Source organism: Pseudomonas sp. C5pp, from assembly GCF_000814065.1.
Classification (GTDB): Bacteria; Pseudomonadota; Gammaproteobacteria; order Pseudomonadales; family Pseudomonadaceae; genus Aquipseudomonas; species Aquipseudomonas asiatica.
The window spans coordinates 113,730-167,493 of the sequence record NZ_JWLN01000003.1; the positions used below are offsets into that span (position 1 = coordinate 113,730).

Annotated in this window: 65 protein-coding genes, 1 tRNA gene and 2 pseudogenes (2 of these 68 only partly in view); 46 read left to right on the forward strand and 22 right to left on the reverse strand. The window is 55.7% G+C overall.

Features of this window, described 5'->3' with window-relative positions; translation table 11 throughout:
- Positions 1-182, forward strand: partial view of a magnesium transporter gene (gene mgtE / locus RR51_RS03395; RefSeq protein WP_039612614.1) — the final stretch only. The gene continues 1,261 nt to the left of window position 1, outside the view; only the last 182 of its 1,443 coding nucleotides appear in the window; its start codon lies beyond the left edge, outside the window; the stop codon is at positions 180-182.
- Positions 183-278: 96 nt separating this feature from the next.
- Here mgtE and RR51_RS03400 read toward each other — a convergent pair whose 3' ends face one another.
- Entirely contained in the window at positions 279-605 is a 327-nt protein-coding gene (locus tag RR51_RS03400) for an Arc family DNA-binding protein (RefSeq protein WP_015271261.1), read from the reverse strand.
- Positions 606-950: 345 nt separating this feature from the next.
- Between RR51_RS03400 and phnN the strand changes: the two genes are divergently transcribed.
- Positions 951-1,544, forward strand: a complete 594-nt coding sequence (gene phnN / locus RR51_RS03405; protein WP_039612615.1) for a phosphonate metabolism protein/1,5-bisphosphokinase (PRPP-forming) PhnN — start codon at positions 951-953, stop codon at positions 1,542-1,544.
- 315 nt (positions 1,545-1,859) lie between these two features.
- Positions 1,860-1,931, forward strand: a tRNA-Arg gene (locus RR51_RS03415).
- A gap of 266 nt (positions 1,932-2,197) precedes the next feature.
- Here RR51_RS03415 and RR51_RS03420 read toward each other — a convergent pair.
- The 4 genes from RR51_RS03420 to RR51_RS03435 all read right to left on the reverse strand — a co-directional run bounded on the left by RR51_RS03420 (position 2,198) and on the right by RR51_RS03435 (position 5,584).
- Positions 2,198-2,887, reverse strand: a complete 690-nt coding sequence (locus RR51_RS03420) for a helix-turn-helix domain-containing protein (protein ID WP_039612616.1) — start codon at positions 2,885-2,887, stop codon at positions 2,198-2,200.
- An 88-nt stretch (positions 2,888-2,975) separates the two neighbouring features.
- Complete coding sequence (locus tag RR51_RS31475; protein ID WP_039612617.1) at positions 2,976-4,604, reverse strand: DUF2326 domain-containing protein; 1,629 nt, start codon at positions 4,602-4,604, stop codon at positions 2,976-2,978.
- The gene (locus RR51_RS31880; RefSeq protein WP_039612618.1) at positions 4,597-4,818 is read right to left on the reverse strand and encodes an ABC-three component system middle component 7; all 222 of its coding nucleotides are present in this window, start codon (positions 4,816-4,818) and stop codon (positions 4,597-4,599) included. The genes RR51_RS31475 and RR51_RS31880 overlap by 8 nt, the downstream gene beginning before the upstream one ends.
- Positions 4,805-5,584, reverse strand: coding sequence for an ABC-three component system protein (locus RR51_RS03435; RefSeq protein ID WP_039612619.1), 780 nt, complete (start codon positions 5,582-5,584; stop codon positions 4,805-4,807). The genes RR51_RS31880 and RR51_RS03435 overlap by 14 nt, the downstream gene beginning before the upstream one ends.
- A gap of 375 nt (positions 5,585-5,959) precedes the next feature.
- On the opposite strand from RR51_RS03435, the gene RR51_RS03440 reads away from it, so the two are divergent.
- Entirely contained in the window at positions 5,960-6,184 is a 225-nt protein-coding gene (locus tag RR51_RS03440) for a hypothetical protein (protein ID WP_039612620.1), read from the forward strand.
- A gap of 64 nt (positions 6,185-6,248) precedes the next feature.
- On the opposite strand, the gene RR51_RS31795 is transcribed toward RR51_RS03440, so the two are convergent.
- A complete protein-coding gene (locus RR51_RS31795) occupies positions 6,249-6,710 on the reverse strand; it encodes a helix-turn-helix domain-containing protein (protein WP_039612621.1) in 462 nt (153 codons plus the stop codon).
- A 142-nt stretch (positions 6,711-6,852) separates the two neighbouring features.
- On the opposite strand from RR51_RS31795, the gene RR51_RS03450 reads away from it, so the two are divergent.
- From RR51_RS03450 to RR51_RS03515, 14 genes are all read left to right on the forward strand, one after another.
- Positions 6,853-7,251, forward strand: a complete 399-nt coding sequence (locus RR51_RS03450) for a DUF6957 family protein (protein ID WP_034048503.1) — start codon at positions 6,853-6,855, stop codon at positions 7,249-7,251.
- Between the two features lie 43 nt (positions 7,252-7,294).
- Positions 7,295-7,762, forward strand: coding sequence for a hypothetical protein (locus RR51_RS03455; RefSeq protein WP_039612622.1), 468 nt, complete (start codon positions 7,295-7,297; stop codon positions 7,760-7,762).
- Positions 7,763-7,764: 2 nt separating this feature from the next.
- Complete coding sequence (locus RR51_RS03460) at positions 7,765-8,148, forward strand: hypothetical protein (RefSeq protein WP_039612623.1); 384 nt, start codon at positions 7,765-7,767, stop codon at positions 8,146-8,148.
- A 171-nt stretch (positions 8,149-8,319) separates the two neighbouring features.
- On the forward strand, positions 8,320-8,808 hold the full coding sequence (locus RR51_RS03465; protein WP_236693249.1) for a hypothetical protein: 489 nt from the start codon (positions 8,320-8,322) through the stop codon (positions 8,806-8,808).
- Positions 8,809-9,144: 336 nt separating this feature from the next.
- Positions 9,145-9,510: a histone-like nucleoid-structuring protein, MvaT/MvaU family gene (locus tag RR51_RS03470; RefSeq protein ID WP_039612624.1), complete on the forward strand. Its 366-nt coding sequence runs from the start codon at positions 9,145-9,147 to the stop codon at positions 9,508-9,510.
- A gap of 407 nt (positions 9,511-9,917) precedes the next feature.
- Entirely contained in the window at positions 9,918-10,703 is a 786-nt protein-coding gene (locus RR51_RS03475) for an SDR family NAD(P)-dependent oxidoreductase (RefSeq protein WP_039612625.1), read from the forward strand.
- Positions 10,704-10,761: 58 nt separating this feature from the next.
- Positions 10,762-11,322 (forward strand): TetR/AcrR family transcriptional regulator, encoded by a 561-nt coding sequence (locus RR51_RS03480; protein WP_039612626.1) that lies wholly within the window; start codon positions 10,762-10,764, stop codon positions 11,320-11,322.
- Between the two features lie 94 nt (positions 11,323-11,416).
- A complete protein-coding gene (locus RR51_RS03485) occupies positions 11,417-11,749 on the forward strand; it encodes a carboxymuconolactone decarboxylase family protein (protein ID WP_009681453.1) in 333 nt (110 codons plus the stop codon).
- A gap of 45 nt (positions 11,750-11,794) precedes the next feature.
- On the forward strand, positions 11,795-12,466 hold the full coding sequence (locus RR51_RS03490; protein ID WP_039612627.1) for a DsbA family oxidoreductase: 672 nt from the start codon (positions 11,795-11,797) through the stop codon (positions 12,464-12,466).
- Between the two features lie 67 nt (positions 12,467-12,533).
- A complete protein-coding gene (locus tag RR51_RS03495) occupies positions 12,534-13,100 on the forward strand; it encodes an OsmC family protein (protein ID WP_039612628.1) in 567 nt (188 codons plus the stop codon).
- Positions 13,101-13,128: 28 nt separating this feature from the next.
- Positions 13,129-14,226 (forward strand): alkene reductase, encoded by a 1,098-nt coding sequence (locus RR51_RS03500; protein ID WP_082044636.1) that lies wholly within the window; start codon positions 13,129-13,131, stop codon positions 14,224-14,226.
- A gap of 48 nt (positions 14,227-14,274) precedes the next feature.
- Positions 14,275-14,490, forward strand: coding sequence for a tautomerase family protein (locus RR51_RS03505; RefSeq protein WP_009681449.1), 216 nt, complete (start codon positions 14,275-14,277; stop codon positions 14,488-14,490).
- A gap of 252 nt (positions 14,491-14,742) precedes the next feature.
- Complete coding sequence (locus RR51_RS03510; RefSeq protein WP_009681448.1) at positions 14,743-15,582, forward strand: class II aldolase/adducin family protein; 840 nt, start codon at positions 14,743-14,745, stop codon at positions 15,580-15,582.
- 72 nt (positions 15,583-15,654) lie between these two features.
- Positions 15,655-16,968, forward strand: coding sequence for an MFS transporter (locus RR51_RS03515; RefSeq protein ID WP_039612630.1), 1,314 nt, complete (start codon positions 15,655-15,657; stop codon positions 16,966-16,968).
- A gap of 28 nt (positions 16,969-16,996) precedes the next feature.
- On the opposite strand, the gene RR51_RS03520 is transcribed toward RR51_RS03515, so the two are convergent.
- Positions 16,997-17,884 (reverse strand): LysR family transcriptional regulator, encoded by an 888-nt coding sequence (locus tag RR51_RS03520; protein ID WP_039612631.1) that lies wholly within the window; start codon positions 17,882-17,884, stop codon positions 16,997-16,999.
- Positions 17,885-17,987: 103 nt separating this feature from the next.
- Here RR51_RS03520 and RR51_RS03525 point away from each other — a divergent pair, with 103 nt between their 5' ends.
- A complete protein-coding gene (locus tag RR51_RS03525) occupies positions 17,988-18,941 on the forward strand; it encodes an AEC family transporter (RefSeq protein ID WP_039612632.1) in 954 nt (317 codons plus the stop codon).
- Between the two features lie 43 nt (positions 18,942-18,984).
- Here the strand turns inward: RR51_RS03525 and RR51_RS03530 are convergent, their stop codons facing one another.
- The gene (locus tag RR51_RS03530; RefSeq protein WP_039612633.1) at positions 18,985-19,878 is read right to left on the reverse strand and encodes a LysR substrate-binding domain-containing protein; all 894 of its coding nucleotides are present in this window, start codon (positions 19,876-19,878) and stop codon (positions 18,985-18,987) included.
- Positions 19,879-19,996: 118 nt separating this feature from the next.
- On the opposite strand from RR51_RS03530, the gene RR51_RS03535 reads away from it, so the two are divergent.
- Together RR51_RS03535 and RR51_RS03540 are read left to right on the forward strand one after the other, a co-directional pair.
- A complete protein-coding gene (locus RR51_RS03535; RefSeq protein ID WP_046784304.1) occupies positions 19,997-20,836 on the forward strand; it encodes a class II aldolase/adducin family protein in 840 nt (279 codons plus the stop codon).
- An 86-nt stretch (positions 20,837-20,922) separates the two neighbouring features.
- A complete protein-coding gene (locus RR51_RS03540; protein ID WP_039612634.1) occupies positions 20,923-22,230 on the forward strand; it encodes an MFS transporter in 1,308 nt (435 codons plus the stop codon).
- A 39-nt stretch (positions 22,231-22,269) separates the two neighbouring features.
- Here the strand turns inward: RR51_RS03540 and RR51_RS03545 are convergent, their stop codons facing one another.
- A complete protein-coding gene (locus tag RR51_RS03545; protein WP_201775103.1) occupies positions 22,270-22,983 on the reverse strand; it encodes a GntR family transcriptional regulator in 714 nt (237 codons plus the stop codon).
- A 128-nt stretch (positions 22,984-23,111) separates the two neighbouring features.
- On the opposite strand from RR51_RS03545, the gene ilvC reads away from it, so the two are divergent.
- The 4 genes from ilvC to RR51_RS03565 all read left to right on the forward strand — a co-directional run bounded on the left by ilvC (position 23,112) and on the right by RR51_RS03565 (position 27,116).
- Positions 23,112-24,128: a ketol-acid reductoisomerase gene (ilvC, locus tag RR51_RS03550; RefSeq protein ID WP_039612636.1), complete on the forward strand. Its 1,017-nt coding sequence runs from the start codon at positions 23,112-23,114 to the stop codon at positions 24,126-24,128.
- A 109-nt stretch (positions 24,129-24,237) separates the two neighbouring features.
- Positions 24,238-25,785, forward strand: a complete 1,548-nt coding sequence (locus tag RR51_RS03555; protein ID WP_039612637.1) for a Rieske 2Fe-2S domain-containing protein — start codon at positions 24,238-24,240, stop codon at positions 25,783-25,785.
- Positions 25,786-25,842: 57 nt separating this feature from the next.
- Complete coding sequence (locus RR51_RS03560; RefSeq protein ID WP_052261027.1) at positions 25,843-26,835, forward strand: PDR/VanB family oxidoreductase; 993 nt, start codon at positions 25,843-25,845, stop codon at positions 26,833-26,835.
- A gap of 14 nt (positions 26,836-26,849) precedes the next feature.
- A complete protein-coding gene (locus tag RR51_RS03565; RefSeq protein WP_021783614.1) occupies positions 26,850-27,116 on the forward strand; it encodes a LysR family transcriptional regulator in 267 nt (88 codons plus the stop codon).
- A 171-nt stretch (positions 27,117-27,287) separates the two neighbouring features.
- Here RR51_RS03565 and RR51_RS03570 read toward each other — a convergent pair whose 3' ends face one another.
- Entirely contained in the window at positions 27,288-27,797 is a 510-nt protein-coding gene (locus RR51_RS03570; RefSeq protein WP_009681434.1) for an acyloxyacyl hydrolase, read from the reverse strand.
- Positions 27,798-28,072: 275 nt separating this feature from the next.
- On the opposite strand from RR51_RS03570, the gene ligD reads away from it, so the two are divergent.
- A complete protein-coding gene (ligD, locus tag RR51_RS03575) occupies positions 28,073-30,859 on the forward strand; it encodes a DNA ligase D (protein WP_082044637.1) in 2,787 nt (928 codons plus the stop codon).
- A 104-nt stretch (positions 30,860-30,963) separates the two neighbouring features.
- Here ligD and RR51_RS03580 read toward each other — a convergent pair whose 3' ends face one another.
- The 4 genes from RR51_RS03580 to RR51_RS03595 form a co-directional block, all read right to left on the reverse strand.
- On the reverse strand, positions 30,964-31,971 hold the full coding sequence (locus tag RR51_RS03580; RefSeq protein WP_039612638.1) for a zinc-binding alcohol dehydrogenase family protein: 1,008 nt from the start codon (positions 31,969-31,971) through the stop codon (positions 30,964-30,966).
- Between the two features lie 148 nt (positions 31,972-32,119).
- Positions 32,120-32,635, reverse strand: a complete 516-nt coding sequence (locus RR51_RS03585; protein ID WP_039612639.1) for a carboxymuconolactone decarboxylase family protein — start codon at positions 32,633-32,635, stop codon at positions 32,120-32,122.
- A 33-nt stretch (positions 32,636-32,668) separates the two neighbouring features.
- Positions 32,669-33,433 (reverse strand): SDR family oxidoreductase, encoded by a 765-nt coding sequence (locus RR51_RS03590; RefSeq protein ID WP_039612640.1) that lies wholly within the window; start codon positions 33,431-33,433, stop codon positions 32,669-32,671.
- Between the two features lie 19 nt (positions 33,434-33,452).
- Positions 33,453-34,250, reverse strand: a complete 798-nt coding sequence (locus RR51_RS03595; RefSeq protein ID WP_039612641.1) for an SDR family NAD(P)-dependent oxidoreductase — start codon at positions 34,248-34,250, stop codon at positions 33,453-33,455.
- A gap of 105 nt (positions 34,251-34,355) precedes the next feature.
- On the opposite strand from RR51_RS03595, the gene RR51_RS03600 reads away from it, so the two are divergent.
- Entirely contained in the window at positions 34,356-35,306 is a 951-nt protein-coding gene (locus RR51_RS03600; RefSeq protein WP_039612642.1) for a GlxA family transcriptional regulator, read from the forward strand.
- Between the two features lie 75 nt (positions 35,307-35,381).
- On the opposite strand, the pseudogene RR51_RS28850 reads toward RR51_RS03600, so the two are convergent.
- A pseudogene (locus tag RR51_RS28850) lies at positions 35,382-36,194 on the reverse strand (alpha/beta fold hydrolase); the annotation flags it as partial.
- Between the two features lie 242 nt (positions 36,195-36,436).
- On the opposite strand from RR51_RS28850, the gene RR51_RS03605 reads away from it, so the two are divergent.
- The 5 genes from RR51_RS03605 to RR51_RS03620 all read left to right on the forward strand — a co-directional run bounded on the left by RR51_RS03605 (position 36,437) and on the right by RR51_RS03620 (position 38,195).
- Complete coding sequence (locus RR51_RS03605; protein ID WP_177328637.1) at positions 36,437-36,820, forward strand: MaoC/PaaZ C-terminal domain-containing protein; 384 nt, start codon at positions 36,437-36,439, stop codon at positions 36,818-36,820.
- A gap of 89 nt (positions 36,821-36,909) precedes the next feature.
- Positions 36,910-37,068 (forward strand): hypothetical protein, encoded by a 159-nt coding sequence (locus RR51_RS31170; RefSeq protein ID WP_177328638.1) that lies wholly within the window; start codon positions 36,910-36,912, stop codon positions 37,066-37,068.
- 16 nt (positions 37,069-37,084) lie between these two features.
- Positions 37,085-37,309 (forward strand): DUF2188 domain-containing protein, encoded by a 225-nt coding sequence (locus RR51_RS03610; protein ID WP_039612718.1) that lies wholly within the window; start codon positions 37,085-37,087, stop codon positions 37,307-37,309.
- Complete coding sequence (locus RR51_RS03615) at positions 37,306-37,740, forward strand: hypothetical protein (protein WP_039612644.1); 435 nt, start codon at positions 37,306-37,308, stop codon at positions 37,738-37,740. The genes RR51_RS03610 and RR51_RS03615 overlap by 4 nt, the downstream gene beginning before the upstream one ends.
- Before the next feature lie 83 nt (positions 37,741-37,823).
- Complete coding sequence (locus RR51_RS03620; RefSeq protein WP_039612645.1) at positions 37,824-38,195, forward strand: response regulator; 372 nt, start codon at positions 37,824-37,826, stop codon at positions 38,193-38,195.
- A 205-nt stretch (positions 38,196-38,400) separates the two neighbouring features.
- Here the strand turns inward: RR51_RS03620 and RR51_RS31175 are convergent, their stop codons facing one another.
- Positions 38,401-38,640, reverse strand: a complete 240-nt coding sequence (locus RR51_RS31175) for a response regulator transcription factor (RefSeq protein WP_177328639.1) — start codon at positions 38,638-38,640, stop codon at positions 38,401-38,403.
- A gap of 182 nt (positions 38,641-38,822) precedes the next feature.
- Here RR51_RS31175 and RR51_RS03630 point away from each other — a divergent pair, with 182 nt between their 5' ends.
- Positions 38,823-40,370, forward strand: a complete 1,548-nt coding sequence (locus RR51_RS03630; protein ID WP_039612646.1) for a sensor histidine kinase — start codon at positions 38,823-38,825, stop codon at positions 40,368-40,370.
- 156 nt (positions 40,371-40,526) lie between these two features.
- Here the strand turns inward: RR51_RS03630 and RR51_RS03635 are convergent, their stop codons facing one another.
- Complete coding sequence (locus tag RR51_RS03635; protein ID WP_039612647.1) at positions 40,527-40,952, reverse strand: response regulator; 426 nt, start codon at positions 40,950-40,952, stop codon at positions 40,527-40,529.
- A gap of 794 nt (positions 40,953-41,746) precedes the next feature.
- Between RR51_RS03635 and RR51_RS03645 the strand changes: the two genes are divergently transcribed.
- The gene (locus RR51_RS03645; RefSeq protein WP_039612649.1) at positions 41,747-42,037 is read left to right on the forward strand and encodes a hypothetical protein; all 291 of its coding nucleotides are present in this window, start codon (positions 41,747-41,749) and stop codon (positions 42,035-42,037) included.
- Positions 42,038-42,310: 273 nt separating this feature from the next.
- Here RR51_RS03645 and RR51_RS31485 read toward each other — a convergent pair whose 3' ends face one another.
- Positions 42,311-42,601 (reverse strand): hypothetical protein, encoded by a 291-nt coding sequence (locus tag RR51_RS31485; RefSeq protein ID WP_039612650.1) that lies wholly within the window; start codon positions 42,599-42,601, stop codon positions 42,311-42,313.
- A 306-nt stretch (positions 42,602-42,907) separates the two neighbouring features.
- Between RR51_RS31485 and RR51_RS31490 the strand changes: the two are divergent.
- From RR51_RS31490 to RR51_RS03655, 3 genes and pseudogenes are all read left to right on the forward strand, one after another.
- A pseudogene (locus RR51_RS31490) lies at positions 42,908-43,123 on the forward strand (hypothetical protein); the annotation flags it as partial.
- Between the two features lie 235 nt (positions 43,124-43,358).
- The gene (locus RR51_RS28865) at positions 43,359-43,793 is read left to right on the forward strand and encodes an NUDIX domain-containing protein (RefSeq protein WP_082044645.1); all 435 of its coding nucleotides are present in this window, start codon (positions 43,359-43,361) and stop codon (positions 43,791-43,793) included.
- A gap of 57 nt (positions 43,794-43,850) precedes the next feature.
- Positions 43,851-44,123 (forward strand): PepSY domain-containing protein, encoded by a 273-nt coding sequence (locus RR51_RS03655; RefSeq protein WP_052261029.1) that lies wholly within the window; start codon positions 43,851-43,853, stop codon positions 44,121-44,123.
- A gap of 310 nt (positions 44,124-44,433) precedes the next feature.
- Here RR51_RS03655 and RR51_RS03660 read toward each other — a convergent pair whose 3' ends face one another.
- From RR51_RS03660 to RR51_RS03675, 3 genes are all read right to left on the reverse strand, one after another.
- On the reverse strand, positions 44,434-44,769 hold the full coding sequence (locus RR51_RS03660; protein ID WP_039612651.1) for a hypothetical protein: 336 nt from the start codon (positions 44,767-44,769) through the stop codon (positions 44,434-44,436).
- Positions 44,770-45,445: 676 nt separating this feature from the next.
- The gene (locus RR51_RS03670; RefSeq protein WP_039612653.1) at positions 45,446-46,240 is read right to left on the reverse strand and encodes an OBAP family protein; all 795 of its coding nucleotides are present in this window, start codon (positions 46,238-46,240) and stop codon (positions 45,446-45,448) included.
- Positions 46,241-46,484: 244 nt separating this feature from the next.
- Positions 46,485-47,177 carry a DUF421 domain-containing protein gene (locus RR51_RS03675; protein ID WP_039612654.1) on the reverse strand — a complete coding sequence of 231 codons (693 nt, stop codon included), beginning with the start codon at positions 47,175-47,177 and terminating at the stop codon, positions 46,485-46,487.
- Between the two features lie 190 nt (positions 47,178-47,367).
- On the opposite strand from RR51_RS03675, the gene RR51_RS03680 reads away from it, so the two are divergent.
- The 3 genes from RR51_RS03680 (at position 47,368) to umuC (ending at position 50,065) form a co-directional block, all read left to right on the forward strand.
- The gene (locus RR51_RS03680; RefSeq protein ID WP_039612655.1) at positions 47,368-48,285 is read left to right on the forward strand and encodes a bifunctional helix-turn-helix transcriptional regulator/GNAT family N-acetyltransferase; all 918 of its coding nucleotides are present in this window, start codon (positions 47,368-47,370) and stop codon (positions 48,283-48,285) included.
- 84 nt (positions 48,286-48,369) lie between these two features.
- On the forward strand, positions 48,370-48,798 hold the full coding sequence (locus tag RR51_RS03685) for a LexA family protein (protein ID WP_039612656.1): 429 nt from the start codon (positions 48,370-48,372) through the stop codon (positions 48,796-48,798).
- A complete protein-coding gene (umuC, locus tag RR51_RS03690) occupies positions 48,785-50,065 on the forward strand; it encodes a translesion error-prone DNA polymerase V subunit UmuC (protein WP_039612657.1) in 1,281 nt (426 codons plus the stop codon). Before RR51_RS03685 ends, umuC begins: the two co-directional genes overlap by 14 nt.
- Positions 50,066-50,119: 54 nt before the next feature.
- Here umuC and RR51_RS28870 read toward each other — a convergent pair whose 3' ends face one another.
- Complete coding sequence (locus RR51_RS28870) at positions 50,120-50,464, reverse strand: stress-induced protein (protein ID WP_082044639.1); 345 nt, start codon at positions 50,462-50,464, stop codon at positions 50,120-50,122.
- 243 nt (positions 50,465-50,707) lie between these two features.
- Between RR51_RS28870 and RR51_RS03695 the strand changes: the two genes are divergently transcribed.
- The 6 genes from RR51_RS03695 to RR51_RS03720 all read left to right on the forward strand — a co-directional run.
- A complete protein-coding gene (locus RR51_RS03695; RefSeq protein WP_025752850.1) occupies positions 50,708-51,076 on the forward strand; it encodes a hypothetical protein in 369 nt (122 codons plus the stop codon).
- 16 nt (positions 51,077-51,092) lie between these two features.
- On the forward strand, positions 51,093-52,268 hold the full coding sequence (locus RR51_RS03700; RefSeq protein ID WP_039612658.1) for a DUF3800 domain-containing protein: 1,176 nt from the start codon (positions 51,093-51,095) through the stop codon (positions 52,266-52,268).
- 152 nt (positions 52,269-52,420) lie between these two features.
- Positions 52,421-52,789: a histone-like nucleoid-structuring protein, MvaT/MvaU family gene (locus RR51_RS03705; protein WP_009681407.1), complete on the forward strand. Its 369-nt coding sequence runs from the start codon at positions 52,421-52,423 to the stop codon at positions 52,787-52,789.
- Between the two features lie 220 nt (positions 52,790-53,009).
- Positions 53,010-53,240 (forward strand): hypothetical protein, encoded by a 231-nt coding sequence (locus RR51_RS03710; protein ID WP_039612659.1) that lies wholly within the window; start codon positions 53,010-53,012, stop codon positions 53,238-53,240.
- A 62-nt stretch (positions 53,241-53,302) separates the two neighbouring features.
- Positions 53,303-53,512 carry a hypothetical protein gene (locus RR51_RS03715; RefSeq protein WP_082044640.1) on the forward strand — a complete coding sequence of 70 codons (210 nt, stop codon included), beginning with the start codon at positions 53,303-53,305 and terminating at the stop codon, positions 53,510-53,512.
- Positions 53,513-53,515: 3 nt separating this feature from the next.
- Positions 53,516-53,764 carry the 5' portion of a nucleotidyltransferase family protein gene (locus tag RR51_RS03720; RefSeq protein WP_236693250.1) on the forward strand. 126 nt of this gene lie beyond the right edge of the window, so only the first 249 of its 375 coding nucleotides appear in the window; its start codon is at positions 53,516-53,518; its stop codon lies beyond the right edge, outside the window.

Consider the following 53,764-nt stretch of genomic DNA (forward strand, 5'->3'; position numbering starts at 1 on the left):
TGATGACTGCGGCGATGACCTTGAACCTGCTGTTGGCGGCCTTGATGGGGGTGTTGATCCCGATGACCCTGACACGCCTGGGGCGCGACCCGGCGATGGGCTCCAGCGTGATGATTACCGCGGTGACCGACAGTGGTGGGTTCTTCATCTTCCTCGGGTTGGCCACGCTGTTCCTGCTGTAGCCCACGCTCCTACAAACAAACGGATCGCGTCTCTTGCAGGATCACCATTCACAAAAAAGCAGCTTACGCTGGCTTTTTTGTGTTCGGTTGCAAGCCTCAGGAGGCGTCGGCAGCCATTTCCACATCGTGAGCGATGAGGGCCACCAGCGCGTTCTGCTGGCGGTGCGACAGTTGGCGGAAGCGTTGCAGCAACTCGCGTTCATGCAGGGACAGTTCGGGGCTGTCCAGGCGCATGCTCAAATCGTCACCCAGCGCACCTTCCTGGATAAGGCTCTGTTCCAGGCGCGCGATGATTTCGGAGTTCATGCTGCGGTGATGGTTGCGCGCTACCTCGGCAATGCGCTCACGCATCCCGTCGGGCAGGCGGACGACGAACTTGTCAGCGGTGCGGCTCGAATAAATAGCCTGTTTCATTGGGCGCATATAAATTGACCGGATTTTGGTTCAGGGGAAGCGGTTCTCAAATTGGCCGCACGGGGTGGTAGTACGACCGTGGCGACGACGAAATGTTCAACCGTCTGTGAAAAATGGATGCTCATCTTGCCTCATGGTCGCCGTTTCCTTGGCGTCAATTCTGTGACAAATAGTGAGCCGGATAAAGGCTTTTTGCCAGTACCAATTATCAGAAATGAGTACTGGTTTGAAAAGTTTTACATGTACCGGCTTGCCCAATCGTCAGACTTTTGCCGTCAAAAACGGGTAAAACGCACCAAAAGCCCGGGAAAGTCCCTAGAATGTGCGGGTTTTCCTCCATAGAGCATAGTGGCTATGCAACATGACGCAAGCGACCGCCAATCAGGCACAGGCCGGTTGATATATCTGGTAGGACCGTCGGGTTCCGGGAAAGATTCCCTGATTGACGCTTCCCGTGAGCGGCTTTCAGCCGCCGGGGTGGAAATCGCTCGTCGCGTCATTACCCGTTCGGCTGAAGCCAAGGGCGAAGCCGCCCATGGCGTAACGGCCGAACAGTTCGAAGCAATGCGCGCACAGGGCGCGTTCGCCATGCATTGGCGCGCCAATGGCCTGGATTACGGCATTCCACTGCAGGTGGATCAGTGGCTGTCGGCGGGCAGGTCGGTGCTGGTGAATGGTTCGCGGGCTTATCTCGCCGAGGCGCGCCGGCGCTACCCGAACCTGTTGGCAGTGCTGGTGGAGGTCAGGCACGGAGTGCTCCGCGAGCGCCTGTTGGCCCGCGGCCGGGAAAGCGCAGAAGAAATCGAGCAGCGCCTGGCACGTAATGCACGCTTGCAGGCGCTGGCAGATCCGTCGCTGCATGTGCTGGACAACTCCACCACCCTGGAAACCGCAGTCGCGGCATTGTTCACGCTGCTGCATGATGAAGGTGTGCTGGCGCAGGTGTAGCATTGGCAGAAAAGGATTACGCGAAAAAGCCCGCTTGAGGCATGACAAACGCCAGCATGCTGGTTAACATGCTGGCCGTCCCGCTATGCAGCGTTCGCTGCCGGCACTTGCGTCTCAGTAGCTCAATTGGATAGAGCATCCCCCTCCTAAGGGGAAGGTTGCAGGTTCTTATCTGGGGTGGGGTATAGTCTCCTGTCCTAGCGGATAGTCCTACCGCTATTAGGTAGAGATCTGAGAGGGTGGGATGCCCATGGGGAGTGGAGGGAAGGTTAACTTTCCTAAGCCCTTGGTTTTGCGTAAGATACAGCGCTCGATGTCTCCTTAGTTTAACGGATAGAACAAGCCCCTCCTAAGGGCTAGATGCTGGTTCGATTCCAGCAGGGGACGCATTACCTTAAGCACTGAGCGTCCTGACTCATGCTTGTAGCTGATCATCGCTTGGTGCATCCAAGCACCATTCTGAATTCGCCGCGAGGCAGAGCATGAAAGCCACCCCAAGGTGGCTTTTTTGTTGATGGGCTTTCAACCAGGGCGCTCTACGCTGGCGGTGATCGGTGTGGAGCGCCCTATCCAGCAAGAAGCATGAAAGCTGCCCTGGGAAGCCCTAAGGCCCGTTTAAACAGCTGTCGTTTGCAGATGGGCGAAATTAGGCGTTACCAGAAGCTGATGTTTTTTGGCATGGCGATCTCGTTGGGTACTTCCCCATCACTAAAACCCACTAGGTAAAGCACCTGCCCCACAGGCTGCAGTTCTTGCTGAGGTAGAGACGTTTTCTGTAGGACTTGCCGAGTCGCATAACGGAGCGTGACGCCTTGATCGCCCAGGCGCGTCAGGAGATTCTGAAGTTCGTCAAAGACCTCTAGGAGTGACGTGCTTGTGTAGAGCTCCGCGCAGTCGCGGTACTCACGTACATAGTCCGTCAATTCTGCGAAAATCACGGCCTGCTCTTGGGAAAGCTCAAACGCCGGCTCGATGTAGTCGCCTACACTCTCGGCGGCAAGCTTCGCCAAAAACCTGCCAGACTCGATCTTCAGAGCTTTGCTCGTGATGTAGTCCTTCTCGAACTGCTCACGGGCGGCCTGAAGCTGTTCACCGGTGGGAATAGCCATCGGCTTGTTGAAAATGTCGATGTCTTGGATATCAAACGCACTGGCCAAGGAGCGTAGGGTGTTGAGGTTTGCTCCCGAACCAGCTTCCACCCGCTGGATCGTGCGCGGTGTGGTCTGGGCAAGCTCCGCCAGTGTTTCTTGAGACCATTGGCGGAGTTCTCGGAGATACCTGATTACCTGGCCCAGTTCGGCTTTGCTAAGGAGGCGCGTGTCGGTTGCGTCGAAAATGCCCATCTCGTGTGTCCTGCCCTGTGGCTGTCGTGGTAGCTCAAGCATGTAGGCGCCCAAGGCGTCGGGACACGACACGTACCCGACAGACACCTTATGTCCGCTTCTCTTTCGCCCTCCAGTCCTGGGTATAGAGGAGCTTGTCGCGGTGTAATTGCAACACCATCTTGGCGTTCAGGGTGTCCTGAGTTGTGCTATTGAATTTCTTGGCCTCATCAAAAGCCAGGAAAATTTGCTTATTTTTGAATGAGGCCAGGATGCGAATAATGTGCTCCGTGGCGGCAATTTCAATGTTCTTGTAAATCATCGAGTCATGGATTACGAACGGTAGTCGCGTGAGCGAAAGCATTGAAAGGTCAAATCCAACCAGACCAGCATACGACTTGCCTGTTCCAGTATCCATGCGCGAAGTGAAGCTATAAGAGTTGGCCTTTTTAAGATGTAGTCGTGATGGCTTGCGTTCAGGGCCGTATACCAGCTTGTTAAATTTCTCAAGCTTTTTATTTATTGCGCTCTCAATCTCAAGGAAGATTTTATTATAGATGGCTTCTAGACGAGTTTTAGTGGCTGCTTCACTACCCTCAATAGAGGCCTTCTGTTCAAAGAACTTATTTTCCTCTTTAGCTTTGTCGGTGACTTCTTTGAGTTCGAAAACTTTCGCAAATAGGTCTGTGGGAGTGCCTTTGGCCTTAAGTGTCAGCTTTATCTGCTGGTCAAGGTCGGTAATCGCTGTTGTGATCTCAGTTTCGTTCGCAATTAGTAACTCAAGCTCAGTTTTGAGCTCCTTGCTCACGAGCTTTCCTATTTTGGCGTGAAATTGCTCTACCATCTCAAGGCGCTCGAGATTGGCGTCTGGGAAAAACTCAGCAACGAGGGCTATATTCGCCGCGAGACGAGGTGTTATTCCGGAGATGTCTGTTTGGAGCTTTTCTCTTCTTGCAGAGACCAGATTTCTCTTGCTCACCATATTATTTTTTGTCTGCTGTATAGCTCTTAACTTATCGTCGAACAGGGCTTCGTATGCAGTGATGGCGCCTGCGAAGTTGTCCTTAATGTCACTAATGGCTTGCGCATTGGTTTCAATGAGTTTTTTGTTGGCTTTGTACTTGGTCATCGTGATCCGTGGAATAATTTCCGCAGTCATCGACTTGTTCATCAGGTTTCTTTTGTCTTGCAATGTCTGAAGTACGGCTCGCTCTACAGAAACATCACCAGTGCGTTCGAATAGGTCGACCAGCCTGGCTACACCGGCGCCGAGCTTTTCTTTTGGATTACCCGCCAGTGGGTGATCTGGATCCGCTTCCCCCTTGTTCCATATTCGAGCAAAAGGCCCAACGATGGATCGGAAGGAGCTCTCTAGTTCCGACAGGTCGTAGAGGCTCTTGAGCTTCTCCCTATAGGCCTCGACTGTTATCTCATCTAGCTTGACATGATTTGAGTCACAAATATCCACAAAGTCTGCTTGCTTCGTAGACCTTGTGACGAACAGGGGCACGCCACCAAATTCAAATGTGATTTCGTATGAGTGGTGCCCAAGGAACTCGATAGCTCCAGCGTCATCATCCAACAGGCTGTCGCCGCCCATTGCAAAGTCGATTACAAGAAGGGCTGATGATTTGCCAATTGAGTTCTTAGCTTCGTCATCTCCGAGGATAACGTTTAGTCCGGCGTGGAAGTCAATAGTGCTCTGATTGAATAGGTTGCACTTTATCTGTTTAAGCATATTCAATCACTCCAGATTCATCTTGGACGTCCAAGTATCCGAGAAAATATAAAATGTCCATTGCGGTGAGAAACTCGGATGCATCCAAGAAGTCGTCTTTTGTCCTTGATAATGCTTGGGTCACGGTCTCCCCTGGCGTTTTGTCAGCGAGTATCGCAAGCATTTTGAAAATCGTTGATTCTTCAAGTTTTGTAAATTTGCTAGGGACTAACATCGAATACCTCACAATTTTGCACGAAGAATGACGTCAAAACTCTTGAGGCATCGATTGACTTGCCTGTTCTAGTGCTCATCCACTCGGTGATGTATTTGAATACAAGATCTTTGTTATCTGGGTTTAATTTGCGCATCTCCCAGTAGTAACTATTGACCTGGTTTTGCAAAATCTTTACGGCAGATTGGTCTCGCATCTCTAACAGTCGCATTTCTTCACGAATGGCAACGAAATAATCAACTACATCGTTGCGAATGTTTCGCTTAAGAAAGTTACTGGCGCCTGTCTTCAGTTTGTCGCTGAGCTTCTTGGCATCAAGCTCGAGCTCAAGGCCTAACGTGTCTGTGACATCGATTTGCAAGCTGGTGATAATTTCCAGTATTTCCTTTACTTCTTCTTTTAGCGTGTGCTCGGAAATTGCCTTTCTTGCAGCTGCGTCTCTAATGAAACCATCCTTGATGGCCCGTATATGCTTGTACTCATCGATTTTGAAGTCTTTATCGAATTTTGTGTGGCAGCTAGGGCAAAGACATATCAAGTTTTCTAGGCCATTGATGTCTGCTGGTAACAGAAATCCAGTTAAAGCTCGTGCTTGAGCGGCTGTTGGATTGAGAGGGTAAATGTGTGCGAGTTCATATCCTTTTGAGGTCTTGGAGCCGACTTTCTTTATGAGGATTGGTTGTGTACACAGAGGGCAGGCACCTCCTGTCTCTCCATACAAGATGCTATGCTCTTCAGGGCTATACTTTACCCGTTCATTTGCCATATTTAGCCTTCAAACCTAGATTTTCTGCGCACCAGTGTTGCCTATCGTGGCTAATTGTTGAGTTGATGAGACAGAGAGCGAGAAGCCTCACTGAGGCTATGGTGAATTCCTGCTCAGGAAGTTGGGGTCTTATTGAAGCGCATGCAGGTGTAGGCATGGTCGCGTCCGACGAAAGCGGAGGGACGCTAACCTGATCTACCTGTTCTTGATTCCACATTCCCTGTGCCTGATTCCACTTTGTGTTCCGGAACATACCATTTTGCCATCATGTCCGGTATAGCCGAGACGTGAGCACGGATGGGTGGCTGAGCGTCAGGGAACGTGATAACTGATCAGGAGCTAACGTATGATCGTGGAAAATCGGCTACGAAAAGCATGGGAATGATACTCAAGCGGCTTTCACGAATTTGGAACAACATCAACCCCGACCGCCGCCCTGAGTGGGAAAAACGGCGTGAGCGTGAGTTCATCGAAGCGGTAAACAGCCTTAAGACGCTCAGGGTGACGCCGGAGGGCCGCATGTCCATCGACCCTGAAGAGATCCGTGAGCAAGTGCTGGAGGCGCGGGAGAGGTTGAAGCATTTCGTCCAGAAACCATAGGCCTATGCTTTCCCTCGGCACTGAGGTGCGCCAGGGCATGCCCTAGTTGACGTGCTTTGAGGGCTTATCTGCCTGGCTCTCGCTCCCAGAGCCGCCACACAGTGCTCCTTGAGTAACCCAGAGCCCGAGCCACCTCAGGTGGTGTGAGGCCATCCTTCTTCAGGGATTGCACAGCCTTCCACTTCTCCCTAGACGCTGTAACGCGAGGATGTTCAATCTCGCGGGGCAGTCGCTCCAACAGATCATCCGCTCTCCCCAATCCCTCTACCTCATCCAGTGCTTGCTGTAGCACTTGGCGTGTCGTCACTTGGCTTTCCGCTGCGATGACCATAGCGAATAGGCTGGTCGGGCTAACTTTCAATGCAGTGGCCAAATCAGTGAGGGTATCAATGGTAGCCGTCGTGGTTGCCGCTTCCACGGTATGGACGGTCTGCTGAAGAAGAGGGCCCGACAGATCCTGCTGGGATAGCCCTTGCCGGACTCGCAGTTGCTGCAGCACGGCGGCCAGAGAATGGCGTAGCGACATTTCTGTCTCCGCAAAAGGAGACGGTATGCCCCGTTTGCCTCGTTTCACTCAAACAGATATATTTGTTCGAGTGAAACAAATGGCGATCTGCTTCTACGTTCCCATTCGCATCACGTCGTCGTTTTGGATACCGAGGTTTTTGGTGACTGATAGCTCCGTAGAGCATGAGCTGCTCCAGGAAGGGCATGTCTCTTCCGCTGGGACGTCACTGTCCCAACCCGAAATTGAGGCACTGCTTGCCGAACGCTTTCCTCGCAGGCCCTATTGCTTGGTTGAGGACTGGCTCATCTTCCACGTTGATGAGCCGCAGGAGTCGCTGGACAGAGTCCGGTCTGTAGGCCTGCAGCCGATGTTCCTGTACTCCCATTGCGTCAACTACGACAGCGAGGGGCGATTCCCGCCAGGGGGATGGGTGCGCTCGACGCTGTGCAAGACCTATGACGGCGTTTGCATGTTCGAAACGCGCAACACCGTGTACGTTCTGGTTGGCCCTGGTCGTGAGCAGACCGCCTCGCTGAAGACAATTTTCGGCTTATGTTGACCCGCAGGTTCCGCCTGGCGGGCTTGCCCTGATGAGATTCACGATGTTCCGCATTAGCACGCAAGACCAAGCTGGCCCGGTAGGCATGTTTGGGGACGGTCTGGCTCATTTCCATGCCGTCACCCGATCTCTGGCCACTCACTGGTATCACGTCAGCCTCAAGCGCCGGCATGAGGATCGGTTCGTTGCCTACGAAGAGTTGCTCAACGATGAGATGCGCCTCGTCGAGCTGTTGGTAGCGCAAGACGAGAGCCTGGTGGTGCAGGAAGTCCAAGCCGTCACCCCATCCTGGATGAACAAGGATGGCTGCTGGAAGATGGAGAAGCTCACGTCGCTTTCGATGGGACACAACCAGGCTGGTGTGGCCATCTGTGTTCTGGAAGTAGAAGGTGGTGCTGTGTATGTCGATACGCATGAGCCTGATCTCGGTGCCGACTCCCTGAGCGACGTCAAAGAGCTGTACCGACGCGGTATGGCTCAGGCCAATGCTTCAGAGCCTCGGAGGGCTTAGGCATGTCAGAGGTCAACACGGTGAAGGTGGACTACCACATGAAGCGCTACTCGGACTTCGATCTGTTGCGTATTGCTCGAGCTATAGGCCAGGGGTATGAGGACGAAGTCACTGCGTTTCTGATGAATGTCCACATTCATCGGTTGAGCGCCGTTGGCGTCGTCTTCGGGCATGTGCGGCAAGGGCCTCATGGTCGTTTTGCCGATGGGCACCTGATCCAGACATCCGACATCGTGAATGTCAGGAAGGAAGGCAAGTTCTGGGTGATCACGACCATGAACTCCAAGTATGTCGTGGCTACCTTCCGCCGTGATGGTGGGCGCCGCAGCTTGAGGGATTTCTGCCGCTTGGTTGGAGACCGCTTCCCTAATACACAGCTGCACTGATTTAGATCGAGCCTGAGCATGCCGAGGTGTGCTCGAGGCCTTCCCCTGCCTGTCATTCAGGAATTGAGCAAGGAGCTGCAAGTGTTTATAAAGTTTGAATATCTGAAGTTTTCAGGGTGCCTACAGGACATACGAGTTTTTGAGAGCTTCTCAGATAATGTGCAAGTCATCATGAAAATCGACGACGTCCTCATTCCTAATTTTCGGATGCCTACTCGAATTTATGAGGAGTTGGAGAATGGTGGCCGGTATGACTTTTATGGCCTTGTGCAGAAGTCGAGGAATAAGCAAAAAAATACAGGATTTGTAATGGCTGTAAAGGCCGAAAACGGGAAAATCCTAGAGCAGCCTAGCTTGAAGTACACAAGCCAGGTAGGTATTTGGGTGAACGGTGCGGTAATCGCGGGCGTGGCGTTTCTGCTATCCTGGATTGGGTTGTTTTTTGCAATCGGCGCGTTTGATACAAGTGGTGGATCGTACAATGGCTTTGCCCAATTTGTATCCGATCTGACTGGCTATTCACTTACCATTGCTGGTTTGGTGTTCGCTGGTTTCGTTGGCGTAGGTATCAACTTGTTCCGTAAGGCAACTTCGCTTGAGACCTGGAAGTCGATTGCTCCGGACAAGTTAGTACAGCGATTCAGCAAAATGCATCGCTGATACTTGAGCGTGCCCCTGTGGGGGACGGCTGTCGTAAACCGTGCCCGGCTTGCCGGTCACGGCCCTACGGGCTTCCATCCTCACGCCTTCAGCCATCGTGGCTTGCGCGCTCCGCTTGCGGTTTGGTCGCAAACCCAATGTTTATGGGGCTTGTAACGTGGTTTTGGGAATGTAACATTGACGCTGTTACATTCCAGAAGGTGCGTTACAGCCTCGATTCTGAAGGATGGGCCGCTCCATGTAGTCACCTGGCTTGGGCGACCTGAATTGCTATGACTTTCCTCAGCCGATTCTGTAATCTTGCTAAATAATTAGCCTCCTGAGGAATACGTCCCGATGTCCCGTCTCGCTGAATTTCGTCGTCTAGAGCAAAAACTCGCTCAGCAACTGGCAGAGCTCGAAGCCATGAAGGGTGACTCGGCCATTAAGGCTGAGATGGAGTTCGAAGAGAAGCTGCGAGCTCTCCTCGGTGAATACGGCTACAGCTTGCGCGACGTGATCAGCATTCTTGATCCCAAAGCCTCTGCACGTACTCCGGCCCCAGCCGCCCAGGAAAAGAGCAGCCGTAAGCCCCGCGAGCTGAAGATCTATAAAAACCCGCACAGTGGTGAAGTGGTTCAGACCAAGGGTGGTAATCATGCAATTCTGAAGGCATGGAAAACCGAGCATGGCGCTGAAACCGTCGAGTCCTGGCGTCAGTAAACATTGCGTGACGCAATGAGTACACGATAGGTAGCCTCATCGTGTATGTGTCCGACACCAAAGCCTCTCTGAGGAAAAGACTCTTCAGCGACAAATCAAACCCCGTCGCGGGGAGTTGGAGACCCCGAGCTACACCATTAAAAAAACCGCCTGTTGGCGGTTTTTTTGTTTCCGTCTCGACCTGGCTGGGGCAATCCAAGAACGATCAAATGAACGGTGTCTTCGTGCTGGTCATTGGCTGGTCTAGCTTCCTTGAGTTGTACCGGTTTCTGATCCGCCCGGGCTAGCGGCCCCTAGCGGTGTCATCCACTCCCTCTGGCCGATCACGACAGGCGGTAGCTTGACACTCAAATCACGCGGGTCTAATCTACCTACCAGTAGATAGATAAACCGAGGAGGTACTACTCATGCAGTTCAAAGGTCGCAAGCTTCTGGTTGTAGGTGGTACGAGCGGTATCGGTCTTGAAACCGCACGCATGGTTGCGGAACAAGGCGGCTCAGTCGTGATCGTGGGTAACCGTGCCGAAAAGGCCGAAGCGGCCCGTAAAGAGCTAGCAGCCCTGGTAGGTGAGGGTAGGGTCGTTGCCTATTCGGCTGACCTCACCGACTTCGCCAGCGTGAAGGGGTTGATCGAGAAGCTGGCTGCCGAGCACAAGGATATTGACCTGATGGTCAACTCCGCCGGCATCTATTACCCCAAGGCCTTCGTTGAGCACTCGTTGGAGGACTACGACAACTTCCTCAACCTCAACCGCGCCATTTTCTTCCTGACCCGTCATGTGGCTGCGGAGTTGATCGCGCAGAAGAAGCCAGGCTCTATCGTTAACGTAACGGCTGCGGCTGCTCGGCAGGCTGTTGAAGGCGTACCCGCATCGGCTTACTCGATGGCCAAGATCGGCCTGGACACTCTCACTCGCCACGCGGGTGCAGAGTTGGCAGAGCATGGTATCCGCGTCAACTCGGTAAGCCCCGGTATCGTGGAAACGAAGATCTTCGAACGCTTCATCCCTGGTGATCAGCTGGATGGTGCCCTGAAGGATTTCAACAATTTCCACCCGCTGGGTCGCAATGGCACACCACGTGATGTGGCTGATTCAATCGTCTTCCTGCTGTCGGACAAGGCGTCTTGGGTAACCGGCGCAGTCTGGGATGTTGACGGCGGGGTCATGGCCGGTCGTAAGCAAGGCAAGTAACATAGCGTGCAGTGGCCGGAATCGCTTTTCTGGTCGAGCGATTTTGGCAGGAGATTTTATGGCACTGGCAACACGGGACGCGTTAATTCAAACCGCTGAAGGGCTGATGCGTACCAAAGGTTACGCGGCATTTAGCTATGCGGATCTTGCCGATGCGGTTGGTATTCGAAAGGCGAGCATCCACTACCACTTCCCAACCAAGGAAGACTTGGGGATTGCAATCGTCGAAGAGTACGTATCGCGGGTGGAGGCTGAGTTCGAACGCATCGAAATCAATCACCCCACTGCATTGGACAGGCTTCATGCGTTCTTTGTGTTGTTCCGTGCAAGCACCGAAGGTGGGCTGCTGCCTCTGTGTGGCGCATTGGCTGCAGAAATGGCGGCTTTGCCTGATGGGCTTCAACGACAAACGCGCCGTTTCTTTGACGTGCAATTGTCCTGGTTGACCAAGGTCATGGATCAAGGAATTACCTCGGGAGAGGTTAGCAAAGGTCGTGGCGCCAGAGAAAAGTCGTATTTGCTGCTGAGCATCCTTGAAGGCTCAAGCTTCATTAATTGGGCTACCAACGAAGATGATCACGTGAATAAGTCAGTCATTCGGATGGTTGCAGAGTATTGACCTCTGCTTGAGAACAGGGCCGAAACGGGTCACGTGTCGGCCTTTTTTTGAAATGTCTTACCTATCAACCAGTAGGGTGGTAACTATGTCTAGCATGCCAAATTGGGAACAAACCATCACCGACGTCAGCGCCCGCCTAAAGGAGTTCGGCGCACATTCGCCTGACACCCTACGGGGTGTGGCAATGCTCGGTAACGCCGGCAACAAAACCAATCACCTGGACGCGAAGACTCGCGAGCTGATCGCACTGGCGGTGGCGGTAACGACTCGCTGTGACGGCTGCATCGCGTTCCATGCAGCGGAAGCCAAGAAGCTTGGCATCACGACCGAGGAAGTGGCTGAGGCACTTGGAGTAGCAGTGAACCTGAATGCCGGCGCGGCGGTTGTTTACAGCACCCACGTGCTGGATGCCATGGATCGTAGCTGATAGCCCAGGCCGTTCTTTGTGACAGCAGAGGTGCAGAGGAAAGTTATGAAAAAGATCACGGTTGAAGTCTATTCCGACTTTGTCTGTCCCTGGTGCTGGATAGCAAAGAAGCGGTTGGAGCAGGCAATCGGCGCTCTTCCGAGCGACGTAGAGGTTGAAGTTGTACCCAGGGCCTACCGCTTGGCCAAAGGCATGCAGCCCATCGCATTCGAGAAGGCACTGGTGCTGAAGACAGGTAGCCAGGCTCGTGCACAGGTCTTCATGGAAGCTATTCAGGAAGTCGCCTCTCCTGAGGGCTTGGACTACCGCTTCGATGTGATGCGTTTCGGGGACACCAGTGCGGCGCATCAGTACGTGAAAGCCATTTCGAGTCCGACGCTACAGGCGAAATATGTAGAGCGACTCTACGCAGCTGGAACTACAGAGGGGCGCGACATTTTCGATGAGCGAACACTTAAAGATCTTGCAGCTGAAGTTGGTGCTGCTGACCTCTTTGGATTCGATTCTTCGGAAGCAGCGATTCTCAGCGATGAAGCAACCGTTAAGGGCCTTGGCACCGGCATCCCATTGTTCGTTGTCAATGGCAACCGCTATCTCTCAGGGGCCCAAGAGGTTGAGGTGTTCTCGAAGGTGCTGAAATCAGCTGTTGAGGATCTTTCGAACGATGGAGAGAGCGTGAGTGGAGCAAGTTGCTCGATTTCTGGTTGCGAGAGCTGACCAGGCCATCGCCTTCACCTGTTTTTTAATTCTGATTTTTTATCCACGATTTTGAGAGGAACTGAAAATGGACAAGCATCTCAACGGTATCGATGTCGCTGCTCTGCAAGCCTTTGCACAGGGCGTCGCTGAAGATCCAGCCAAGCGTCACGCACGCTTCAAAATCAACACCAAGTGGGAACATCAGACCCGCACCGTGGCGACCATTGACCGCTTCCACCTGAGCGGCACCGACTACCCACGAAACGTCCAGATCGCGGCTGATGAGCCACTGGAACTGCTGGGTACCAACTCTGCCCCCAACCCGCAAGAGCTACTCATCTCTGGCCTGAACGCCTGCCTCTCAGTTGGCTATGTGGTGAACGCGTCGGCCATGGGCATCACTATCCACAGTCTGGAAATCGAAACCAGTGGTGAGCTGGATCTGCGTGGCTTCCTGGGCCTGGACGAGAGCGTCAACCCAGGCTTCGACGAGATGAGCTACGTGGTGCGCATCCACACCGATGCACCTGCAGAAAAAGTGGAAGAGCTACACCGCATTGTCACCAAGACTTCCGTGAACCTCGCCAACTTCTCGAAGGCCATCCGCATGGTGCCCAAGCTGGAAGTTATCGCCAGCCAACCAGCCGCCTGATTCACGAAGTCGTTTGCAGAGGTAGATCATGAAAAAGCTGTTTACTCCTTACGACCTGGAAGGCCTCAAACTCGCCAACCGCGTTGTGATGGCCCCAATGACCCGTACCCGGACGGAAGACAATGTGCCGTCCGAGCTGACCGCGCTGTACTACGCGCAGCGGGCCTCGGCGGGCCTAATTATCACTGAAGGCCTGCCGATCTCTGACGAGGGGCGCGGTTACCTGTACACCCCCGGCATTTACACCGACGAGCAGACCCGCGCTTGGCGCGAGGTAACTGATGCCGTTCATGCTAAAGGCGGCAAGATATTCGCCCAGCTGTGGCATGTAGGCCGGATGTCTCACGAATCGCTGCAGCCTGGCAACGCAGCGCCTGTTTCGGCAAGTGCCGAGCCTGCTGTGGGTACTACGGTTTACGCCTGGACTGCCCCCGGTGTGGCTGGCCCGGTCGCACCGAGTGTCCCGCGTGCTTTAACTGTGGATGAGATCCACCGCGTGACCGAAGACTTCGTTGCCGCCGCACTGCGAGCGGTGGATGCGGGCTTCGATGGTGTGGAGCTCATGGCGGCTAACGCATTCCTGTTCGACCAGTTCCTGAGCAGCCAAATCAACACGCGTACCGATGAGTACGGCGGCTCGATTCAAAACCGACAGCGCTTCTTACTGGAAACGGTCGACGCGATTGCTGATGCCATTGGCAGCTTCCGTGTCGGTGTTCGTATCTCGCCGTTTGGGCGCCTGTATGACCTTCGCCCGTACCCGGAAGAGGAAGCAACCTGGAACAGTGTTGCTGCCGAATTGAACGAGCGCGAATTGGCCTTCGTCCATCTGAACTACCAGCCAACACTGGACGCGGTTCCATTCCCGGATGGTTTCTACAAGCAGTTCCGCTCGCTCTATAAGGGCACGGTCATTGGCGCGGGTGGCTTCACCGCTGAGCTGGCAGAAGCGGAGCTGCAGAACGGCAATCACGATCTGATCGCCTTCGGCACCTCCTACATCGCCAACCCCGATCTGGTGGAGCGGATGCAAAACGGCTGGCCGCTGGCCCCTAGCGATCATTCCACGTTTTACGGTGTGATCGGGGCAAAAGGCTACACGGACTACGCGCCTTACCAGGCTTAATCAGGCGTGTTGATCATCGTAATACTCAATAACTGAAGGAGTGCTGTTATGCCATTGGTAACTGTGAAAGGCATCGAAGGTGTTTTCTCTGCCGAGCAGAAGGCAGAGATCATCAGCAAGATCACCGACGCCATGGTCTCGGTTGAAGGCGAGAAAATGCGTGGTGTGACCTGGGTCATCTTCGAAGAGGTGAAGAGCGGTGACTGGGGCATCGGTGGTGAGCTCATTACCACTGACAAAGTCAGAGCTATGCAAAACGCCTAACAGCCTTCCGACGCTGCATCGCAGCATCAGTGCAATGTGCCCTGGCGTTTACTCGCTCCAGGGCATTTTGCGTTTCAAGGGCTGAATTACGATCAGGCCCTCGAGAGCTTTCGTAATGCCGGCTTCATGCCGTAGATGCCAAACAGCCAAGACTGAATTTTATTGAGCCTTGCTTGAAAACGGATCGTTTGTCACCCCCACGCCAGATCGAGACCATGACGTCACCCCAAACAATAACCAGAGGTGGTAATCGTGGAATCGGTACTCAAACTTGACCCAACCGCAGGCGGTAAGAAGCGCATTTCGATTTATCAGCCTGAACAGGAAGGGCTCATCTTCCCCGAGATCCCTGAGTTCAAGAACTTCGAAGAAGAGCGTCAGTACCGCAAGAAGCACCTGGTGGCAGCGTGCCGCGCATTCGCTGAGCACAGCCTCGATTACGGCTTTGCCGGTCACCTGACCGTCCGTGATCCAGAGTTTCCTGAGCTGTACTGGACGAACCCGATGGCCGTTCACTTCTCACAAGTCAAGATGTCCAACCTGATCCTGGCCGACCACAAGGGCAAAGTAGTTCAGGGTGACTACGCTATCAACCGTGCCGGTTTCGTGTTGCACGCTGCCGTCCATGAAGCGCACCCGGACATCGTTGCGATGTGCCACGCTCACACCATCTACGGTGGCGCATGGGCATCCACCGGGCGTCCGCTGCTGCCGATCACCCAAGATGCTGCCGTGTTCTTTGAAGACCACGTCGTCATCACAGCAGAGGCTGGTGCCGTTGCGGTGGAGACCAAGGCCGGTAACGCCGTCTGCGATTACTTCAAGGACGTGCGCGCTGCTATTCACCAAAACCACGGCCTGCTGACCGCGAGCCGTCACAGCATCGATGAAGCCGCATTCTGGTTCATTGCCCTGGAGCGTTGCTGCCAGCAGCAGTTGCTGATCGAAGCCTCTGGCATCACACCGAAACTGGTCTCGCCAGAGCGTTGCCGCTACAGCCGTGAAAACGTGGGCAGCCCCTTCATTGGCTGGCTGCACTTCCAGGCGCTGTACGACAAGATCGCGGCTGAGCAGCCTGACATGTTCTCGTAACGCCCTCTGGCGCTGTCCGTCCGGGCAGCGCCTATTCCTTACCGCACAATAACAATGACTGGAGATAGGCAGATGCCTAATGCTCTTGATGCTGCCTGCGTCCCCGATTCGAGTTCCATTCCGGACGAGTCAAAGCTGTACGCGCGCTTAACCCTTCGACTGATCCCCTTCCTCTTTCTTTGCTACGTGTTCGCTTACCTGGATCGGGTGAACGTCGGCTTTGCCAAGTTGCAGATGCTTGACGAACTCAAGTTCAGCGAGACTGTGTACGGCCTTGGGGCCGGGATCTTCTTCTTCGGTTACTTCATCTTTGAAGTGCCGAGCAACATGATGCTGCACAAGATCGGCGCTCGTCGTTGGATCGCCCGCATCATGGTCAGCTGGGGTGTACTGTCAGCCTGTATGGTGTTCGTACAAACGCCCGCCATGTTCTACACGCTGAGATTCCTGCTGGGGGTTGCTGAGGCCGGATTCTTCCCAGGTATCATCCTTTACCTGACCTACTGGTTCCCGTCTTCCCGGCGCGGGAAAATTACTGCGATGTTCCTCACTGGCATCCCCATGGCGGGTGTCCTTGGCGGGCCACTCTCGGGGTGGATCATGTCGACCACACACGGGTGGCATGGCTATTCAGCCTGGCAGTGGCTGTTCGCCCTTGAAGCAATACCTTCGATCATCGCCGGCTTTGTCGTCCTCTTCTACCTGCGGGACAATCCGGACGATGCCAAGTGGCTCACCAAAGAAGAGAAGGCCGTTCTAAAGCGAAATCTTCAGGGAGAAGACCAGTCGCACCATGGACACTCTGCTTTCAGCGCCTTCACCAATCCCAAGGTGTGGCTGCTGAGCGCAGGCTACTTCGGCGTGATGATGGGCTTGAACGGAATCACCTTCTGGCTACCGTCGCTGATCAAGAACTCGGGTATTCAGAGTGCGGCGGAAGTCTCACTGCTAACCACTATCCCGTATGCCCTGGCGACGATTGCCATGGTCATGACCGGGCGGCATTCGGATAATGTACTAGAGCGTCGCTGGCATGCGGCGGTGCCTGCGGTGATCGGCGGCTTGGGGTTGGTGCTCGCCACCACTACAGAGCAAAACCCCATGCTGACGGTGGCATTTCTCTCGGTGGGGGCCATGGGCGTGATGACTGCTATGAGCCAGTTTTGGTGCTATCCGCCTGCATTCCTAGGCGGTGTAGCGGCGGCGGCAGGGATCGCGATGATCAACTCCATCGGCAACCTGGCTGGGTTCATTAGCCCCTACTTGATCGGCTGGGTGAAAGACACCACTGGCTCTACCAGCATCGCGCTCTACTGCATCGCGGCTGCGCTGCTGTGTGCTGCGGTGGTCTGCCTAGCGATGCCCAAATCGGTGGTGAACCGCTAGCAATCGAGTATCGATGCCCGCCGAGCGATCATGGCTGATCAAGGCGGGCGCCGACCGATTGAATGAAGGCGGAAAGGCATGGGTTGGAGTTCTCCATGTTCCAGACCATCCCTAGGGTGATCTCGGGTGCGTTGGTAATTGGAATGAACCGAACCGAATCTGGATTCGATTTCGACATGGAGGTCGGGATGATCGAGACGCCGAGACCTTCACCTACCAGATTGACTATCGTTCCTTGCAGCTGGGTGTACATCCGCACGCGAGGTTCGAATCCACTGTCTCGACATAGTTTGAAGATTGTGTCGTGCAGGGCGGAGGCTGTATCGCGAGGGCTCAAGATGAAGGGCTCATCAATGAGGTCTTGGACTGTTACCGACTTTTTGCGTGCCAGCGGATGATCAGCCGGTAATGCGATACTGAGGGACTCACGTTGCAATTCCCGAAATTGGTACGGTGGCTGAACCGTGGCTGTGAAGGTAAGCCCAATGTCGCATTCTCCCGTCTCTACCGCTTTCATCAGCGCACTCGGTATCAACTCGCTCAATTCCAGGTTCACACCAGGCGCGCTAGCGGCGTAGTCCTTGATCATCTTGGGTAGGCCTGACCAGGCGATCATGGACGTAAACGCGATACGCAACTCTCCCTTCTCGCCCCGAGCGACAGCTTGAGTGGAGCGAATCGCCGAGTCCATAGCCTGTATGACCAGCTGCGCGCTTCGTTGAAATTCGTAACCTGCTGAGGTGAGCTCCACCGACCGGGAGGTGCGAGCGAACAGCCGGCAGCCTAGCTGGGATTCAAGATCGGCAATCTGCCGACTCAGCGAGGGCTGCGCTACGTTTACCTGCGCTGATGCTTTGCCGTAGTGCAGGTGGTCGGCTAAGGCAAGAAAGTAGCGTAGATGGCGATGTTCGATCATTGATGCTCCAGAGGTATCGATTTGCTACTTGATAGTCATTGGACTGCATTGGTCGGCGATTTTAATCTATTCAGGCCTAAAATCCCCTCTAAACGTGGAAGTCATGTACACCGTCCTTGCAATCGTTTTGCCCATCTTTGCCCTCATCCTCGCAGGCTTCATCTGCCGCAAGACCAACCGACTCGGAGACCAGGCCGCCTCCGAGATCAACAAGATGGTGGTATGGCTCTGCCTACCCGCGCTGCTGTTCAAGGTGACCGCGACCGCGTCGTGGGCTGAAATCTGGCAGCCGGGCTTCATCATTTCCTTCGGTGCCGGCACGCTGGCCATTTTCGTCGCAACTTTGGTGTGGCGGTTGTGCACCGGCCATAGCCTTGCCACTTCAAGCATCGACGGCTTGAGCGCTGGTTATGCGAACACTGGCTACATCGGCATTCCGCTGTGTGCGATTGTATTCGGCCATCCAGGTCTTCAACCGGCGCTCATTTCGACGATCATCGTTGTGTGCCTGCTCTTCGCCATTGCGGTGATCTGCATCGAAATCGGCTTGCAGGAAGAGCGGCATCTCGGCAGAGCAGTAGGGGTCGTAGTGAAGGCGCTGTCCAAGAACCCTCTGGTGATTGCGCCCATCGCTGGGGCTGTCTGGGCAATGACAGGTATTCCGCTGGCTCACCCAGTCATGAGCTTCCTCGACATGCTCGCTACGGCTACCACGCCTTGTGCTCTCGTTTCGCTTGGCCTGTTCCTGGGCCAGAAAACGGTCAAGTCGACTGGAGGGAAGAGCAACCCTTGGCCGCTGGTCACCATCAAGCTCGTGGGACAGCCGCTACTGACCTGGTTCCTGGCGTTCAAAGTCTTCGCGCTGCAGTCGATGTGGGCCAATTCCGCGCTGTTGCTCAGCGCCTTGCCCACCGGCACCGGGCCCTTCATGCTGGCTGAATTCTATCGTCGGGAGGCAGGGCTTATTTCCCGCACCATCCTGATCTCCACCCTGGGTTCCCTGGCGACACTTACCGGGCTGATGATCTGGATGAATACGGGTACTGCAGGGGCCTAGGGTTAGCCGTTGCTGCTGACAGTGGGGCGGTGAAGGGCGAGCATCAAGCTTCGTGGATCTGGTTCATGATCCATTCCTTGAACCGCTCAATCTTGCGGCTCCCTTTCATCGAACCACGGTAGCAGAGGAAATGCATCTCCCGCTGCAAGGGGGGCTGATGCCCATTCAGTACGACCAGAGAACCTTGGCGCAACTCTGTCTCTGCCAGACGGGTGGACTCCAGGGCAATACCCAGCCCATCCGCTGCGGCAGAGAGGACGAGCGCGGCACGGTCGAACGACAAACCGCCCAAGTCTGCGCGTTCGGCAACCCCTTCATGGCGGAACCAGTCGCTCCAACGAACTGGGCTCAGTTGGGAGTCGATAAGTGAGCCAGGCTTAAGCAGGTGCGGATCGAGCGTCTGGGATGCGTCGAAAAACTGCTTCGAGCTCATTGGTGCGATGGTCTCCAGCCCCAGGGGTTCGGCAATCACGCCCACTCGCTGGATCGGCGCCCCGTAGGTGATCGCAATGTCGATCTCCTCGTGTCGGGTGAGCTCCGGGGGCGTGGCGCTGGAGGTGAGGCGGATATGAAGCGGATTCGGCTCACTGACGAGGCGAGCGAGGCGCGGTGAAAGCCATTTGGAAGCAAAGCTTGGCGAGCAGTGAACGGCCAGGTGCAGTTGCTCGGCGCTCGGCATCCACATAGAAAGTGCAGACTCCAGACCGTCGAGCGCGACGGTCAAGCGCTGGGCAAGCGCCCGGCCCTGCATCGTCAACTCCACCGAGCGAGGCTGACGTTTGAACAGCTCCATGCCCAGCGTGGCCTCCAGCTTTCTGACCTGGTGGCTAACTGCCGAGGCGGATAGATGCAGCTCATCGGCGGCGGCAACGAAGCTCTCCAGGCGCGCAGCAGCTTCAAATGCTTTGATTGCGGCGAAGTTAGGAATCTTTCTCATTATTATTAGGTTTAGGCTAAATTTAATTCAACCTTGGGTGAAAAGCCTTCGTTTGTCAATCCATACGCCTAAAGTCAACTATGGGTCTCCAAAAACAATAAAAGATGAGGTTGGCACTATGGATCCCTTGCTGCGGATTGAACCAGCATCTAACGGAAAGCGCCGCATTTCGGTTTATCAACCTGAACAGCAGGGTCTGATCTTTCCGGAAATTCCTGACTTTAAAAGTTACGAAGAAGAGCGGCAGTATCGCAAGAAACATCTCGTTGCAGCCTGCCGAGCATTCGCGAAACACAGTCTCGATTACGGTTTCGCTGGTCACCTGACAGTACGCGACCCGGAATTCCCGGAGCTGTACTGGACGAACCCGATGGCCGTCCACTTTTCCCAGGTCAAGCTGTCCAATCTGATCCTCGCGGATCACGAGGGTAAGGTGGTACAGGGCACCTACGCGATCAACCGGGCCGGCTTCGTTCTGCACGCCGCCGTTCACGAAGCGCATCCTGACATCGTCGCCATGTGCCATGCCCATACGATCTATGGTGGGGCGTGGGCTGCAACCGGGCGACCACTTCCGCCTATCACCCAGGATGCGGCAGTTTTCTTTGAAGACCACGTCGTCATCACTGCAGAGGCCGGCGCCGTTGCAGTCGAGGCCAAGGCCGGCAAGTCGGTCAGCGAATACTTCAAGGATGTGCGTGCGGCCATTCACCAGAACCACGGCCTGCTCACCGCCAGCCGGCATAGCATCGACGAAGCCGCATTCTGGTTCATTGCGCTGGAGCGGTGCTGCCAGCAGCAACTGCTGATCGAAGCCAGCGGCATCACGCCGAAGCTGGTATCGCCTGAGCGCTGCCGTTACAGCCGTGAAAACGTGGGAAGCCCTTTCATTGGCTGGCTCCATTTCCAACCCATCTACGACCAACTCGTGGCAGAACAGCCGGACATGTTCTCCTGACCCTCCCTGCAGCAGCGCCGAACCTGGAAAGGCGCTGCTGCACAATTCGACGCCTACAACTACAAAATCATTCGGAGATTGGCATCATGTCTAATACTCTAGAGGCACCCTATGCCGTCCAGGATTCAGCAGCTGAGTCCCAATTGTATACCCGTGTGGCCTTGCGACTTATTCCGTTTCTCTTTATCTGCTATGTGTTTGCCTACCTTGATCGAGTGAATATTGGCTTCGCTAAACTTCAAATGTTAGATGAGTTGAAGTTCAGTGAAACAATTTATGGTCTGGGTGCCGGGATATTCTTTCTTGGTTATTTCATTTTTGAAGTTCCGAGCAACATCATTCTGCACCGGGTAGGTGCGAGACGCTGGATCGCCCGGATCATGATCAGCTGGGGCATCCTTTCGGCCAGCATGATCTTCGTTCAAACGCCGACGCAATTTTACGTGTTGCGCTTCCTGCTCGGGCTAGCAGAAGCTGGCTTCTTCCCCGGCATCATTCTGTATCTGACCTACTGGTTCCCGCCGTCCCGCAGGGGCAAGATCACCGCAATGTTCATGACCGGCATACCGATGGCGGGCGTCATTGGTGGCCCTCTGTCTGGATGGATCATGGCTTCTACGCATGGTTTGATGGGGCACTCGGCTTGGCAATGGCTGTTCTTCCTGGAGGCGCTGCCATCGATCATTGCAGGTATCGTCGTGCTGTTCTATCTGCAGGACAAGATCGACGATGCCAAGTGGCTGTCTGCGAGCGAGAAAGAAACGCTGAAGCGTAACTTGGAGAAAGAGGGTGGGACGAAGGAAGTGCACTCGGTGTTCGGCGCATTCCGCAACAAGCGGGTATGGGTGCTGAGCTCAGGCTACTTCGGCTTCATGATGGGGCTATACGGTGTCAGCTTCTGGCTGCCATCGCTGATCAAAAGCTCGGGCATTCAGGAAGCCTCCACGGTGTCGCTGCTCACCACCATCCCTTATGCGTTCGCTACCGCAGCGATGATCTTCACCGGTCGTAGCGCTGACCGCAGCAAGGAGCGTCGTTGGCATGCCGCTGTGCCGGCAGTGCTCGGCGCGACAGGACTGGTGCTCAGCACCCTGACGTCGGGTAACCCTGCGGTTTCGCTTGTCTTCCTGTCGTTGGCAACCATGGGAATCATGACCGGGCTTTGCCAGTTCTGGTGCCTGCCTCCCGCATTTTTGGGTGGTGCTGCGGCTGCGGCGGGTATCGCCATGATCAACTCGGTCGGTAACCTGGCTGGCTTCATCAGCCCCTACATGATCGGCTGGGTGAAAGATGTCACCTCATCCACTGACCTGGCGCTGTACTGCATCGCAGGCTCGCTGATTTTCGCGGCGTTCATCTGCCTCATGATGCCCAAGTCCATCGTCAATCGATGAACTCCTCCAGGCGGGTGCCCGGTTTCCCGGGCGCCTGTCTTACCCTTGCGACAGCAGATGACCGACGCGGTCGATCAGGTTTTCCCTGGCTTGCGTGGTATGGATGTCGGTCAGACTGCCTGCTGCCTCGACATCGCCAGCTGAAATGGCAGCGGCGATTTCCTCGTGCTGATCCCAGATAGTGTCGCGTTGGGCTGAAGATTGCAGCACAGCGCCCATGGCGCGGCGCAGGTGCACCCAATAAACCTGAGCGCTCTGGGCGATCAGCGGGTTTCCGGACGCTTCGTAGATGGCGTTGTGGAAAGCCACATCTGCGTCGATCATTTCCTTGATGTTCTTGCCCTGGGAAGCTTTCCGACCACGCTTGATCAGCGCAGGGTCGAGCTGGAATTTGCGGGCAGCGGCCATCTTGGCAGCCAGATTGTCCAGGGCCCCTCGAATCAGGTAGAGGTTACGAATCGAGTCCGTCGTCAACGGGGTCACCAGCAGGCCTCGCCCCGGCGCATCCTGAACAAGGCCATCCTTCTTGAGCAACCTCAGCGCCTGCAGCACAGGTGACCGGGAGATGTTCATCTGCTCGGCGATTTCTTCCTGCGTCAGGCGTGCGCCGGGTGCCAGCGAGCCGTCGCTAATGGCATCGAGCAGAGCCTTGTAAACCTCATCCACGTAGTCCGTGCGCGACTGGATACGCTTGAGCGTGCTTGTCATTGATTGACCTCGCCGAAGATCGGCTTCCCCCACTGAAAGCTGCATTGTCCACTTTCTCCCGTGTCATTCAAATTTTCCTTGACTCCCGTTGATTGTAGGTCAAGACTGTGAACTCTGTATACAGAGTACAGAGCACGAAATCCTGAACACGAAAACAAGAAGGTCTGACTGACATGAAGCTGTTCTACGATAAAGATGCTGATTTGAGCCTGCTGCAGGGGCTCTGCGTGGCGATCATCGGCTATGGCGCTCAGGGGCATGCTCACGCCCAGAACCTCCGTGACAGTGGCATTGATGTCATCGTCGGTTTGCGTCAGGGTTCGGCGTCGTCGAGGAAGGCGCTAAATGCCGGTCTCGCGGTGAGCACTGTTGCTGAGGCCGTCGCCCAGGCAGACCTGGTCATGATGCTGATTCCTGATGAGCTGATCGCGGATGTTTACCGCAGCGACGTCGAGCCGCATCTGCGCCGCAACGCCGCCCTGGCCTTCGCCCACGGTTTCAACATTCACTACGGTCAGGTAAAGCCTCGCGCCGACCTTGATGTGATCATGATCGCGCCTAAAGCGCCCGGTCACACCGTGCGTTCGACTTATCAAGCAGGCCATGGTGTCCCGGCACTGATCGCCGTGGAGCAGAACACCTCCGGCCATGCAGTCGAACTGGCCCTGGCCTACGCCTCTGCCATTGGTTGCGGCAAGGCCGGCATCATCGAAACCAACTTCCGCGAGGAGACCGAGACTGACCTCTTTGGTGAGCAAGCCGTGCTCTGCGGTGGCACCGTCGAGTTGATCAAGCTCGGTTTCGAAACATTGGTGGAAGGCGGCTATTCGCCTGAACTCGCCTATTTCGAATGCCTGCACGAACTCAAGCTGATCGTCGACCTGATCTATGAAGGCGGCATCGGCAACATGAACTACAGCATCTCCAACAACGCCGAATTCGGCGAGTACGTCAGCGGGCCGAGGATCGTGCCGGCTGAGACCAAGGACAGAATGCGTGAACTGCTCACCAGTATTCAAAATGGCGAATACGCCAAGGACTTCATCCTGGAAAACAAGGCAGGCAATCCCACGCTCACTGCCCGGCGTAGCCTGCTGCAACGTCACCAGATCGAAGTGGTCGGTGAGCGCCTGCGCGGCATGATGCCGTGGATCCAGGCAGGCGCTCTGGTCGACAAATCCATCAACTGATACCCCAAGGAACACAAGCAGTACCCGTAGCAACATTGCGTTCGAACAATATGTATACAGAGTACGAATACCGTATCCCGTATCTAACAATAAGCCTGAGGCAATGAAAATGACTGAGAAATTTGATAAGCATGATGATCAACGTGGTGCAGGCGGCAACGGCGCTGCCGTTCCCAAGAAGCTGATCGCTTACGGTGGCTACTACACCAACAACACTCCGAACCATGACCCAGAGCTGACCGAAACCGGCCCCGGCACGCCAGCTGGCGAGTACCTGCGTCGCTTCTGGCACCCGGTCTGCATGTCGTTGGAGCTCACCGATACGCCTCGCTTCCTGAAGATCATGGGCGAAGAGCTGGTGGCATTTCGCGACGGTAGCGGCCAAGTAGGTGTGCTGCATGCCCACTGCTGCCACCGTGGTGCTTCGCTGGAGTACGGTGCCATTCAGGAGAAGGGCATCAAGTGCTGCTATCACGGTATGGTCTTCGATGTGGATGGTGCCTGCCTCCATGTCCCGTTCCCTGCCGGCGAGGAAAAGGAAGGCGAGAAATATGCCTGCTCTATCCGCCAGGGTGCCTATAAGGCGTTCGAGCGTCACGGGTTGGTGTTCGCCTACATGGGCCCGCCTGATGAAGAGCCACCGTTCCCAGAATGGGAGCAGAATTTCACTGTGATGGAAGGCGACGAGCTGGTTCCTTACAGCAACTTCCAGCACTGCAACTGGCTGCAGGTGCAGGACAACGCGGCTGACAACTTCCACCCCACGGCCCTGCACTCTGCGAAAAACGTTGTGGGCGGTCAGTTCCAGGGCACCACTTTCGACGAAGTCGGCGCCGCCTCGATGGAAGTCGCTCCGGACATGCAGTTCATCCCGGTTCACCAGGGTCGTAGTCTGGCTTGTGCCGGCGCTCGTCGCGTGAACGACGACCGCATGTTCCTGCGCATTCAGCACCAGGTGCTGCCGAACCTCAGCCTGCATGCCTACACGTCGGAAGACGGTTCGGCGAAGAAGCTGTTCAGCCGCTTCCACATCGTCCGCTGGACTGTCCCTGTGGATGACGAAAACTCCAAGATGATTGGTTGGCGCGTCATGGGCCCAGGCATCGACACCCGTGGCGTCGGTGACAAGAGCATGGTCGGGTACGAGACCATCGACTTCTTGGAAGGCCAGGTGGCCATGCGTCGTCCAGAGCGCTTCGGCAAATACAAGCTCGAAGACATTCCACCGATTCCGTCCAACCACCGTGAACGTCACAATTACAAGGAAGCTCAGTACGCTCCAGGGGACTACGAGGCCATCATCAGCCAACGTCCAATTGCGGTGCACTCGCTGGAGAACCCGACCAAGTTCGACGCCGGCCTGTATGCGTTCCGCAAAATGCTGCGCGATGGCATCCGTGGCACCAACCCGCAAGCTGCGGCAGCTGGTTTCGCCCAGTGGCTGCGTGACATGGGCGGTGAGCCGAACAGCTACTGCACCGGCAACGTGTTCAACATGCCCAGAGCCGCGACTCCGGAACAAGAGGTTATCAATCGCCGCAAGCTCGCAAGGGAGGCAGTGGCCATCCTCACCGAAGCTGACAAGCTCAAGGGCAAGGAGCGTGCGGATTTCGTCACGGCACGGTTCGAGCAGTTGGAACAGAGCTTCAAAGAATAATAAGAAGAAAGCGCGGGCCCTGGGCTACCTGGGGCTCCCGTGCCTTGGTGAGAGGTGATGACGATGACATCTTTAGCAAATCCCAACCCAGCGTTGCTGGAACTGTTGATCCGTCGCGTTACCCGCGAAGCCCAGGGGATCAACTCATACGAGCTCGTTGATCCGAATGGTGGTGCGCTTCCACCATTTACAGCCGGCTCACACATCGACATCCATCTGCCCAATGGAATGGTCAGGCAATATTCGCTGAGCAATTCGCCCGCCGAGCCTCATCGCTACGTGATTGGTGTACTGCGTGATGAGCGAGGGACTGGCGGCTCCATCGCGGTTCATCAGCTGCATGTCGGCGAAACCGTGAGGGTCAGTGTGCCGCGTAACAACTTCATGCTGAGCAAGGAAGCTCGCAAGTCCATCCTCTTGGCCGGTGGCATCGGCGTCACGCCCATGAAATCGATGATGCATGCACTGGAGTCGGCGAAGCAGGAGTATGAGCTCCACTACTGTTGCAAAGGCCCCGAATTCGCTGCGTTTTCAGAGGAGATGGAAGAGCTGATCGGGGAAGGAAAGGTCGTCCTTCATTTCGATGGCGGGGATCCCTCCAAGAGCTTCGACCTACAGTCATTCCTGAAAGACGCCCCCGAAGGTTGCCATGTGTATTACTGCGGGCCTGCAGGCTTCATGAACGCGTGCAAGGAAGCCGCTGCTCATTGGCCTGCTGGCACAGTTCACTTTGAGCACTTCAAGGCACCCGTGAAAGCACCTGAGCCGGCAAGCGCGGAGCAGAGCAATGGTTCGTTCGTCGCTCGCATAGCCAGCACTGGCGAAGAGATCGTCGTCCAGGCCCACGAGAATCTCGCGCAGGTGCTCCAGGATGCGGGTTACCCAGTCGAGACTTCATGCCAGTCGGGGCTGTGTGGCACCTGCAAGATTCGTTATCTGGAAGGAGAAGTCGACCATCAGGACTACATCCTCGACGACTCCGAAAAAGGGAGCTGTCTGACGGCGTGCGTTTCGCGTGGGAAGTCCAAGCTTCTCGTGCTCGACCTGTAGGTCTGGTGAAACACATGAACGTCACCAAGCTGGAAAGCTTTCTGGCGACTGTCGACCTGGGAACAGTGAGCGCCGCTGCGGCACAGCTCGGCATTGGTCAGCCGGCTGTCACCAAGCATCTGAACGCGCTGGAGGCAGAACTGGGCGTCGAGTTGTTCGTTAGTGCATCACGGCGAACGCTGCTCAGTCCTGCAGGCGCGAAAGTGCTATCCACAGCGCGAGTGATCGTCGCGGCAGTGGATTCGCTGCGAGCCGAGCTGGAAACGGCACGGAGCCATTAAAGGTTGCATATGGAACTTGGCCCCGGTGAGGTACTGCCGGGGCATTTTTTTCGCTTCGCCCCGTGGGCATGAACAACGTAGGCTCATTTAGCTGTGCTTATTCACTATCTCGCCTCGACGACTAGGCATCCCATGATGCGCTGATTAGCCAGGAGTACCAGCCCTGCGACATCAAATCTGATGGCTGTAGAACAAGGCGAATGACTCGATGCCATCGTTCGGCTGCTTGATGCCTGCGTTGGAGTAATGAACCGCCCTTATCCCTACTCGCTGCTTATCACCAATTTTCAAACCTACCCCGATCCGGTCTTCAAAGTTGAAGGCTGAGCCAAGGTTCTGATCGCCGACCTTTGTATTGGAGAAAAACGCGAGCCCAATGCCTGCCTCGATGAAGGGTTTGATTTCCCCTCCGGCGAACTCGTAAACGAACACTGGAGAGAAGGACAGCGAGTGAGCGCTGCCTGCCGCATCGCCAGCTTCCCAATAGGTGTATCCGGCATCCCAGTATCCTGTCAGCCTGCCGGTATCAGATCGAAGCCAACTTTTCTCCCACTCGACTCCCAACCCGACTCTGGCGGTGAGACCACCTTGACTGGTTGCGCCCAAGGAGCCTGATAGCTCAGCGGCGGAGGTAGCAAAGGCGGCCATAGTGAGAAGGGTGCCGAAAAATAAATGCTTCATGCAGATAATCCACGATGGTTATTGTTAGCTACCTATCTGAATCGAAGTGCTATCAAATCGTTCCTCCCCTCGACATAGTTGGCGAGATTTTGGCTGATTTGCCATTTTTGTGATCGACAACAGGTGAAGCAAGATCACCATCTACCAAAGGCAATTGATAACCGTCACCCTCCCTTAGAGAAGTTTCTTCAGCCGCTGAACCGCCAAGATAGCTGATAAATCAAAGAGGAATTCAGCTACTAGACTCAAGGTGCTGCTACTTGGAGGATCGTTCCATGGATGACATCACCTTGGCTTTCCTAGCTTTTAGCGTCGACCATCCGGAAGCGGTTGAGCAGCTACAAATGTTGTCAGAGGCGAATGCTCTGGAGGCCGGTGAGTCCTTGCAGGAGCTGCGAGATACTTTGGTTTTGCAGACGCTGGAGGCTGAGGCTAAGCAGCGTGGTATTTCGCTCGAGACGCTGGTTGAAAAGCTTAGCGGCCAGGCGAGCCAAGTCGCAGGTGATTCGGACAAGGTTCAGGGCTTAGAGAAGTACAATCAAATGCGCGACTTCGCCGCTTCGCCGGAGCCGTCAGGCTCATCGAAGCCAGCAAGGCGAGGCAAACGCACCGAACCTCAGGCCCTGCAGTTTTGCGTACAAAAGCACGACGCCACCAGGCTCCACTACGATTTTCGACTTGAGCTCAATGGCACGCTCAAGAGCTGGGCCATACCGAAAGGCCCATGCTTCGATCCAAAGGTGAAGCGGCTGTCGGTGCATGTCGAAGACCATCCGCTCGACTACGCCACCTTTGAAGGAACGATTCCCAAAGGGCATTACGGTGCCGGCGAGGTGATCGTCTGGGATCGCGGTATCTGGATCCCTCAAGGTGATGCGGACGAGGCCTACCGCAAAGGCCGACTCAAGTTCGAACTGCGGGGCGAGAAGCTGTCAGGCCTGTGGAATCTGGTTCGAACCAATATCGAAGGCAAGCAGGAGCAATGGTTCCTCATCAAATACCAGGACGAGTCGGCCAGACCGCTCGCTGATTACGATGTCGTGTCGGAGCAGCCGAACAGCGTGCTCAGCGACCGAACTGTCATTCCCAAGAAACGAGGCAAGCCTAAATCCTCAACTACGAGTGAGTTACCAGATAAAGCCGAGCCGCTCCGAACGGCTCATGCAGTACCGGCAGACCTCCCAGAGAAGCTGGCACCGCAGTTGGCCACGCTCGTCGAGTCGAGTCCGCAGGGCAGTGAGTGGCGCTTCGAGATCAAGTTCGATGGCTATCGCATGCTCTGCCGAGTCGAGGGTGACGAAGTGCGCCTGTTCACTCGAAATGGACATGACTGGACTGACAAGCTGCCGAAGCAGGCCGCAGCCATCAAGCAGCTCGGTTTGGAAAGCGCCTGGCTCGATGGTGAGATTGTCGTCCCGAACGCTGATGGCGTACCCGATTTCCAGCTGCTGCAGAACGCGTTCGATGCGGGCAAGAGCCAGGGCATCATCTACTACCTGTTCGACCTTCCGTACCTCAACGGCGCCGACCTGCGGCTAGTGCCTGTGGAGCAGCGACGAGCCGCGCTCAAACAGGTGATGGAAAGCAATGAGCACCCCTTGCTTCGATTCTCGGACGACTTTACTGAAGACGTTGAGGCGCTCATGAACAGTGCGTGCCAAATGAAGATGGAGGGCCTGATCGGAAAGCGCTCCGGTAGTCCTTACGTATCAAGGCGCAGCGATTCGTGGATTAAGCTCAAGTGCAAGCATCGCCAGGAATTCGTGATCGTTGGCTTCACCGATCCGAAAGGTGCTCGCAGCGGCTTCGGGGCATTGGTGCTTGCTCTCACCGATAAGGACAGTGGAGAGCTTCGTTACGCTGGGAAGGTGGGCACTGGGTTCACCGAGTCGACGCTTGCCACCATCCTGCAAAAGCTACAGCCCCTGGAACAGAAAAAAGTGCCCGTGGTGAATCCGCCAAAGGGCGTCGACGCCAGGGGAATTCATTGGTTGAAGCCGGAGCTCCTGGCTGAGGTCATGTTCGCCGAGATCACCTCGGATGGTGTGGTGCGGCACGCAGTCTTCCATGGCATCCGAACTGACAAACCCGCCAAGGACATCACAGTGGAGCAGCCGGCGCCTGCGCCGAAAGAGGCGAAGTCTGCCAAGAAGGAGACGACCAAACCACCAAGTGGCAAGGTCAGGATCACGCACCCAGAGCGCGTCATCGACCCAAGCAGCGGACTGACAAAGCGCGATCTCGCCGAATATTACGCGCAAGTGTCGCCATGGCTTCTGCCGCATCTCAAAGAACGTCCCATTGCGCTCGTGCGAGCGCCTGACGGCATCACTGGAGAGCTGTTCTTCCAGAAGAATGCTGATCGCCTGGCGATCCCCAACATCACGACCGTGCCGAAGGCCGAAGCGGGCAAAGCTGGCATGGTGATCAATAGTGTCGAAGCTCTGGTCGGGGCAGTGCAAATGAGCACCATCGAGCTGCATTCTTGGAACGGCACGACAGCTCACATTGATCAGCCAGATCGCTTCGTCCTTGATCTTGACCCTGATCCTGCACTGCCCTGGAAGTCGATGGTAGAGGCGACACAACTGACCCTCGTGGTGCTTGATGAGCTTGGGCTGCAGTCATTTCTCAAAACCAGTGGTGGTAAAGGCATCCACATCATGGTGCCGCTTACTCCGAAGGCTTCATGGGAAGAGGTGAAGTCGTTCAGCCAGGCGGTGGTGAAGTACATCGCCAAGCTCATTCCAGATCGGTTTTCGGCTGTGCTCGGCCCGAAAAATCGCATTGGCAAGATCTTCATCGACTATTTGCGAAACGCTAAAGGCGCTACGACGGTCAATGTCTATGCGGCCAGGGCTCGTGAAGGGCTACCTGTATCTGTCCCGATTTACCGAGAGGAGATCGTCGATCTCAAGTCAGCAGCAAGATGGAACATCAGCAACCTCCAGGAGCGCCTGGATGAGCTTGCCGGCGAGGATCCTTGGGCAGACATGGCCAGCACCAAGCAACTCATCACCTCAGAGATGAGGGAGCGAATCGGTATAACATCGCGGCGCTAGCTAAGGCCACAGTTGGGTGAGTTGATGAAGTTAACTTCGGAACTGCGCCATAATCCATGTCAGGTTGGAGCGAGGTATGGCGCAGGAAATCCAACAGGCAGTGATCAGAAGCCTTCTAGGACAATCTTGCCACGAGCTTTTCCGCTTTCGAGTACGGAGTGAGCGCGCTTCAGATTTTCTGCGTTGATCGTACCGAAGTGGTCGCCCATGGTTGTCTTTAAAACACCATCATCGACCAGCTGTGAAACACGCTCGAGCAATTGGTGTTGTTTGATCATGTCCTCGGTTTTGTAGAGTGAACGTGTGAACATGAGCTCCCAGTGCAGCGATAGAGACTTGCGCTTGAGCGGCATGACATCCAGCTGCTCTGGGTCGTCAATCAGGGCGAGCTTGCCCTGTGGCCTAAGCGCTTCCACAAGCTGAGGGAGGTAGCTATCGGTATGTGTCAGGCTGATCACATAGTCAACGGAATTGAGCTTGAGCGCCTCCAGCTGAAGCGGAATCGACTGAGTGTGATCAATGACATGATGGGCTCCCAGCTCCTTTACCCATTCTTGGGTTTCAGGCCTTGAGGCAGTGCCGATGACTGTCAGTTGCGAAAGCTTGCTGGCAAGCTGAACCAGGATCGAACCGACGCCGCCACCAGCCCCGATAACCAGCAGGCGTTGATCCTTGCCGCCATTCTCTTCAATGCCCAGGCGGTCGAACAGCAATTCCCAGGCAGTGATAGCGGTAAGTGGCAAGGCGGCGGCACTGGCGTTATCCAAGCTGCGAGGCTTGTGCCCAACGATGCGCTCATCTACCACATGAAGCTCACTGTAGGTGCCGGGCCGGTCAATGGCGCCGGCATAGAACACCTCATCACCGGGTCGGAACAACGTCACCTCAGCTCCGATCTCACGGACGACGCCGACAGCGTCCCAGCCGAGCACCTGTGGATGCTCCCCGCCACGGCTTGCCCGGACTTTGGTATCAACCGGGTTCACAGCAATAGCTTTGACCTCCACCAGAAGATCGCGGGCACCGGGTTTGGCCGTGGGTAGTTCCGCGTCATAGAGTGATTGCGGATCATGGATTGGCAAACCGGATTGGGTATAAACGACTGCCTTCATTGGCTTTACCTCTTTCGCATTCGATAAGGGGAGCAGGCTATTCGCTTCGATTTGCGGAGCAAATAGCCTTAACTGAATAAGACTTTCCCATTTGGAATGAAAATGTCGTGGAGCGTCTGTGACCAAGTGGGCTCGCTCCACCCAACCATCATTTGCCAGGAGGGAAATCTATCTCGGTCATGGCCACATTGTTCAGGTAGTTGGTCAGTGTGAGCAGAGAAACCTGGGCGATTACATCCACGATCTTGGCATCGTCCAGGCCTGCCTCACGAGCGGCTGCCAACTGCCCATCGCTGAGCTGGCCCCGGCTCAAGGTGATCGCCCTGGCCAGTGCAGCCACGCCATCGAGCGTGCCGGCACGTGCAGCTAGCAGATCGTCGGGATTGAGGCCAACTTTGTTGCCGAAGAAGCTGTGTGCGGCAACGCAGTAGTCGCACCCATTGACCTCGGAGGCGGCCAGCGCCGCAATCTCACGTTCGGCGGGGGTCAAGCTGTTCTTGTTCAGCGCTTGCGACAGTGCCAAGTAGCCACTGAGCGCCGCTGGCGAATGGGCGAGGGTGGCAAACGCATTCGGGATGAAGCCCAGGCCTTTCTCAACGCCCTGGAGGGAGGTACGGGCAGCGGAAGGGGCCTGTTCGAGCGACAGAGCATTGATACGCGTCATATTCAGTTCCTCGGAATAGGTTTGGGTTCGGCTTCAGGCAACGGGTATCGGGTTATCAACCAGCGACTGGTTGAACTGATGAATCAGTTCGTGCTCATTCGCTCCCTGGTTGGCGCGCAGCGGGAGGACGCGATCCACCAGCACTTCCGTAGTGGCCGATTCGAGCTTGGCCAGCGTTTCCTGAATGAAGTCACTCAGCGGCATGGCGCGTTCATCACCGCTCTTGTGAATGAGGTCGGTATCGACCCACGGCGGTGCGATTTCCAATACCTTGACGCTGGTGTCACGCAAACTGAACCGCTGCGACAGCGAGTAGGAGTGAATGGCTGCCTTGGTCGCCGAGTAGAGGGCAGTGGCTGCCAGCGGCAGGTAGGCCAGCACCGAACTGTTGTTGATAATGTAGGCGTCCGGTTGACCCTTGAGATGCTCCACGAAGGCAGCGCTGACGCGTACTGGGCCCAGCAGGTTGGTCTGCAGGAGGCTCACCGCCTGTTCGTCGTCGTAGTCCCCGGAAGCCGGGTTGTCGAAAGGCATGATCCCGGCATTGTTGATGATCACGTTCAATTCTGGATAACGGCGGATCACCTCTTGAGCCACCTGTCTGATCTGCTGCGGATCGTTGATGTCCAGGCGCACGGTATCGATACCGGGATTGGCCTGGGCGATCTCATTCAGCAGTGCCTGACGACGTCCTGCAACGATCACTTTGTTGCCACGATGATGGAATGCCTCGGCTAGGGCGCGGCCAATGCCTGAAGTACCACCTGTGATGAAGATAGTGTTTTCACTAAGTTTCATGATCCGATTCCTTTGATGATCAGTTGGCGTTGTAACGCGGGGCCAGCTGGTGGCTGGACAGCTGGCTGAACAGGGCTTGCCGGCTGGCTTCGTAGCGTTCGAAGGCTTGCAGGTTGTGCATTGAGGGAATGGAGATCAGTACCTGGTCATCGAAATCCTGCAGAGCGCCGTCCACAAGATCCTGGGCCGACATCACGATGCCTGGATCGAGGTTCTCGACCGGCAAACCACCGATCTGCCAGAAGTCCGTCGCGGTGGCCCCTGGTAGCACCGCCTGCACTTGGATGCCGCTGTCCGCCAGTTCCTTGTGCAGAGACTGAGTAAAAGCGGTGACATATGCCTTGCTCCCGCCGTACACGCCGTTCAGCAATTCTGGGGCCAGGCTGACGATGGAGGAGATGTTGATCACGGCGCCTTGTTTGCGAGCCACAAACCCTGGAATAGCTGCATAGGTAAGGCGAGTGAGGGCGGTGACATTGAGGGTGATCATCTCGGCCATGCGCTCGACATCACTTTCCAGCAGGCCGGTATGGGTGCCGATGCCAGCGTTGTTCACCAGCAGGCTGATAGTGGCGTCTTCACGCAGCTTGCGTTCGACCTTGGCCAGATCGGTCGCGTCAGCCAAATCCGCCGGAAATACTTCCACGTTCTGGCGGGTTTCCGTGGTCAGCCGGCTGGCCAGAGTGTTGAGCCTTTCACGATTGCGAGCGACCAGCACAAGGTCGTAACCCCGGCGTGCCAGGCGTTCCGCGTAGATAGAACCGATGCCGGTGGAGGCGCCGGTGATGAGGGCAGTGCCTTTGAATTGCTGCGTCATGGTCGTGCTCCGTTGTTTGCTGTGAAGCCATGATGCAGAAGGTCGCTTTCGTCTTAAACGACGCATATGATACGTTTTTAGGACATCAACGAATTGGGCTTAACCATGCACAGGGTCGGCTATCTGATCACCGAAGGTTTCCAGGTTATGTCGCTGGCGACACAGGCTGTGTTCGAGTTCGCGAACATCGTCGCTGGCGAAGCGGTCTACAAGATTCAGAATTTTTCCATCGAGGGCGGCACGGTGCGCTCTTCCTTGGGGATGTACATGGACACGCTGCCGCTGGGGGCTCCCGGTCTGGCCGACACCTGGATGATCACTGGCACATTGACCCCCCTGACGCCGCCGAGCGAACAAGTGCTGGCAAGCGTGCGGGGCTTTGTCGACAGCGCTAGACGTACCGCAGGCCTCTGCACCGGCTGCTTCGTCCTAGCCCAGGCCGGCGTGCTTGATAACCGGCGAGCTACGACCCACTGGGCCTACGCAAAAAAGCTCCGTGAGTTGCACCCGAATATCGAAGTCGAGGAAGACCGCATATTCATCGTGGATGGGCAGATCTGGACGTCTGCGGGCATGACTGCCGCACTGGATATGGCGTTGGGCATGGTGGAGAAAGATCTCGGCACCGAGATGGCCAGGTCGGTGGCAAGGAAGTTAGTGATGCATCAGCGCCGCTCCGGTGGGCAATCCCAGCATTCCGAGCTGCTGACACTGTCTCCGAAATCAGATCGGATTCAGACTGCCCTCGATTACGCGCGGAAGAATTTGAGCCGACCATTAAGCGTTGAGGAGCTCGCAGAAGCAGTGCATTTGAGCCCCCGCCAATTTACTCGCGTCTTCACTGCCGAGACCGGCCAATCACCCGCCAAGGCAGTGGAGAGCCTGCGCCTGGAGGCAGCCCGCTTGATGATCGAGCAGAGCCGTCATAGCCTGGACGTTGTGGCGAAGGAAACCGGGTTCAGGGATCGCCGGCATATGCGAGAGGTCTTCATTCGTGGTTATGGCGTGCCGCCCCAGGCAGTGCGGAGGGATGCTCGGCGCGTGGTGTCTGTTTAATGCAAGGGCCACACTGGTGGCCCCGAATTCCGCGTAAACCGACGTAAAAGCGGCTATATGGCGAGCCGCCGCCTGCGGGTACTGCATATGTGGGCCGTGACCTGCGCTAGCGAAGCTCACTAGCGTCAATGTGGGAAGCTGGCGGCTCAGGGCATACCAGTTTTCAACCGGGAAGACGATGTCGTGATCAGCGCCCAGGTGAAGCACAGGGATCGTGGTGGTTTTCAGTGCATTCAGTACCGCTTCAACTGGGAAAACCGGATTCTTTGGGCCTTCGCCAAGTTGTTGGGCTGCCCACTCAAAGGGAACCTCAGGGCTACGTTCGTGAGTCCGTAATGAAAGCCGCGCCCAGGCGCTCTCAGCTGTCGCTCGGCTATCCCCAGAGTCCGGTTCGAAGAATAGGCTTACGAAATCTTCAAAGTCATTTTCTCGACGAGCAATCTCGTAGAACAGCGCTTCGCCGGGTTTTGCCAGGTGCCCAGGGGGAGTAGTGCCAATCAGCACGGCATGGCTTACTACTTGTGGGGCTTGGGCGAGTACAACCTGAGCGGCTATGCCGCCGAGTGACCATCCGCCGACGACCACTTTGCCGAGCTGCAGCGCGTGAATGAGTTCGATAGCATCCTTCGCAAGTGACCCAGGATTGTAGCTGGGGGAGCCGCCTGATTGGCCCAATCCGCTGTAGTCAAAAATTGTGACCTGGAAGCCGAGCTCAGCAAGGTTGTCCAGAAACAGTGGATCCCAGTCGTCCATGGTGCCGCGATAGCGTACAAGCAGGACGATTGGCTGGCCGCTGCCGATGGTTCGATAAGCCAGGCGGCGATCACCTAGGTCGATGAACTGAGTTGGTGCGCTAACGCTGGGCGATGTAGCAGTCATGTGGCACATCCGTGATGTTGGGTGATGAGCAATCCTGGCCTCTAAGCTGCAACCTATAAACGTCGTTTAGGGGCATGATTCGAGACATGCGGTTGTAAGCCGCACCCATTTGGTCAAGCTTGATAAGCGTCGCCGTCCTTGGCCGAACGCTGAGGTAATCAGGAGGTAGGAAATAGCTGCTGATAACTCAAACAGGTTGTTTTTTCGAAGATTTGAACGTTGGCGATTCCTTCACCAGCGGAGCGTATGAGATGACTCGGGAGCGGATACTTGGATTCGCTTCGGAGTTCGACCCGCAATCTTTCCATACGGATGCCGATGCGGCGCAGGCAACGTTTTTCGGTGGGTTGGCAGCAAGCGGCTGGCATACGGCAGCAGTGACGATGCGGCTGCTTGTGGAGAGTGTTCCATTCGCAGGAGGACTGATTGGCGCTGGGAGTGAAATCTCATGGCCAAGAGCAGTAAGGCCTGAAGATCAGTTACACGTCATCACCACGGCAAGAGAGCTCATTCCCTCCAAGTCGAAGCCAGATCGGGGAATGGCTGTGCTGGAAAGCATCACTTACAACCAGGATGATGCCATCTGCCAAACCAATGTCTCCAAAGTAGTGGTTTTTCGACGGGGCGAAGGCTAGAAGCCGCTGCACCCCACATGATGGGCTGTAAAAACTGAACATGGGCAACAAGACGACCTCCAATTTACAACTGGTTAGGAGGAATCACCATGCAGCCAAAAACTGAAGGTCTTGAAGAGCACGGCCTGAGCGGCGTGCCGTTCATTAATGACCCTGAAAAGCCAAGCTCGCCGCCGTTGAATGATGCCGACACCACGGATGCTGCCGAGGCCGAGGAAGACATTCTTGATGATGGTGAAACCCTGTAGCCGAATGGAGAAATTGATGGACACTTATCATGTCAACCCAACCGGGGAAGGATGGGAGCTCAAGAAAGTTGGCGCTGAGCGGGCATCGAAACGCAGCTCCACGAAGCAGGAGCTGGTGAGCTCACTCTCAGATTTCTTTGAAGGCAAAACCGCGTCGGTAAAAATCCACAAGGCCGACGGCACCATCGAAGAGGAGCGTACCTACCCCCGCTCAGATGACCCGCGTCGTAGCAAAGGTTGAAGGACGTAACTGCCCGTGACCTCGGCATAGAGGTCTCGGATGACCTTGGCCTGTTCAGATGGTTGCTGGCCAGTTTTCTCATGGGCAAGCCCATCCGCTCAACCGTGGCTGTAAAGGCATACCGAATCCTCGTCTATGAGCAGGGGCTGAATACGCCGCAGAAGCTTTTCCAAACCTCTCATTCGGCACTTGTCAGGTTACTCGGTCAGGCCGGGTACACACGATACGACGAATCCACCGCCCGACGGTTACATGCCCTTGCCAACAAGTTTGAGGTGGAACTGGCTGCCCAACTTGAGACACTGCGGGGAGCCACAGGCATTGAGGGTTTTAAACGCTGGCTAATGGAGTTTGAGGGTATAGGCCCTAAGGCGGTGGAGATATTCCTGCGCGAAGGCCGGGCCCATTTGACGACGTTGGTAGGCCGCTGAGCAGAGGGTGGCCCATAGCCCCCATCGACGTGCGGACATATGAGTGAAACACTCAGTAATTGGACTATGGACTGGAGTGGGTGATGAGGCTCGACATCAAGGGTTTGTCGCTGTCAGGGAAGACAGTGATCGTCATAGAAGACGATCCGACGCTTCGAACCTTGCTGGTGGAAATTCTTAGCGAATTGGGCGCCGCCTGCGCTGCATTCGATAACGCAGAAGATGCCTTGATCAACATGTTGGGCCTTAAAGATGAATGCACGCTGATCGTTGTGGATCACAGTGTACCTGGAAGCATTCAAGGAATGGAATTCATCTCCATGGCCCATGAGAGGTGGCCTGGACTGCCCGCGATTCTGACCTCGGGCTATCAACTTGACGCGTCGCAGGTGACCCCGCCTGTGATCTACCTGTTCAAGCCATGGTCGATTGATCAGCTAGCAGACGCAATGTAAGGCGCTCAACGCTGCTTCCATAGATAGAGACAAGTGATTGATAGACATCTGCGCCCCCCATGGTTTGCTTAAGCCTCTATGGCGGGCAGGGTTACCAGCTTGTTAATCAGCGAGGCCAGATCGGTAATCCCCCACGGCTTGGGCAGGAATGCCGCCCTCACCGGAAGTAAATGGGTATCAATGATTGCGTGTCCTGACGTCAAAATCACGGGTAGGTAGGCCACCTGCGCCAAATGACGTGCGCCAGGCCTAATCCGTCCATGCGGCCAGGCATGTGGATATCGGTCATTACCAATGCAGGGGTTTCTTCATGCGAAAGGTGGTGAAGCGCCTCGTCAGCATTTGCCGTGGACGTAATGGTTACCGCGTAAAGTGACGAGAGACTCTCTGCGGTGAGATCTCTGAGTAGCTCGTCGTCTTCTACGATCAAAATGGTTTTGGTCATGCGTCGTTAGCTCGCTTCTGGTATGCGTTAGGGCCTCCCGGCCATACGACGTTGCTCCGAAGCGATGAGTGGTGCGCCAAGCGTCGCTTGGGATTAGCGGCTATCGTAGGAAGGCGACAAGCGAACCGCCTTCACGGCATGTAGGGTTCCGGGGCGTATACCGTCAATCTGAAGGGAAGACTATGCAGCAGCTGCCAGCTGACGAAACCATACGAGCGGCCTTGAAGAAGACCCACATTCGCCTGCACCGTCAACATGAACTGGTGGTGGAATTCGGCGTGATGTCCTTGAAGGTGACTGACCTGGATCTGTTGTTGACCCATGCCTGTGAAGTCGTCGCTGAGGGGATGAGCACTCGCTTCGCCAAGGTGCTGCAGCCGGCAGAGGAGGGGGAGGGCTTCGTCTTGTCCCATGGCGTGGGCTGGGACGCTTCTGACATCGGTCAGGCTACTGTGGGTGCTGATGAAGCAAGCCCGGCAGGCTATGCATTGGCTACCTACAGGCCAGTGCTCTCGAACCATTTGGGCATGGAGAACCGCTTCCGAACACCGGAATTGCTGAAGAAATACGGAATCGAACGGGCTATCAACGTCCCGATCCGGGGCGTGCTCAGCCCCTTTGGCGTCCTCGAAGCCGATAGCAGTGACGGGGACGATTTTGTAGAGAGCGATCTCGTATTTTTGGAGGGTATCTCCAACGTCATTTCCATGGCCCTTGAGCGAATATCTGCGGGAGGAGATATTCCTCTTCCCGATCCGTATTCGGAAACACTTCTGAACGCGAGTCCAGACTGGGTCGAGATCCTGACTTCAAGCGGCGAGATCGAGTTCATGAACGAAACGGGGCTACTCTTCCTGGCTACCCAGCTGGCGGGCGTGAAAGGCCAGCGGTGGCAAGACTTGTGGCCCGAGGAGTCTCGCTCACTTGTTTGCGAGGCTATGAGAAAAGTCAGCGGCGGGGAAACCGCTCGATTCGAGGCCTATCACCCCATCTCTGCAGATGATCCAAAATGGTGGGACGTGACGGTGGCGCCGATCCTCGGAGCGGACGGCAAGGTCGAGCGAATGATTGCCGTATCGCGAGATATCACCGAGCGTCATCAATATGAAGCTCAATTGCTGTCGCTCATCGAGGCCCAGAATAGCAAGCAAAACCGAAGCGACCTCTATCTCGAAGAGATCCACCATCGCGTCAAGAACAGCCTTCACCTGGTAAACACACTGCTGTTGCTGCAGGCCAATCTCACGCCTGATGCAGCGGTCAAATTGCAACTTGAAACCGCCGCAGGCCGAGTGGTGACCATTGCAACGGTTCACGAGCGGCTGTACCAAGCTGCCGAAGAACAAGAACTTCGTGCTCGTGATTACCTCACTGCTCTGCTGGGGGATCTGGGTAGAGCCTTAGCCGACCGGAAAATTGCGCTAGAGGCTGACGACTTCGTACTGCCCCCAGAAAGAATGGCGCCCTTGGGGCTGGTGATTTCTGAACTGATCACGAATGCCCTTAAGTATGGCAAGGGCGACATCGAGGTGAGCGTCAAGCATGCCGGCGACCATGCCCTGCTCACCGTCAGGGATGAGGGCGATGGATTCCCTGATAATTACCCTAAGCCGACGGGCACGGGCCTCGGCATGCGCTTGGTCAAAAGCTATTCCGGCTACGGCAGCGCGGCGGTTGAGGTGGATCGGTCAGATCGTAAAAGCTGTATCCACGTCCGCTTCAAACTTTAGAAACCAGGCGATTGAATGCGTCCCAATGGCCTAGCCCAGACAAATTAACGAGACCGTTGATCGGGCTTGCCCTACCTGGGTTTCCGAGGCCGCTAATTGGTCTGTAGTAGGCCCCCCCTTATGTCCAATATGGCCAGAATACGGTGGACTCGAGAGCTAAACCACGTCTGCTGCCGCGCCCGGTTGAGCCATTGCTGGTTGTGACAGCTGGTCAAAAATCATTTCCTGCAGCTTGGTTACCGGCCAAGGCTTAGGCAAGAACAGCGCATTGTCAGGGAGAGCGCGGGCTACGAAGTCGTAGTAGCCACTCATCACGATGAGGCGAGTCTCAGGGTTGAGCTGGCTAGCGATCCAGGCGAGGTCGACTCCATTCAGCAAGCCCGGCGTTTGCACGTCCGTGAGCAGCAACGCCCAGTCTTGTTTCATTAACTCCAACTTACCGGCATCAGCGGTAGCCACCGCTGTGACAACGGCACCCCAATCTTCCAGATAGAGGGTCAAAAGCTCTCGAATCAAGGGTTCGTCCTCAACGATGAGGACGGCAGGATGGTCTTTTTTCGCGACGGGGTGCAGCTCTGTCATTACTCATACTCGGGAGAGCGGCTGCTGGAAGGGAGAGACATCCAGGTCTATCTGCTGAATTTCAGCGAGACGTAGCAGCGCGCCATCACTACGACATCGCGGTTGCTCAGAAAATTCAGTTCGCTTAGGCACACTCAAGGTGAACCAGCCTCCGCCAGAGAACTCCAATCGAGGGGCTCATGAGCCGCTGTGGTGATGCAACGTAGCGGCATGAAAGCGTGAAGCGGCGTAGGGACTAGCCGTGTTACAGGGCAAGGATTTGTTATGCAGCGTCAGAATGTTGAACAAGCCGAGCAATTGGTGGCAGAGGTACTCGTAGCGGCCTGCCTGGCGGCGGCGGCTGACGAAGCCTCAGCCAATGAACGCAGTGTCGTCCGTGAATTGTTACGTTGTGCCTTTGAGACACTCTGTGCCAGGCGGATCTCCGTCCATGCGCAGGTCGGGGGGCGGGAAGTCAAGCTGCCCTGTGCCGAGGACGGAAGCGTCGTTGTAGGGCACCTAGCGAACTTTTTGATGAGGAAACGCGGAAGGCAGGTGATGCTAGATCGAGCTCGCCTCCAATCTCATGCCACGCTCTTGGCGATGGGGGAGTGGTGCCGGTCGGCATTGAGGAGCAATCTTCGGAAAGCTTTCAAGATTCTTGGTCATACCGAGTTTTGCTGAAGGCATTGAGATCGCATACGTCACATCTCGACATCTTGCTACGACTTTTCCGCTCGGCGGGGATGCGTTGCCGCTCAGCTGCGCTATGGTACAGACACCCTGGCATAAGACTAAAGTCGTAGGAGGGCGGCATGCGCATACGCGGTGACATTTTCTGGAAATGGTCAGACCCGACGCTTCATCACCGAACTCACGATGAGACACTGGACGACGGCACGACGATGGATATCCAAGTGCGGTTATCGCGAACGGGCAGCACGCAAATGTTCATAGGCGTGTATGCCGGCAGTGGTATGGCACTGCATGAAGAAGCCTTTGACACGCGTCCTGGAGAGTCGATGACGCGTGCCTTGGCCTGGGGGGTTGGCCGTGCGAGGTGCCTCGCTACCGAGCGCAACAAGCCTTCGCAACGGCTTGCTTGAACAAAATGCTGGAAACCGTGGGTCGCACTCTTTCTCAGCGATCCACGGCTTGATGAGTTCAGGCGACATATTCCGCTTTGAGAGACTGAGGTAGGTGAGGCAAATCGGGTTTCAATCCGCCCGACATCTTCATCCACTCGGTGAGCCAGGCGATGACCAGAGTGCGAGTCACAGGGCTGGGCCCAACCTGGCGCTCCAGTTCGACAGCTATCTGATCCAGTCGCGCGATCTCAGCGTCAGTTGGCCTAATTAATCAGTCATTATCTTGTTTTCCTAACCCTTGTGCTGATTCGGTTCCAAGGCGGATATAGCCAGAGCACGACCCCGGCCAGCAGCCCACGCCATGGCTCGAGTCACCGATTCACCAGGGCGTTTTGCATACGCTTCCTCAATCCTTGCCAAGCCCGAGCGCTCATAGATCCCTATGAACAACTGAGTGTCCCCAGTCCGGGAGAGCCGAACCTGAATATCGAGTTTGGCTCCATCATCTAGCTCTTCCTCGTGGGAATGGTGCTGCAGGGCTGGATCAGCCCATGCCCAAAATACTGTTCCTCGATGTCGCATCCTTGCCTCCTGATTACCTCTCCTTCAAGCGAGCTTAGTCCGTTTCGTCTACGTCGGTGTTCTCAATCATTTCAGGACATTCCAGTGCATGCTCAAACATGACTCTCGTGATTTTCAGGTGCCTACAGGCTGGAGCTGCCCCAATAGCTTTCATACGCATGATCATTGCCCATGAGCCATGCCTGTCCTAATTCCTCAAGCGCGGCGGCTCCAGTGGATGCTTGCCAGTGAACTCAGCCGTGCAGCATGAGTAGTCTTGAGGTTTTTGCACAATGAGACTAATACTTAGGTCATGCCGGATGAGGGATGATCATGCAGATACGCTTTGTTGTGGTTCCCGCTGTACCCACGGAAAAGGAGATTTTTCCTCGCCGCATCGGAGTTCCCAGTGCTTCTGGGGCAGGCTACGACCTCTACGATAACCATAGCAAAACCAGGTTGATTTTGAATTTCCCTACTCGTGCCGAGGCGGATTACGAATGTGCCCGTCGCAACAACCAATGCGGCGCGAGTGGATCAACCTTTACAGAAGTTGGCTCAAGGTATATCGGGCGCGGGTTGCGTTCTGAAGGAGCTGGATCCAGGTGTGTAGGCCATGGCTGAAGCTTCATACTGACACCAAGCACTACGATCTTAACCCCTCCATTTCTGAGTGCGGACGTATGACCTGAACTCGTTTCCGAACGTTGGTGTCATCAGCATAAGGAAGCCCATCCCAGCGTTCAGGATGCCGCCCATCTTCCAGGTGCGATCCCTCATGAGCGTCACCACGCATCGCCCGCTCAGAGCTAAGGCCACGATCATCTGCTCACGAAATGACAAGGTTCTGCTTGTCCGCAGGAAGGGTGCTAAATGGAAGTTTCCGAGCGGACTGCTCGCGACAGGTGAGGCGCCAATCGTTGCCGCTGCTCGCGAGCTTTGGAAGGCTCTGGCGCTTCATTGCTCAGGCTTAAACCCTGTGGGCACCGTCGAAGTAGGCAACGTTCTCCACCACATTTTCACGACTGACGTACCCGACGGTTGCTGCGTCGCTCTTGGCAGAGGCATCGTCGCCTGTAAGTGGATTTGTTGGGAGGATTTAAGCTCAAGCATGCTGAAGCCCACAGCCGCTGCTTTGCTTTCACGAGATCTGCAAGAACTCGTTCACCATGATGAGCGCCCGGAATCAGTGTCGGCTTTCAACACAAACTGAACGTCAGGATCAGCGTTCGGGTCGGATTGTTAGCTGCCATGAAAAGGGAGGTTGACGATGAAAGCGATGACACGACTGTTCACGGGCCTGGCATTAGTTGGTGCTATGGGGGCTTCTTCCGCTTGGGCTGATACGCCCGGTGCCGACTGGAAAGTGAACAAGGATCAGGCCGAGGCAGCCCTGAAAGGGGCAGGCTACACCCAGATTACCAAGATCGAAGCCGACGATGGTCATTGGGAAGGCGAGGGTATCAAGTCTGATGGCAAGCGGTACGAATTCCAGGTAGATCCGCACGACGGCAAAATCATCAAAGACGAACTGGATAACTGATCAGGGCGGGTGTTGCTCTCTGAGCGGCCCGTGTTTAATGCACGGGCTTTTTTTCAACTAGCAATCCGAGATAACTCTTTCCGCCTCATCGCCGGCCAGCCAATCGCCAGTGATGGGCGTGCTGATGCGATAACTCTACGAAGGGAAGAGGTAGGGGAAGATGCGCCTGCCACGCGTCCGGGTCGACCTGTCATGGGGCACCCGTAGAGAGATGATTAGCCAGAGCTTCACGACACGAATTGACTGTTTACAACAAAAAGATCGGGCATGAGCAAGGCCAGGGGTTCCAACTCCCTGGCCCTGAACAACCTTAGCGATTGTCTTCAGTCATGCCGCTGTCTTCGTCCTGCACCGCTTGCGAAGCTTCGTCAATTTCGCTTTCGCCATTGTCCGATTTGGGCCCCGTGGTATGACCTCCCATGCCGCCTCGATGAGCTGCACCAACTGCGCCCTGGTGGTCGCTTTGGTATCCACCGCCTAAATCCTGACCACCTTGATGCAAATCTCGTTGGAGGTCGGATTCGCTCTCCGATCTGCCACCTCTTTGACCAGGCTCAGATGGTAGGTGTGCGTCATTCTCGAAGCCATCAGGATTCTTTTGGGTGGTGCCGCCTTGCTGACCGCTCTTGTCCTGATCGTTTGCCATGATCTCGCACCTCGTTTGTTCACACAGAGGGCCTGTGTGTTCTGTTGAGATGCTTGGCGAATTGGGGAGGCTCCCTTTACTTTCGTATTAGCTGACCGGGTGCGCGAAAGACCGTGGAGCGCAACGAATCGTGTAATAAAGGTTGCTGCATAGCTTGGGCAGTTGTCCGCGCTCGATGTAGGACTACCCGGCATCCAAGAGAGGCAGGCGCTGCCTGATGTCGGCGATGAGCCGCCGACCTTCTGCCTCCATCAGATCGCCGTAATTGGCAATGGCGGCACACCCTCGGCACGTGAGGATAGCTTTCTTGTTCAACCTCTGTGGTACTACAAGGTCTTGCCCACCGCATTTGAGACATCTCAAGGTGACGCTCACAGTTTTCCTCTCCATGGATGTTGATCAGGATCCTTCCCTCGCCGTGCTGATCACTAAACACGGTGCGGTACATGGAGTGTCGCGGTGGGCTGATCGTTCACTTTGAGACAAGGACTAGGCCAGGCGTTTGAGTGACGGCAACTAGCAAGCGGAGCGCGCAGCCCATGGATGGGCGGAGGCGTGAGGATGGAAGCCCGGTAGGGCCGTAACCCTGGCATCGCCAGGGTGCGGTACACGACAGCCGCTCCCCCGAAAGGGGGACACGCCCGAGGCCCCATCCACACAAAGCTGATGCAGACGGCTATTGGCTGGATCGGCTATTCGTAGTGGATGGTGTAGCTGTTGCAGAGCGATGTACATGGGCACCGGTTGGATCGGTGATTTGAATGACGTTACCGTGCTGCCAGCCATCAGCCTGGGGATCAGCATCAGGAATACGAATGTCAGCCCGCTCAGCTTTGGTTTTCACAGCATCCACACCCAGGCGCCGATTGCGCTGTTCGACCATGGCAGCGTCAGCCTGCCCATCTGCGGTGAAGCCCATCATCAACTGCGGTACGCCCACTGGCAGCGCTTTGTCCTGATCGGTGTGCCAGGTATGCCATGTCTTCCCATAGGTATGCGCCAGGCGCTCCATCAGGGCATGCTCAGCAGGTGCAGGAATGCCCGGGGCAATCAGCTGCCCAGAAGAGACCTCGTAACCATGGCTGTGCCACATCGCCTTCTCCTTGGGCGGTAATCGGGCAAAAAGCTTCTCGTCGATGATGTACTCGACGCCCATGATCTTCGCACCCTTGGTATTGCCGTCGAATATCACACACTGGATGACATCCTCATTGAGGATCGAGCAGTAGTGGTGCGCTTCCATCTGCACCTCCGGATGCCCGTTGTAAAAGTGAAAGCCATCCAGGTAGGCGTTGATGGCCTCAATGGGCGGCTTGGACTGCAGCGTCGCGGCGCCGGCTTCCAGCAAATGGGTTGTAGCAGACTCGGGCCTGCCTGGTGTTTCCACAGGAGACTTCGTTTCAGGAGCGGAACAGGCCCACAGCAGAGTGCAGGCGAGGGGAAGGGTTATCGTTTGGAATAGCTGTCGCATGAGGAAGGCTCTGGCTGGTGTCCTTAGAGGACAGCCTTGGCCGATAAAGCGGACAGCCCAACGGACGAATGGCCCGTGTCGATGAAGAATTGCGGGCAAAAGAAAGCCCGCTGCTAGGCGGGCAAGGGAGCTTCTATCACACGTAGGGATAGCTAACGTTCCCACACCGTATGTGAAAAGGACGTGAATACACGCGGCGGTGAAGGCGCTGTCTGTCCAACCCCGCATTTAAAGTGGATTTAGTCTAGCGGTTGCGCACGGTATCCAATGCAGGTGACCAGACGTTATGTCCGCAGCGTTCACACACGACTGAGTCTTGAGCTTCATGGAAGGTTGGGAAGCCGCAGCTGACACAGCAGTGCAAGCCAGCGTTCGGCGGCGCCAGGTACTCTGGACGATGTTCGACTGGTAGCACCGACAGCCCTGGCCGGGTGTCATCTGGCCCATAGAAATACAGACTGATATCGCCATCGGTTTCCAATAGGCCGAGTCGAACCTGGCCGAGATGCTCCACTCCTTGTTGGCGCAGCTCCATGAAGAGCTCGTTGGACGAGATGTTCAAATTCCGCAGCGAATGGATCTCGTACATTCCGTCCTTTACGACCGTGATCGGCAACCCATCGATCCAGGCCTCGCATGTTCTGCTGCGCCTCATCATGTAGACAGTTCCGCGATAGAGCAGCAAAAGCGTGAGGAAAACCAATGCGACCGGGAGGAGGGGTACATCTTCGTAAAAGGTAACATCGCCTGCGGCTGAGCCCAAGGTGAGGATCACCACGAGCTCGAAACGGGACAGCTGCCTAATTCCGCGTCGACCACTGAATTTCAGAAAGAAGAATACGGCTAGAAACGCCGCTGAAACGCGGAGAGCGACCTCGAGTAGAAAGGTCAGTGGGAACTCGCCAATGAGCATCCGCTGCAGGTCAAATGAAACCATTTGCCGTAACCCATCCTTCGCAATCTCCTGTTACGGGTTGACCCGCATTTCTCGTTCTTGGTTCAGGGGTGGTGTCAGCGAGACACCTAATCTTGGTTGTTGCTAGGAAGCCAGGGAGGCTGAAGACTTGAATTGACATGATTGCCTTTGGCAATGATATGATTGCTAAAAGCAAGCATTGAGGCTGGTCATGCATAACACCTTGCGGGAGCGCGCAGACGTCATCCGCTCATTCAATCGTTTTTATACGCACCAGATGGGGTTGCTCGACGAACATCTGCTTCGATCAGAGTTTTCCCTAACTGAAGCTAGGATCCTATTTGAGCTTGGCGCAGGTCGCCCACTCACCAGCGTTGATCTTCGGAGTCACCTCAGCCTAGATGCTGGGTATATGAGCAGGGTAATAACAGGCCTGGAGAAACGTGGCCTGATTGAGAAGGTACGCTCTGACCAAGATGCTCGAGCTTACGAGATCCACCTGACCCATGAGGGACAGATAACCCTGGCATCGCTTGAGGAGGTATCTCGAGACGCGGTGATGGCGCTAATTGAGCCTCTGTCCGAGCCCCAGCAGCGCCAACTGACTGAGGCAATGAAGCAAATTGAAGGGCTTCTTGGTAAAGCAGATCGCTCCTACCTACTACGTGATCCCCAGCCTGGCGACATGGGGCTGGTCGTTCAGCAGCAGGCCGCACTCTACTCAGGTGAGTACGGCTGGAACTCCGAATTTGAGGCTCTGGTAGCGGAGATCGTCGCGAAGTACCTCCGGGAGTTTGATCCAGCCCGCGAGCGTTGCTGGATCGCAGAGCAGGGCGGCCAGGTGGTGGGATCAATTTTCGTCGTTCGGCACGATGAGAACACCGCCAAGCTGAGGATGTTGTACGTCGACGCTCGTGCGAGAGGCCTGGGTATTGGTAAGCGCTTGGTGGATGAGACACTACGATTCGCTCGTCAAGCTGGTTACAAAAGGATGATCCTCTGGACGACCAGCAATCTCACGACCGCCCGTAAGCTCTATCAGGGTGCCGGTTTTGAGCTTACTGAGGAGGAGGAGGTCAACAGCTTCGGCAAAGATTTGGTTAGCCAGACTTGGGCTCGCGATCTTTAACTATCTTCAGCTTGTCTGGGCTGCATTGACCAACTGACGAGAAAACGCTTAACTGTACGCATATACAGTATAGGCGTTTTCGTCATGGTCACGATCCTCGGCCCCCTCGAACCAAGCGGTGCGAAACTCCCGCTGTTTTCCTTCCATGTCCCGGCAGGTTTTCCTTCGCCTGCAGCTGACCATCTCGAAAAGCGCATTTCCTTGGATGAGCTGCTCGACGTCAGGGCCCCGCACATTTACCTGGTGCGTGTAGAAGGCGACTCGATGATTGGTGCCGGCATCTATCCAGGTGACCTCGTGATCGTGGATCGTTCCATTGAGGCAGAGCCAGGCCACATTGTCATCGCCGCAGTGAATTGCGAACCGCTATGCAAACGGCTGGCCCGTGACGGTAGCCAGGTGGTACTGAAATCGGAGAACCCGCGCTACCCATCAAGGTACCTGCTGGAGGGGGAAGAGCTCCAGGTGTGGGGTGTTGTCACCTACAGCGTGCGCAGTCATGACAAAGTCTGAGAGGGTCTTCGCCCTCATCGACTGCAACAGCTTCTACGCCAGTTGCGAGCGCGTATTCCGCCTCGACATTCGCAACAAGCCGGTAGTGGTGTTGAGCAACAACGACGGCTGTGTAATCGCTCGCTCAGCGGATGCCAAGCCTTTCGTGAAGATGGGTGAGCCGTACTTCCAGATAAAGGACAAGCTCCGTAAGCATGGCATCGTGGCGTGCTCGTCGAACTATGAGCTCTACGGCGACATGAGTGAGCGCGTCATGACTGTAATCGAGTCCATGGTGCCGGCAGCGGAGGTTTACAGTATCGACGAGGCCTTTGCAGAGCTCACGGGGGTGCCAGGAGATCTCGAGCGTTTGGGCCGGCAGATTCGAGCCGAGGTATACCGGCGCACGGGCATCCCAGTCGGCGTCGGTATTGCCTCGACGAAGACCTTGGCAAAGCTAGCCAATCATGCTGCCAAAAAATGGCAGAGCCATACCGGTGGCGTTGTAGATCTGCGCGATGAAGTGAAGCGCAACTGGGTGCTCAAGAAATGCGATGCCGGCGACGTTTGGGGCATTGGCCGCCGCCTTTCTGCCCACCTGGCGGCAATGAATATCCGCACCGCGTGGGAGCTGGCCCATGCAGATGCCTGGTCGCTCCGGAAGCAGTTCAGCGTGGTACTAGAGAAGACTGTGCGCGAGCTTGGCGGTACCACATGCCTCGAGCTGGACGAGCCTGATCCACCCAAGCAGGAAATTTGCAGCAGCCGTATGTTCGGTACCCGGCTGACTGAACTGGCTCCTATCAAGGAGGCGGTGGCCACCTATACGTCCAGGGCTGCGGAGAAACTTCGCGCTCAGCAGTCGCTCTGCAAACGCCTACGAGTGAGTATCCGCACGGGCCAGTTCAATCCAAATGAGGCGATGTATGCCAACGGAATCCTCGTCGAGCTGCCATATCCAACGGACGATACGCGTTTGCTGACAAAGGCAGCGCAGGAGGGCGTTGAGCGGGTGTTCCGGGAGGGTTTTCGCTACAGCAAGGCGGAGGTGCTGCTGCTTGACCTCTGCCAGCCGAGCGAAATCACGGGTGACCTGTTCGCGGCTGCTCAGCCGGTGGCGAGTGAGAAGCTCATGGGGGTGCTCGATGCGGTGAACGGCAGGTGGGGTAGGGGAACGATGCGGTTGGCTAGCGTGCCTGTAGATCCTAGCTGGGGTATGCGTCGAGAGATGATGAGCCAGAGCTTCACAACGCGTGTGGATGAGCTCTGGACGGTTTACTGCAAATAGGGCGGTAGTACCTGAGCAAGGCCAGGGATTTCATTTCCCTGGCCCTGATCAACCTCATCGGTTGTCTTCAGTCATGCCGCTGTCTTCGTCTTGTACAGCTTGCGAAGCTTCGTCAAGGTCGCTCTGGTCATTGTCGGACTTTGGCCCAGTGGTATGGCCGCCCGTACCGCCTTGATGAACTGCACTGCCGGCTCCCTGTTGATCACCTTGGTGGTTGCCACTTAAGCCCTGGCCGCCTCCTTGGGATTCATGTTGCCGTTCCATGTTGGACTGGCCACCTGGCATCTGTCCGCCTCTTTGTCCTGGCTCAGATGGCCGGTGTGCATCGTTCTCGAAGCCATCGGGGTTGTTCTGAGTGCTGCCGCCTTGCTGGCCAGTCTTGTCTTGATCGTTTGCCATGATCTCGCACCTCGTCGGTTCACACAGGGGAACCTGTGTTTATTTCGGATGCTGGGCGGAATCGGCTGGATTCCTTTACTTCTGTATTAGCTGACAGAGGGCGCGAAAGGTCTCCAAGCGCAACGTATTGCGCAATAAAGGTCGCTGCTACGTGAATGATGAATTGCGAAGGAATGTCCGATGATGGCATTTGGCCTGGTTGCGAGATAAGCTCGGGCTTCAGATTATTATTCAAGGAAGACTATGAACAGGTTCATTGCTGTCATTGGGATGTGCTTCTTGCTCGGTGCATGCGCCACGTCCCACTACACCGCTGGGCGCGACTTCCCATCGGCGGGTGTAGCGAGCATCACCAAAGGAAAGACCACGACAACGGAGCTGAAAAATCTGTTCGGTGAGCCATACACGAAGAGTGCTGTGAGCGAGACCGATGAGAAGTGGATCTACACGTACACTTCTGGCTCAGCCCATGCGCAGAGCTACGTTGTGACGATGAAGGTCACCACCACCGGTACGCAGAAGACGTTGGATGTGCTCATCCGCGATGATGTAGTCATCAACTACACATTCAGCGAAGGGCCCGCTCCTGGTAGCAGTACAGCCACCTATTGATGAGGGAGGCACCTGATTGGACAGAACGTATGCCTATGTTGATGAGTCAGGTAACTCTGACCTAGACACATCCAAGGCTGGGAGCTCTGGCTTCTTTGTGGTTTGCTCCATCCTTGTGGCTGAGAAAGACCTGCAGGACGCCTACCAGCGTGCCGAGGAGCTTCGGCGGCAGCACTTCCAGACAGGCGAAATCAAGTCCAGTAAGGTGCGTGCGAAGGATGCTCAACGACGCGTTCGTATCCTAACCGACCTGGCGAAGCTTCCGATCAAGCTCTATTTCGTGGTGGTGGAGAAGGAGCGCATCTACAAAGATGGGGGCCTGCAATTCAAGACCTCGTTCGTAAAGCATATCAACGGATTGCTCTACGGTAGGCTTTTCAGGAACTGCCGCAATCTGCAGATGACCGTGGATGAGCATGGCGGAGTTGAGTTCCAGGAGAGTCTGAAGGCCTACGTACAAGATCGCTACGTCGATGATCTCTTCGGGGATGACCATGCGTTCCAGACGAAATCCAGCAAGGATGATGTCTTGATTCAGGTCGCTGATTTCTTCGCGGGGTCTGTAGCCCAGATCTATGAGGAGAAAGCTGTTGGCGATATTGCTGAGGTCTATAAAATGATCCTTCGCGAGCAGACCCTCGGCCTTCTGGAGTGGCCACCCAAGTTCAATTCGCTGCTTGCTCCGCCGATGGATGAGTCCAGCTACGCGGACTACCAGGTGCATCAGGAAGCTCTTCGCCAAGCAGAACTTTTCGTCGAAAAGGCCGGCCAACACCCGGACGAGGACGAGCGTCTACAGGTCAGCATCCTGGATTACCTGAGATTTCAGAGTGAGTTCGTCACGAAGGATTACATCCCTACAGCCGAGATCTTGGCTCATCTCGGTGACAAAGGCTTTGGCGATCTCTCGGAGCAGCGGGTGAGATCAAGTGGTATTGCGAAGCTGCGGGACGCCGATGTCATCATCACAAGTACGTCCAAAGGCTACAAAATCCCTCAGACAAGAGCCGATATCAATGACTTCCTAGAAATGGCATCAGGCGTGGTCGTGCCATTGCTTGAGCGTGTCAAAAAGGCCCGTGAGGTCTATAAGCTGAGTAGTCGCGGTGAGTACGACATCATCAAGGTGTCTAGGCTTATGGATCTGGAGAAGCTCCTATCCTCTCTGGACGCTTTTGCTCCAGACAGATGACTGAAAAAGACGACGTTTAATGACCTGGCCTCAAGAAGTTTCAAGGCTAGTTAAACCGAACGAATATCCAGCGCCAACGTCATATGAAAGGACATCGTTAGCGAGATGCTTTAGGATGTTCCGCCTGTTTCCCTTAACTTTGAGGATCTAATATGTCCCGCTTGGCCGAATTCCGTCAGCTCGAACAGCAACTCGCTGCCCAGCTCGCAGAACTTGAAGCACTCAAGGGCAGCTCCGAGCTGCAAGCTGAAATTCAATTTGAGACCAAACTGCGAGACTTGCTGGCTGAGTACGGTTACAGCCTGCGCGACATCATCAACATCCTGGATCCTCAAGCGAACCGTCGTGCAGCCGCCCCAGCAGCAGCTGAAAAGGCCCCGCGTCGTGCGCGCCAGGTCAAGCAATACAAGAATCCGCACAACGGCGAAATCATCGAGACCAAGGGCGGCAATCACAAGCTGCTCAAGGAATGGAAAGCCGAGTACGGCTCTGATGTGGTGGAAGGCTGGCTCGCCCAGTAACACGCTTCCCGATGGTTTGCTAAAGCCCCCTCACGGGGGCTTTTTCTATGGCGATGCTGACAGGTAATTCATCTAGGCGAGCTATCGCCACCCACAGCGAAAACGTACCTCGCAGCAGCGACTGATCTGTGATCATCCGAGACGCATTTCGTCCGCATTACCTATGCAGCCAGGCATTTTCCGAATACTGTATATCAATACAGTTATAGAGAATGCCGCCATGACAGGCACCAATCTGCCCGTAATGTCGATCCAAGAGTGGCGGCAGCTGCTCAGCGACACCGAGGCTCTGCTCCTCGCACCTAAGAAGCATCACAGGGAGCTTCTGCATCACGCATATGCGCTACGTGATGCCCATGCCGTAGACTCTGGAACCTTGGCCGATATGCTGGAGCTCGCCGACGAAGCATTGATGTACGCCCACTCCGTCCAGGCTGATCAGCAGTGGTAGGCTTAACACACGCCTTGATGGCATCGCGTCGTGTGGGATCGCTATGGCGAAAGGGAGAGATCGTGAAAAGAGATCTGAGCAAGGTGCTCATGCCCGACCACCCTCTGTACATCGAGGCTGTGGAAGCGCTGAAAATCTACCATCAAGCCCAGGCTGCGGGGGTAGTTGGAGCGGAGCTGGAGCGCCTTCGGTTAATGGCTGAGCATCGTTTTCAGGCTGTCACTGACTACCAGTTGCACGCCCTCGGCGGCCCCGCTGAGAAAGGTCATTAACAGATGGCTTACCCTAAGCAGCAAGGTGCCGAATTTGCATTTTGCCCGCTGCTCAGCGTCGACTTGGAGAAAGGTATGAGGCCCACTGATGCCATACGAGGCAAGGAAGGGGACATCCGGCGCCTGATCGAGACCTATGGGTTCATTGAGCCCAAGCTCTTCGGCTCCGCCGCTCGAGGAGATGACCACGATGGGAGTGACCTCGATCTGCTCGCCACCATTCCTTCAGCAATGGCCGGCAAAATTTCCTTG

Bases quoted from the DNA above. Each gene is read 5' to 3' on its own strand.
- RR51_RS31475 (WP_039612617.1), bottom strand. From the start codon at position 4,604: ATGCTTAAACAGATAAAGTGCAACCTATTCAATCAGAGCACTATTGAC.
- RR51_RS03480 (WP_039612626.1), top strand. From the start codon at position 10,762: ATGGCACTGGCAACACGGGACGCGTTAATTCAAACCGCTGAAGGGCTG.
- phnN (WP_039612615.1), top strand. From the start codon at position 951: ATGCAACATGACGCAAGCGACCGCCAATCAGGCACAGGCCGGTTGATA.
- RR51_RS03555 (WP_039612637.1), top strand. From the start codon at position 24,238: ATGACTGAGAAATTTGATAAGCATGATGATCAACGTGGTGCAGGCGGC.
- RR51_RS03440 (WP_039612620.1), top strand. From the start codon at position 5,960: ATGGGAATGATACTCAAGCGGCTTTCACGAATTTGGAACAACATCAAC.
- RR51_RS03475 (WP_039612625.1), top strand. From the start codon at position 9,918: ATGCAGTTCAAAGGTCGCAAGCTTCTGGTTGTAGGTGGTACGAGCGGT.
- RR51_RS03490 (WP_039612627.1), top strand. From the start codon at position 11,795: ATGAAAAAGATCACGGTTGAAGTCTATTCCGACTTTGTCTGTCCCTGG.
- RR51_RS03545 (WP_201775103.1), bottom strand. From the start codon at position 22,983: ATGCAGCTTTCAGTGGGGGAAGCCGATCTTCGGCGAGGTCAATCAATG.
- RR51_RS31880 (WP_039612618.1), bottom strand. From the start codon at position 4,818: ATGTTAGTCCCTAGCAAATTTACAAAACTTGAAGAATCAACGATTTTC.
- RR51_RS03515 (WP_039612630.1), top strand. From the start codon at position 15,655: ATGCCTAATGCTCTTGATGCTGCCTGCGTCCCCGATTCGAGTTCCATT.
- RR51_RS03710 (WP_039612659.1), top strand. From the start codon at position 53,010: ATGACAGGCACCAATCTGCCCGTAATGTCGATCCAAGAGTGGCGGCAG.
- umuC (WP_039612657.1), top strand. From the start codon at position 48,785: ATGACAAAGTCTGAGAGGGTCTTCGCCCTCATCGACTGCAACAGCTTC.
- RR51_RS31795 (WP_039612621.1), bottom strand. From the start codon at position 6,710: ATGTCGCTACGCCATTCTCTGGCCGCCGTGCTGCAGCAACTGCGAGTC.
- RR51_RS28865 (WP_082044645.1), top strand. From the start codon at position 43,359: ATGAGCGTCACCACGCATCGCCCGCTCAGAGCTAAGGCCACGATCATC.
- RR51_RS03590 (WP_039612640.1), bottom strand. From the start codon at position 33,433: ATGAAACTTAGTGAAAACACTATCTTCATCACAGGTGGTACTTCAGGC.
- RR51_RS03610 (WP_039612718.1), top strand. From the start codon at position 37,085: ATGGACACTTATCATGTCAACCCAACCGGGGAAGGATGGGAGCTCAAG.
- RR51_RS03580 (WP_039612638.1), bottom strand. From the start codon at position 31,971: ATGAAGGCAGTCGTTTATACCCAATCCGGTTTGCCAATCCATGATCCG.
- RR51_RS03620 (WP_039612645.1), top strand. From the start codon at position 37,824: ATGAGGCTCGACATCAAGGGTTTGTCGCTGTCAGGGAAGACAGTGATC.
- RR51_RS03660 (WP_039612651.1), bottom strand. From the start codon at position 44,769: ATGGCAAACGATCAGGACAAGAGCGGTCAGCAAGGCGGCACCACCCAA.
- RR51_RS31485 (WP_039612650.1), bottom strand. From the start codon at position 42,601: ATGCGACATCGAGGAACAGTATTTTGGGCATGGGCTGATCCAGCCCTG.
- RR51_RS03455 (WP_039612622.1), top strand. From the start codon at position 7,295: ATGTTCCGCATTAGCACGCAAGACCAAGCTGGCCCGGTAGGCATGTTT.
- RR51_RS03655 (WP_052261029.1), top strand. From the start codon at position 43,851: ATGAAAGCGATGACACGACTGTTCACGGGCCTGGCATTAGTTGGTGCT.
- RR51_RS03520 (WP_039612631.1), bottom strand. From the start codon at position 17,884: ATGATCGAACATCGCCATCTACGCTACTTTCTTGCCTTAGCCGACCAC.
- RR51_RS03705 (WP_009681407.1), top strand. From the start codon at position 52,421: ATGTCCCGCTTGGCCGAATTCCGTCAGCTCGAACAGCAACTCGCTGCC.
- RR51_RS03570 (WP_009681434.1), bottom strand. From the start codon at position 27,797: ATGAAGCATTTATTTTTCGGCACCCTTCTCACTATGGCCGCCTTTGCT.
- RR51_RS03465 (WP_236693249.1), top strand. From the start codon at position 8,320: ATGAAAATCGACGACGTCCTCATTCCTAATTTTCGGATGCCTACTCGA.
- ligD (WP_082044637.1), top strand. From the start codon at position 28,073: ATGGATGACATCACCTTGGCTTTCCTAGCTTTTAGCGTCGACCATCCG.
- RR51_RS03675 (WP_039612654.1), bottom strand. From the start codon at position 47,177: ATGGTTTCATTTGACCTGCAGCGGATGCTCATTGGCGAGTTCCCACTG.
- RR51_RS03585 (WP_039612639.1), bottom strand. From the start codon at position 32,635: ATGACGCGTATCAATGCTCTGTCGCTCGAACAGGCCCCTTCCGCTGCC.
- RR51_RS03400 (WP_015271261.1), bottom strand. From the start codon at position 605: ATGCGCCCAATGAAACAGGCTATTTATTCGAGCCGCACCGCTGACAAG.
- RR51_RS28870 (WP_082044639.1), bottom strand. From the start codon at position 50,464: ATGGCAAACGATCAAGACAAGACTGGCCAGCAAGGCGGCAGCACTCAG.
- RR51_RS03470 (WP_039612624.1), top strand. From the start codon at position 9,145: ATGTCCCGTCTCGCTGAATTTCGTCGTCTAGAGCAAAAACTCGCTCAG.
- RR51_RS03605 (WP_177328637.1), top strand. From the start codon at position 36,437: ATGACTCGGGAGCGGATACTTGGATTCGCTTCGGAGTTCGACCCGCAA.
- RR51_RS03685 (WP_039612656.1), top strand. From the start codon at position 48,370: ATGGTCACGATCCTCGGCCCCCTCGAACCAAGCGGTGCGAAACTCCCG.
- RR51_RS03435 (WP_039612619.1), bottom strand. From the start codon at position 5,584: ATGGCAAATGAACGGGTAAAGTATAGCCCTGAAGAGCATAGCATCTTG.
- RR51_RS03495 (WP_039612628.1), top strand. From the start codon at position 12,534: ATGGACAAGCATCTCAACGGTATCGATGTCGCTGCTCTGCAAGCCTTT.
- RR51_RS03565 (WP_021783614.1), top strand. From the start codon at position 26,850: ATGAACGTCACCAAGCTGGAAAGCTTTCTGGCGACTGTCGACCTGGGA.
- RR51_RS03540 (WP_039612634.1), top strand. From the start codon at position 20,923: ATGTCTAATACTCTAGAGGCACCCTATGCCGTCCAGGATTCAGCAGCT.
- RR51_RS03485 (WP_009681453.1), top strand. From the start codon at position 11,417: ATGCCAAATTGGGAACAAACCATCACCGACGTCAGCGCCCGCCTAAAG.
- RR51_RS03535 (WP_046784304.1), top strand. From the start codon at position 19,997: ATGGATCCCTTGCTGCGGATTGAACCAGCATCTAACGGAAAGCGCCGC.
- RR51_RS03420 (WP_039612616.1), bottom strand. From the start codon at position 2,887: ATGGGCATTTTCGACGCAACCGACACGCGCCTCCTTAGCAAAGCCGAA.
- RR51_RS31170 (WP_177328638.1), top strand. From the start codon at position 36,910: ATGCAGCCAAAAACTGAAGGTCTTGAAGAGCACGGCCTGAGCGGCGTG.
- RR51_RS03645 (WP_039612649.1), top strand. From the start codon at position 41,747: ATGCGCATACGCGGTGACATTTTCTGGAAATGGTCAGACCCGACGCTT.
- RR51_RS03505 (WP_009681449.1), top strand. From the start codon at position 14,275: ATGCCATTGGTAACTGTGAAAGGCATCGAAGGTGTTTTCTCTGCCGAG.
- RR51_RS03695 (WP_025752850.1), top strand. From the start codon at position 50,708: ATGAACAGGTTCATTGCTGTCATTGGGATGTGCTTCTTGCTCGGTGCA.
- RR51_RS03630 (WP_039612646.1), top strand. From the start codon at position 38,823: ATGCAGCAGCTGCCAGCTGACGAAACCATACGAGCGGCCTTGAAGAAG.
- RR51_RS03680 (WP_039612655.1), top strand. From the start codon at position 47,368: ATGCATAACACCTTGCGGGAGCGCGCAGACGTCATCCGCTCATTCAAT.
- RR51_RS03595 (WP_039612641.1), bottom strand. From the start codon at position 34,250: ATGACGCAGCAATTCAAAGGCACTGCCCTCATCACCGGCGCCTCCACC.
- RR51_RS03635 (WP_039612647.1), bottom strand. From the start codon at position 40,952: ATGACAGAGCTGCACCCCGTCGCGAAAAAAGACCATCCTGCCGTCCTC.
- RR51_RS03670 (WP_039612653.1), bottom strand. From the start codon at position 46,240: ATGCGACAGCTATTCCAAACGATAACCCTTCCCCTCGCCTGCACTCTG.
- RR51_RS03530 (WP_039612633.1), bottom strand. From the start codon at position 19,878: ATGAGAAAGATTCCTAACTTCGCCGCAATCAAAGCATTTGAAGCTGCT.
- RR51_RS03460 (WP_039612623.1), top strand. From the start codon at position 7,765: ATGTCAGAGGTCAACACGGTGAAGGTGGACTACCACATGAAGCGCTAC.
- ilvC (WP_039612636.1), top strand. From the start codon at position 23,112: ATGAAGCTGTTCTACGATAAAGATGCTGATTTGAGCCTGCTGCAGGGG.
- RR51_RS03600 (WP_039612642.1), top strand. From the start codon at position 34,356: ATGCACAGGGTCGGCTATCTGATCACCGAAGGTTTCCAGGTTATGTCG.
- RR51_RS03500 (WP_082044636.1), top strand. From the start codon at position 13,129: ATGAAAAAGCTGTTTACTCCTTACGACCTGGAAGGCCTCAAACTCGCC.
- RR51_RS03525 (WP_039612632.1), top strand. From the start codon at position 17,988: ATGTACACCGTCCTTGCAATCGTTTTGCCCATCTTTGCCCTCATCCTC.
- RR51_RS31175 (WP_177328639.1), bottom strand. From the start codon at position 38,640: ATGACCAAAACCATTTTGATCGTAGAAGACGACGAGCTACTCAGAGAT.
- RR51_RS03560 (WP_052261027.1), top strand. From the start codon at position 25,843: ATGACGATGACATCTTTAGCAAATCCCAACCCAGCGTTGCTGGAACTG.